The sequence below is a fragment of the Desulfovibrio sp. genome (genome assembly GCF_034006445.1).
In the GTDB taxonomy this organism is placed as follows: domain Bacteria; phylum Desulfobacterota; class Desulfovibrionia; order Desulfovibrionales; family Desulfovibrionaceae; genus Desulfovibrio.
In genome coordinates this window covers 1-57671 of sequence record NZ_JAVESS010000011.1, presented here as the reverse complement: position 1 = coordinate 57671, position 57671 = coordinate 1, and the positions used below count along the sequence as shown (strand labels likewise).

General features: G+C 59.5%; 48 protein-coding genes (1 of these 48 running past the window's edge). 17 read left to right on the top strand and 31 right to left on the bottom strand.

Going from position 1 to position 57671, the window contains the following annotated elements; all coding sequences use genetic code 11:
* Positions 1-1173, bottom strand: partial view of a cytochrome ubiquinol oxidase subunit I gene (locus RBR41_RS10060; protein WP_320352438.1) — the 5' portion only. Its footprint begins 144 nt before the window's first position; the window shows 1173 of its 1317 coding nt (coding positions 1-1173); it begins with the start codon at positions 1171-1173; its stop codon lies off the left edge, out of view.
* Between the two features lie 242 nt (positions 1174-1415).
* Between RBR41_RS10060 and htpG the strand changes: the two genes are divergently transcribed.
* Positions 1416-3392 carry a molecular chaperone HtpG gene (gene htpG, locus RBR41_RS10055; RefSeq protein WP_320352437.1) on the top strand — a complete coding sequence of 659 codons (1977 nt, stop codon included), beginning with the start codon at positions 1416-1418 and terminating at the stop codon, positions 3390-3392.
* Between the two features lie 571 nt (positions 3393-3963).
* On the opposite strand, the gene RBR41_RS10050 is transcribed toward htpG, so the two are convergent.
* Entirely contained in the window at positions 3964-5037 is a 1074-nt protein-coding gene (locus RBR41_RS10050) for an aminopeptidase P family protein (protein ID WP_320352436.1), read from the bottom strand.
* Positions 5038-5317: 280 nt separating this feature from the next.
* Here RBR41_RS10050 and RBR41_RS10045 point away from each other — a divergent pair, with 280 nt between their 5' ends.
* The 6 genes from RBR41_RS10045 (at position 5318) to RBR41_RS10020 (ending at position 12710) form a co-directional block, all read left to right on the top strand.
* Positions 5318-6127 (top strand): dihydroorotate dehydrogenase electron transfer subunit, encoded by an 810-nt coding sequence (locus RBR41_RS10045; protein WP_320352435.1) that lies wholly within the window; start codon positions 5318-5320, stop codon positions 6125-6127.
* A gap of 440 nt (positions 6128-6567) precedes the next feature.
* Positions 6568-7494: a dihydroorotate dehydrogenase gene (locus RBR41_RS10040; RefSeq protein ID WP_320352434.1), complete on the top strand. Its 927-nt coding sequence runs from the start codon at positions 6568-6570 to the stop codon at positions 7492-7494.
* Positions 7495-7497: 3 nt separating this feature from the next.
* Entirely contained in the window at positions 7498-8628 is a 1131-nt protein-coding gene (locus RBR41_RS10035) for a hypothetical protein (protein ID WP_320352433.1), read from the top strand.
* Positions 8625-9788, top strand: coding sequence for an NAD(P)-dependent oxidoreductase (locus RBR41_RS10030; protein ID WP_320352432.1), 1164 nt, complete (start codon positions 8625-8627; stop codon positions 9786-9788). Before RBR41_RS10035 ends, RBR41_RS10030 begins: the two co-directional genes overlap by 4 nt.
* Positions 9785-11776, top strand: a complete 1992-nt coding sequence (locus RBR41_RS10025) for an ABC-F family ATP-binding cassette domain-containing protein (RefSeq protein WP_320352431.1) — start codon at positions 9785-9787, stop codon at positions 11774-11776. Before RBR41_RS10030 ends, RBR41_RS10025 begins: the two co-directional genes overlap by 4 nt.
* A gap of 520 nt (positions 11777-12296) precedes the next feature.
* Positions 12297-12710: a (deoxy)nucleoside triphosphate pyrophosphohydrolase gene (locus RBR41_RS10020; RefSeq protein WP_320352430.1), complete on the top strand. Its 414-nt coding sequence runs from the start codon at positions 12297-12299 to the stop codon at positions 12708-12710.
* A 291-nt stretch (positions 12711-13001) separates the two neighbouring features.
* Here RBR41_RS10020 and hemW read toward each other — a convergent pair whose 3' ends face one another.
* Together hemW and RBR41_RS10010 are read right to left on the bottom strand one after the other, a co-directional pair.
* Positions 13002-14435, bottom strand: coding sequence for a radical SAM family heme chaperone HemW (hemW, locus tag RBR41_RS10015; protein ID WP_320352429.1), 1434 nt, complete (start codon positions 14433-14435; stop codon positions 13002-13004).
* Between the two features lie 332 nt (positions 14436-14767).
* Positions 14768-15364 (bottom strand): flavodoxin family protein, encoded by a 597-nt coding sequence (locus RBR41_RS10010; RefSeq protein WP_320352428.1) that lies wholly within the window; start codon positions 15362-15364, stop codon positions 14768-14770.
* Between the two features lie 129 nt (positions 15365-15493).
* Here RBR41_RS10010 and RBR41_RS10005 point away from each other — a divergent pair, with 129 nt between their 5' ends.
* From RBR41_RS10005 to purN, 4 genes are all read left to right on the top strand, one after another.
* Positions 15494-15883 carry a helix-turn-helix domain-containing protein gene (locus RBR41_RS10005; protein ID WP_320352427.1) on the top strand — a complete coding sequence of 130 codons (390 nt, stop codon included), beginning with the start codon at positions 15494-15496 and terminating at the stop codon, positions 15881-15883.
* Positions 15884-16310: 427 nt separating this feature from the next.
* Entirely contained in the window at positions 16311-17813 is a 1503-nt protein-coding gene (locus tag RBR41_RS10000; protein ID WP_320352426.1) for a leucyl aminopeptidase, read from the top strand.
* 5 nt (positions 17814-17818) lie between these two features.
* A complete protein-coding gene (gene cobA, locus RBR41_RS09995; protein ID WP_320352464.1) occupies positions 17819-19339 on the top strand; it encodes a uroporphyrinogen-III C-methyltransferase in 1521 nt (506 codons plus the stop codon).
* 281 nt (positions 19340-19620) lie between these two features.
* Entirely contained in the window at positions 19621-20295 is a 675-nt protein-coding gene (purN, locus tag RBR41_RS09990) for a phosphoribosylglycinamide formyltransferase (protein ID WP_320352425.1), read from the top strand.
* Positions 20296-20779: 484 nt separating this feature from the next.
* On the opposite strand, the gene RBR41_RS09985 is transcribed toward purN, so the two are convergent.
* The 13 genes from RBR41_RS09985 to RBR41_RS09925 form a co-directional block, all read right to left on the bottom strand.
* Positions 20780-21490 carry a cytidylyltransferase domain-containing protein gene (locus RBR41_RS09985; RefSeq protein ID WP_320352424.1) on the bottom strand — a complete coding sequence of 237 codons (711 nt, stop codon included), beginning with the start codon at positions 21488-21490 and terminating at the stop codon, positions 20780-20782.
* A 142-nt stretch (positions 21491-21632) separates the two neighbouring features.
* The gene (locus tag RBR41_RS09980; RefSeq protein WP_320352423.1) at positions 21633-23276 is read right to left on the bottom strand and encodes a cytidine 5'-phosphate N-acetylneuraminic acid synthetase; all 1644 of its coding nucleotides are present in this window, start codon (positions 23274-23276) and stop codon (positions 21633-21635) included.
* A gap of 324 nt (positions 23277-23600) precedes the next feature.
* On the bottom strand, positions 23601-24788 hold the full coding sequence (locus RBR41_RS09975; RefSeq protein WP_320352422.1) for a DegT/DnrJ/EryC1/StrS family aminotransferase: 1188 nt from the start codon (positions 24786-24788) through the stop codon (positions 23601-23603).
* 223 nt (positions 24789-25011) lie between these two features.
* Positions 25012-26091 carry an iron-containing alcohol dehydrogenase family protein gene (locus RBR41_RS09970; RefSeq protein WP_320352421.1) on the bottom strand — a complete coding sequence of 360 codons (1080 nt, stop codon included), beginning with the start codon at positions 26089-26091 and terminating at the stop codon, positions 25012-25014.
* Between the two features lie 262 nt (positions 26092-26353).
* Positions 26354-26971 (bottom strand): DUF805 domain-containing protein, encoded by a 618-nt coding sequence (locus RBR41_RS09965; RefSeq protein ID WP_320352420.1) that lies wholly within the window; start codon positions 26969-26971, stop codon positions 26354-26356.
* A gap of 298 nt (positions 26972-27269) precedes the next feature.
* The gene (gene folD / locus RBR41_RS09960; RefSeq protein WP_320352419.1) at positions 27270-28133 is read right to left on the bottom strand and encodes a bifunctional methylenetetrahydrofolate dehydrogenase/methenyltetrahydrofolate cyclohydrolase FolD; all 864 of its coding nucleotides are present in this window, start codon (positions 28131-28133) and stop codon (positions 27270-27272) included.
* A gap of 355 nt (positions 28134-28488) precedes the next feature.
* Positions 28489-29787 (bottom strand): phosphopyruvate hydratase, encoded by a 1299-nt coding sequence (eno, locus tag RBR41_RS09955; RefSeq protein ID WP_320352418.1) that lies wholly within the window; start codon positions 29785-29787, stop codon positions 28489-28491.
* 109 nt (positions 29788-29896) lie between these two features.
* Complete coding sequence (locus tag RBR41_RS09950; RefSeq protein ID WP_320352417.1) at positions 29897-30688, bottom strand: type III pantothenate kinase; 792 nt, start codon at positions 30686-30688, stop codon at positions 29897-29899.
* Between the two features lie 104 nt (positions 30689-30792).
* Positions 30793-32667, bottom strand: a complete 1875-nt coding sequence (locus tag RBR41_RS09945) for a translation initiation factor 2 (RefSeq protein WP_320352416.1) — start codon at positions 32665-32667, stop codon at positions 30793-30795.
* 137 nt (positions 32668-32804) lie between these two features.
* Positions 32805-33962: a mechanosensitive ion channel family protein gene (locus RBR41_RS09940; RefSeq protein ID WP_320352415.1), complete on the bottom strand. Its 1158-nt coding sequence runs from the start codon at positions 33960-33962 to the stop codon at positions 32805-32807.
* A gap of 437 nt (positions 33963-34399) precedes the next feature.
* Complete coding sequence (locus RBR41_RS09935) at positions 34400-34798, bottom strand: hypothetical protein (RefSeq protein ID WP_320352413.1); 399 nt, start codon at positions 34796-34798, stop codon at positions 34400-34402.
* Positions 34762-35046 (bottom strand): hypothetical protein, encoded by a 285-nt coding sequence (locus RBR41_RS09930; protein ID WP_320352412.1) that lies wholly within the window; start codon positions 35044-35046, stop codon positions 34762-34764. The genes RBR41_RS09935 and RBR41_RS09930 overlap by 37 nt, the downstream gene beginning before the upstream one ends.
* A gap of 8 nt (positions 35047-35054) precedes the next feature.
* Positions 35055-35369 carry a hypothetical protein gene (locus RBR41_RS09925; RefSeq protein ID WP_320352411.1) on the bottom strand — a complete coding sequence of 105 codons (315 nt, stop codon included), beginning with the start codon at positions 35367-35369 and terminating at the stop codon, positions 35055-35057.
* A gap of 396 nt (positions 35370-35765) precedes the next feature.
* Here RBR41_RS09925 and RBR41_RS09920 point away from each other — a divergent pair, with 396 nt between their 5' ends.
* Positions 35766-36071, top strand: coding sequence for a hypothetical protein (locus RBR41_RS09920; RefSeq protein WP_320352410.1), 306 nt, complete (start codon positions 35766-35768; stop codon positions 36069-36071).
* Positions 36072-36442: 371 nt separating this feature from the next.
* Here RBR41_RS09920 and RBR41_RS09915 read toward each other — a convergent pair whose 3' ends face one another.
* From RBR41_RS09915 to RBR41_RS09850, 14 genes are all read right to left on the bottom strand, one after another.
* Positions 36443-38257: a KUP/HAK/KT family potassium transporter gene (locus tag RBR41_RS09915; protein ID WP_320352408.1), complete on the bottom strand. Its 1815-nt coding sequence runs from the start codon at positions 38255-38257 to the stop codon at positions 36443-36445.
* Positions 38258-38587: 330 nt separating this feature from the next.
* Positions 38588-38962, bottom strand: coding sequence for a DUF488 domain-containing protein (locus RBR41_RS09910; RefSeq protein ID WP_320352407.1), 375 nt, complete (start codon positions 38960-38962; stop codon positions 38588-38590).
* Complete coding sequence (locus RBR41_RS09905; protein ID WP_320352405.1) at positions 38959-40197, bottom strand: sugar transporter; 1239 nt, start codon at positions 40195-40197, stop codon at positions 38959-38961. The genes RBR41_RS09910 and RBR41_RS09905 overlap by 4 nt, the downstream gene beginning before the upstream one ends.
* A 635-nt stretch (positions 40198-40832) precedes the next feature.
* Positions 40833-41636, bottom strand: a complete 804-nt coding sequence (locus tag RBR41_RS09900; RefSeq protein ID WP_320352404.1) for an ABC transporter ATP-binding protein — start codon at positions 41634-41636, stop codon at positions 40833-40835.
* Positions 41615-42448: an ABC transporter permease gene (locus RBR41_RS09895; protein WP_320352403.1), complete on the bottom strand. Its 834-nt coding sequence runs from the start codon at positions 42446-42448 to the stop codon at positions 41615-41617. Before RBR41_RS09895 ends, RBR41_RS09900 begins: the two co-directional genes overlap by 22 nt.
* A 127-nt stretch (positions 42449-42575) precedes the next feature.
* Positions 42576-43670, bottom strand: coding sequence for an ABC transporter substrate-binding protein (locus RBR41_RS09890; protein ID WP_320352402.1), 1095 nt, complete (start codon positions 43668-43670; stop codon positions 42576-42578).
* Between the two features lie 284 nt (positions 43671-43954).
* Positions 43955-44845, bottom strand: a complete 891-nt coding sequence (locus tag RBR41_RS09885) for a radical SAM protein (protein ID WP_320352401.1) — start codon at positions 44843-44845, stop codon at positions 43955-43957.
* Positions 44842-45618 carry a 4Fe-4S binding protein gene (locus RBR41_RS09880; RefSeq protein ID WP_320352400.1) on the bottom strand — a complete coding sequence of 259 codons (777 nt, stop codon included), beginning with the start codon at positions 45616-45618 and terminating at the stop codon, positions 44842-44844. Before RBR41_RS09880 ends, RBR41_RS09885 begins: the two co-directional genes overlap by 4 nt.
* Positions 45608-46462 (bottom strand): substrate-binding domain-containing protein, encoded by an 855-nt coding sequence (locus RBR41_RS09875; RefSeq protein WP_320352399.1) that lies wholly within the window; start codon positions 46460-46462, stop codon positions 45608-45610. The genes RBR41_RS09880 and RBR41_RS09875 overlap by 11 nt, the downstream gene beginning before the upstream one ends.
* Before the next feature lie 273 nt (positions 46463-46735).
* The gene (locus tag RBR41_RS09870; protein WP_320352398.1) at positions 46736-46948 is read right to left on the bottom strand and encodes a hypothetical protein; all 213 of its coding nucleotides are present in this window, start codon (positions 46946-46948) and stop codon (positions 46736-46738) included.
* A gap of 509 nt (positions 46949-47457) precedes the next feature.
* The gene (gene gltA, locus RBR41_RS09865; protein ID WP_320352397.1) at positions 47458-48876 is read right to left on the bottom strand and encodes an NADPH-dependent glutamate synthase; all 1419 of its coding nucleotides are present in this window, start codon (positions 48874-48876) and stop codon (positions 47458-47460) included.
* Positions 48866-49708: a sulfide/dihydroorotate dehydrogenase-like FAD/NAD-binding protein gene (locus tag RBR41_RS09860; RefSeq protein WP_320352396.1), complete on the bottom strand. Its 843-nt coding sequence runs from the start codon at positions 49706-49708 to the stop codon at positions 48866-48868. Before RBR41_RS09860 ends, gltA begins: the two co-directional genes overlap by 11 nt.
* Before the next feature lie 249 nt (positions 49709-49957).
* Positions 49958-51313 carry a sigma-54 interaction domain-containing protein gene (locus RBR41_RS09855; RefSeq protein WP_320352395.1) on the bottom strand — a complete coding sequence of 452 codons (1356 nt, stop codon included), beginning with the start codon at positions 51311-51313 and terminating at the stop codon, positions 49958-49960.
* 9 nt (positions 51314-51322) lie between these two features.
* Positions 51323-51502, bottom strand: coding sequence for a hypothetical protein (locus RBR41_RS09850; protein WP_320352394.1), 180 nt, complete (start codon positions 51500-51502; stop codon positions 51323-51325).
* Between the two features lie 514 nt (positions 51503-52016).
* Here RBR41_RS09850 and grdA point away from each other — a divergent pair.
* The 5 genes from grdA to RBR41_RS09825 form a co-directional block, all read left to right on the top strand.
* Positions 52017-52493 (top strand): glycine/sarcosine/betaine reductase complex selenoprotein A, encoded by a 477-nt coding sequence (grdA, locus tag RBR41_RS09845; protein WP_320352393.1) that lies wholly within the window; start codon positions 52017-52019, stop codon positions 52491-52493.
* 271 nt (positions 52494-52764) lie between these two features.
* Positions 52765-54075 carry a glycine/sarcosine/betaine reductase component B subunit gene (locus tag RBR41_RS09840; RefSeq protein WP_320352392.1) on the top strand — a complete coding sequence of 437 codons (1311 nt, stop codon included), beginning with the start codon at positions 52765-52767 and terminating at the stop codon, positions 54073-54075.
* 58 nt (positions 54076-54133) lie between these two features.
* The gene (locus tag RBR41_RS09835; protein ID WP_320352391.1) at positions 54134-55462 is read left to right on the top strand and encodes a glycine/betaine/sarcosine/D-proline family reductase selenoprotein B; all 1329 of its coding nucleotides are present in this window, start codon (positions 54134-54136) and stop codon (positions 55460-55462) included.
* A gap of 101 nt (positions 55463-55563) precedes the next feature.
* Entirely contained in the window at positions 55564-57084 is a 1521-nt protein-coding gene (locus tag RBR41_RS09830) for a BCCT family transporter (protein WP_320352390.1), read from the top strand.
* A 298-nt stretch (positions 57085-57382) separates the two neighbouring features.
* On the top strand, positions 57383-57671 hold a 289-nt coding region (locus RBR41_RS09825), incomplete at its 3' end, for an NAD(P)/FAD-dependent oxidoreductase (RefSeq protein ID WP_320352389.1).

Genomic DNA, 57671 nt, shown 5'->3' with positions numbered 1-57671 from the left:
TGTACGCATGAGATTATAGACTATCCAGGGCTGACGGCCAATCTCCGTCACGGCCCAGCCCACCATCAGGCCGATGTAGGGCAGCGGAATATTGAGCACAAGCAGCTTGAGAAGCAGGCTGTTGGGCGCATCCTTTTTGCGTTGCAAAAAGGCCCAGAAGGAAAGCGCCAGGAATATGCCGCCAAGGGCGACCATGGTGCGGAAGGTAAGGAAGGTCGGCAGCACAGGGGGCCTGTCTTCCTTGGCAAAGGCCTTGAGGCCCTTGACTTCGGCATTCACGTCGTCAAAGGCGATCCAGCTCAGCAGGCCGGGAATGCCGATGGCCTGCACGGTATTGGTTTCATTTTCGGCGTCAGGCCATACCAGCAGGTAGAAGGGCACGTTGGTATGTGTTTCCCAGTGCGCTTCCATCGCCGCCAGCTTGGCGGGCTGATACTTGGCCACGGTCTTGCCCTGCTGGTCGCCCGAAAGGGCCAGCAGCAGCGCGAAAATCAGGGTAAAGGGCGCCACCATCTTGAACGCGCGGCGGAAAAAGTCGGTATTGCTGCCGCGCAACAAGTGCCAGGAAGAAACGCCAAGCACAAAAAAGCCGCCAAGTACCCACGAAGCAAGTATCGTATGCGCGAACATGCCCCAGCCATAGGGGTTGGTGACGACCTCGTAAAAGTTCGCCAGTTCCGCGCGCTTTGTGACTTCATTGATGTAGTAGCCCACGGGATTCTGCATGAATCCGTTGGCAAGGATGATCCACAGGGCGGAAAGGTTGCCCGCGAGGGCAACCAGCCAGATGCAGGCCAGATGCAGCTTCTTGCCCACGCGGTTCCAGCCGAAGTGCCACACCGCAAGAAACGTGGATTCAAGAAAAAAGGCCACCGTGGCCTCAATAGCAAGGAGCGAACCAAAAATGTCGCCCACGTATTCCGAATATCGTGACCAGTTGGTGCCGAACTGGAATTCCAGCGTGATACCGGTCACCACACCCAGGGTAAAGTTTATGACAAACAGCTTGCCCCAGAATTTCGCCTGTTTTTTCCAGAATTCGTCCCCGGTACGTACATAACGGGTCTCCATCAGGGCAATGATTACCGAGAGGCCCAGCGTGAGGGGCACGAAAATAAAGTGAAAAAACACGGCCACAGCAAATTGCAGACGCGAAAGCATTACAACGTCCATTAGGCCCTCCTTATATATCCTATTTGTGCTTACTCTTTTCGCTCATTGATGGCAAGTGATTATGAATATCGATATCACCTTATTTCCTTGCGTGGCGCTGGTTTAAATACCTCGTCCCCATGACGAAAATGCCCTCGCCGTAAACCGTGAACCCATTTTTTTTCACAACAATGCCCTTGCAGCTCTTGAAAAAACTGGAAGCTGCATTACCTCTAAAGATATCACTTTTCAGGAGGTTTGTCATGGCAGAGGCTGGTAAAAAACCCCGCCAATTCCGTGCAGAGGTGCGTAAGGTTTTACACATCCTGACCAACTCTCTGTATACCAATCGTGAGATTTTCTTGCGTGAACTCATTTCCAACGCCTCGGACGCGCTGGACAAGCTGCGCTTTCGCGTCAATCGCGGCGAAAGCCCCAAGCTGCCCGACCTGCCGCTGGAGATACGCATAACCCTTGATAAGGACGCCAAAACCCTCACCATCGCCGATACCGGCCTTGGCATGACGGCAGAGGAATTGTCCGAAAACCTGGGCACCATAGCCAAATCCGGTTCCGAGCAGTTTCTGGCCGACATCGCGGCCGAAAACGCCGCCAAGGCCAAATCCGGCAACGGGCGCGGCGACGAAACCGATGACGGCGAAGAAGCCGTGGCTGATGCCGCCAACATTATCGGCCGCTTTGGCGTGGGCTTTTATTCCATCTTTATGGTGGCCAACAAGGTTGCCGTCACCTCACGCCCAGCTTTTGGCGATGACAACGCGGCCCACACCTGGACCAGCGACGGTCTTGGCACCTACACCGTGACCCAGTCCGACGAGGCCGAACCTGCGCGCGGTACGGTCATCAAGGCATGGCTCAAGGACGACGCCGTGGAATTTCTTGAAAAATTCCGCGTGGAGTCGGCCATTCGCAAGCATTCTGCCTTTGTGCCTTTTCCCGTTTTTGTGGACAACGAGCAGGCCAATACCCAGCCTGCCCTGTGGCGTGAACCCAAGTTTTCCATCACCAGGGAGCAGTACGCGGCCTTTTACAAGGCCCTTACCTACGACAGCGCTGACCCGCTGGACGAACTGCACTTTTCGGTGGACGCCCCGGTGCAGTTCAACGCCCTGCTCTTCATCCCCGACAGCGCACAGGATTTCTTCGGCTCCGACCGGGACTTCTGGGGGCTTGATCTCTACGCCCGCCGCGTGCTTATCCAGCACCGCAACAAGGAGCTGATCCCCGAATACCTGGCCTTTCTCAAGGGCGTGGTGGATACCGAAGACCTGCCCCTGAACATTTCGCGCGAAACCCTTCAGGAAAACGTGGTTCTGCGCAAGATCAGCCAGGTTATCGTCAAGCAGACCCTCAACCACCTTGAAAAACTCGCCCGCGACGATGCCGAAAAATACAGCGCCTTCTGGCGGCTGCACGGCAAGGTCTTCAAACTGGGCTATCATGATTTTGCCAACCGCGAGCGCGTCACCACCCTGCTGCGCTTCAACTCCTCCACCCTGGCCGACGCCGAGGCTCTGACCAGCCTTGACGGCTATATGGAACGCGCCCCCGAGGGCCAGAAGACGTTCTGGTTTGTGGCCGCGCCCAACCGCGAGGCCGCCCGCCTGAACCCGCACATGGAGCGCTTCCGCCAGAAGGGCATTGAAGTTCTTTACCTTTTTGAACCCATTGACGAATTCGTCATGGACGGCCTTGGCCGCTACAAGGAATGGGAATTCAAGTCCGTGGAGGCCGCCTCCGACGACGCCCTCAAGGACTTTGCCGACAAGGAAGAGCCCGCCCGCGAAGCCGTTGCCCCCCTTTCGGGCGAGGACTCCACCAGCTTTGAGGGCCTGCTGGCCAGAATGAAGGAAGTTCTTGGCGACAAGGTTACGGACGTGCGTGTTTCGCACCGTCTGGCCGACAGCCCAGCCGTGCTCGTTTCGCCTGACGGCGGCATGTCCTCGTCTATGGAAAAGCTGCTCAAGGTCATGCAAAAGGACGATTCCCTGCCGGTCAAGGTGCTGGAAGTCAACCGCGACCATCCCCTGCTCCGCAACATGCTGCGCATGTTCAAGGCTGACAGGGACGACAAGACCCTGGCCGAAATGACGCAGGGCCTCTTTGACGCCAGCCTGCTGCTGGACGGCTACCTCAAGGACCCGCAGGCCCTCGCCGCCCGTACCAACAAGCTGCTTGAAGAAGCTGCCGCTTGGTACACCGAGGTTCGCAAAATATAAGGAAACGCTGATTTATTCCGTTTGGCGGCGTTGCTTCACTTTTTTTGAAACAGTCGAGGACAGAAGAGTCCACTCCTGCTTCAAAAAAAGATCGCGCCTTGCCAAACGAAATAACTGCGCGTTTCCAGGAGGCTCTTTAATCAGTGCTTCCTTAGAGTAGTTTCACGTTAAAATGCTTTGTGGGGGAGGGACCCTTTTGCAAAAGGGTCCCCTCCCCCACACCCCCACCCCCTAAAACTTTTATTATAGTTTTGAGGGGTTGAAAGGGTTTTCTGATCTGGGACGGGACGTTGGAGAGAGGCTCTACCAGGCATCCCCGCCCAAGGTTTCGCCATGCGATTTCGCACCATACCCCACGCCAAAATACGGAAAGCCGGGATTGCCCCCGGCTTTCCGTATTTTTATGACTCATGCGGCTATGACCAATTAATGCACAGAGCGCGATCAGTCGTCACGGGCGCGACACCCAGGCGACCTCGCAACACGGGCGAAACTCCCGGTCTGCGCCACAGCGCCGCCGCCACAACGCCCCGGCAGCATCTCGGAGCCGCGGGCACCGTAAAGCGCGGGCCTACAAAATGCGCACGCCGTCTTCTTCTACCAGCACAGTATATTCCCAGCGCACCCCGCCCCACTGGTTGTAGTAGAGGCCAGGCTCCACCGTGACCACCATGCCCGGCTCAAGCACGCCTTCCGAACGCGGCGAGAGGCTGGGGGCCTCGTGGGTTTCAAGCCCCACGCCGTGCCCCAGGCCGTGGGTGAACGCCTCTGCCGTTCCGGCCTTTTCAAACACCGCACGGGCATAGCCATAGGCGTCACGCATGGGCTGGCCGGGGCGCATGGATTCAATGGCGGCGGTCTGCGCCTGGCGCACAAGATCATAGGTGCGGCGGAATTCGTCCGTGGGCTGTTCGCCCACCCAGAAGGTGCGGGTCTGGTCAGAGCAATAGCTGTCCACGCGGCAACCCACGTCAATGAGCACAGGGCAGTTGTCCGTGATGACGTCCTCGCCGGGTATGGCGTGGGGCAGGGCCGCATTTTTTCCCACAGCCACAATATTGGCAAAAGCCAGTTCCGAAGCGCCATTTTCGCGGAAAAAGCGTTCAATGAGCCAACTGACCTGGGTCTCTGTGCGGCTCGGCTCCAACTGGCTTTCCACCCATTGCAGCATCTTGTGGTTGAGAGCGAAAGACTTTTCCAGAGCCGCCACTTCACAAGGCTCCTTGATGCGGCGCAAATGCTCCACAAGGCCGTCCGCAGCTTCGCAGTAGAGGCCCGGCCCGGCCTGGCGCAGGTCGCGGGCAAAGGCCAGGCTCATGCCCTGCGCCTCCACGCCGATGCGCCCGCCGCAGCGCCGCAGCAGTCCGTAAATATCCCGTGCCGCGTAGCCGCCGTAAATAAAAATACGTTCCGCATCCCACAGGCGGGCGGCGGCGTCCAGATAGCGCGCGTCCGTGGCGAGCCAGTCGCGCCCGTCGGCGGTGATGACCAGCCTGCCGGCGCTTTCATTATACTGCGGATCGTGCAGTTCAAAACCCGAAAGATAAAAACGGTTGGCAGCCTGGCTGACAAGCAGCGCATCCAGACCGCGAGCCCGCATGGCCTGACGCAATTTTTCGCGACGGTTGGCATACATATGGTTCATGACGGTTCTCCTGCCTTTAGTGTAGCGCGTGTGCGGCGGGCTGAAAAGTTGAAAATACCGTGCATTGTACGCAGCTTGCGCCACCACGTCAGCGCCGGGGCGGACAGGCGGACGGGCGGGCAGAGGGGCAGGCCGCCCGGAGACTCCATAAATGCCCTGCCCGCAGACCACGTTACAGTTGTGGGCCACTAAAATGCATACAAAAAAAGAGTATTTAATTATCCACTTATCTTGATCCCCCCGGTTGACCACCTGACCAAGTGCGTCTATACTTTTTCGCATGTCGCAATCTACTTCATGCGAGCTGAGTGTTCTGGACCTCGTCCCCTTTGGGCAGACCGGCAACGAAAGCCGCTTCTTCGCACTGCGCCTTACCCGCCCTGAATGGACCAAGTGGCGGCCCGGCCAGTTTGTCATGATCCGCCCCCAGTCTTTCGGCCTTGAAATTCCCTGGGCGCGGCCCCTTGGCATATGCCACATGACGGCCCGGCACATGATCTGCTTCTTTCAGGTCGTGGGCAAGGGCACTCGCCGCATGTCCGAACTGCGCCCCGGTGAAAAGGTTCGCGTATGGGGGCCTCTGGGCAACGGGTTTGTCATTGAACCCGACACTCCTACCCTGCTTCTGGCAGGGGGCATGGGCATTGTCCCCTTTGTGGGCTATGTGAGCGAGCACCCCAAGCCCTGGAACGTCAGCATGCTTTTCGGCCACCGCGAGCCCATCAGCTGCTATCCCGTGGACAGCATCAATGAGCATGTGCCGCTGGACAGCCTGCGTGAAACCGTGCCCGGCGACCTGGACAACTTCATATATTCCATTCAGGATCGCATGTCCGAGTTTGCCGAACAAAAGGGACTGGTACTGGCCTGCGGGCCCACGCCCTTTATGCAGACAGTGCAAAAATTTGCCGCCGAACTTGGCGTGCGTTGTCAGCTATCGCTTGAAAACCGCATGGCCTGCGGCGTGGGCGCCTGCCTCGGCTGCGTGAGCAAAACCACGGAAAACTGGCCCGTGCCCGCCAAACGCGGCGGCCAGGTGCAGGTGTGCAACCACGGCCCCGTATTCTGGTCGGATCAGATTGAACTGTGATGCGGCATTACGGTAACACGCCCGCCTGAGGCGCGGCCTTACTTCACGCTTTTTGCAGCGCGGGCTTTACAAAAATTCGCGCAGAGCCGATAACCAGCGTCGCTGCTTGCCTGCTCTGCCCTCAAGGGCCCTGGCGGATACAAAGACCTGTTCCTTGACCCGCAAGACAAACTGCGCCTCAAGCGTATTTTTCGCATTGCCGTCAGGGCATGCCCCTTGCGAGGCAGCAAGGCAAACGCGGCCGCAAGGTTGAAAGCCGGGGCAAAACCCGGCACTGAACGGCCTGCCGCCCGGCGGAGCAGCGCCGCCACAGAGTGCGGCAGCGGCAAAAAGCAAACAACGCCCGTGAAGGCTCACCCGAGACGGGCATACAACCCCTCACCGCCCCCGCGCAAAACTTTGCGCTAAGGCGGGTCTGCGCGGTTACTGGAGAACGCGGCATGGATCTTTCCGTCACACTGAACGGCCAGACGCACGATCTGTCCCTCAAAAATCCCATACTTACGGCCTCCGGAACCTTTGGCTACGGCCTGGAGTTCGCCACCTACGGCGATCTTGCCAGCCTTGGCGGCATGGTGGTCAAGGGGCTTTCCCTCCAGGCCCGCGAAGGCAACCCCACCCCCCGCATTGTGGAAACCACGGCGGGCATGCTCAATGCCGTGGGTTTGCAGAATGACGGAGTCGATGTCTTCTGCTCAAAAAAACTCCCTGAGCTGCCCTGGCAGGAAACTCCCGTTATCGCAAATATTTATGCAGGATCTGTTGAAGACTTCGGCCTGCTGGCCGCCCGCCTCAATGATGAGGAAGGCGTGGCCGCGCTTGAGGTCAACGTGTCCTGCCCCAATGTGCGCGAAGGCGGCATAGCCTTTGGCCAGGATCCCCGCATGCTGGCGCAGGTGACTACCGCCGTGCGCAGCGCCGCCCCTGACAAGCACGTCATGGTCAAGCTTTCGCCCAATGTCACCGACATCACCGTCATGGCCCGCGCTGCGGAAGAAGCCGGCGCGGACAGCATATCCTGCATCAACACGCTTCTGGGCATGGCCGTTGACCTGCAACGGCGCCGCCCGTCCCTGGCCAATGTGGTCGGCGGCCTTTCCGGCCCTGCCATCAAGCCCGTGGCCCTGCGCTGCGTATGGCAGGTCGCCAGCGCGGTAAAGATTCCCGTGGTGGGCGTGGGCGGCATCTCGTGCGTCGAGGACGCGCTGGAATTCATTTTGGTGGGCGCGCACGCCGTTCAGGTGGGCACCGCCAGCTTCATGCGGCCGGACTGCGCCTTTGATCTGGTGAAGCAGCTTCCCGCCGCCTGCGAACGTCTGGGCGTTTCTTCGCTGGCCGAGCTGCGCGGCAGCTTGCAACTGGGCTGATATATGGCGCTTACCATCACCGCCGTCCGCTCTGAAGCGGAGTTCGCCCAGTTTCTTGACCTGCCCTGGGGCATCTATGCCCAAAGTCCTTTGTGGACGCCGCCCATCAAGAGCCAGGAGCGCGAACTGCTCACCCCTGGCGAGCATCCCTTCTGGGAAAGCGCCCGGCGGGAGCTTTTTCTCGCTGCGCGTGACGGGCGGCTCGTGGGCCGCATCGCCGCCATTGTGGATGAAAAGTACAATGCCTACGCGGGTGAAACCTGCGGGGCTTTTGGTTTTTTTGAATGCGAAGATGACAGGGAAGCCGCCCATGCCCTGCTGGACGTCGCCAGAGACTGGCTGTCCGGCCAGGGCATGAGCTTCATGCGCGGGCCGCTGAACCCCTCCACAAACTATACCTGCGGCCTGCTGGTGGACGGCTTTGAGCTTGCGCCCACCATCATGATGCCCTGGAACCCGCCGTACTACCCCGTACTGCTGGAAAGCTGGCATCTGCGCAAGGAACAGGATCTCTTCGCCTATCTTCTTGAAAGAAGCCGCTTCAACCCGCCGGAATGGCTCCATGACGAAGTGGCCCGCCTCAAGGCCGAGGCCCATTTCACCTGCCGCACTTCCAGCAAGGCCACCCTGACCGAAGACATCCGCGACATGCTGGCCCTGTACAAGGTCTCGTGGGCGGACAACTGGGGCTTCTCTCCCCTTTCGGACGGCGAGGCCGAGCAGCACGTCAAGGAACTGAAGAGCGTGCTGGATCCGGAATTTTTCGTCCTCTTTTACCACAACGGCGAACCGGCCGCCGGTATGGTGGCCCTGCCCGACATGGCCCCGCTGCTCCGCAGGCTCAACGGCAAGCTCGGCCTGTCCGCCCTGTGGCACTGGTGGCGCGCCCGGGCCGAGATACGCGGCGGCTACCGCACCATTCTTTTTGGCATCCGCGAGGAATTCAGGCTCATGGGCCTGCCCCTGCTGCTGCTGGACTTCATGCTGGAAAAAGCCCGGCTGCGGCCGGACTTTCAGTGGGTGGAAGGCTCGTGGGTGCTTGAGGACAACGTGGCCATCAACGACCTTCTTGAAGATTTTTCGGGCCGCCTCACCAAGCGCTACCGCATCTACCGCAGGGAGATCGAGGCATGATCACGGCGGATTGCGGCGCAGACATGACACAGGCTGGCCCTGCTCGCCCTGAAGGCTCCAGTGGGGCGGATTTTGCCGCCACCGGGCATCTTGCGGACGTGCGGGTGCTGCTTACGGGCGGCACAGGCTTTGTGGGCCGCCATCTGCTGCCGCAACTGCTGCAGGCAGGCGCGCGCGTCACCTGCCTCACGCGGGCAAGCTCGCACACGGCGGGCCTTCCTGAAGGCGTGGCCGTGGTCCAGGCCGATCTTGGCACCGGGCGCGGTCTGACCGAAGCCCTTGAGGGGCAGGATGTGGTCATCCACATGGCCGCCCTTCTTTTCGGGCTGGGCTGGCAGGACTACCTGCGCGCCAACGCCCGCGCCGCCGCGTGTCTGGCCGAGGCCATACGTCAGGCCGACGACAACGCCGCAAAACGCGGCCAGCCGGGCATGCAAAGATTTGTGCTGGTGTCCAGCCAGGCGGCCACCGGCCCCTGCGGCACGGCCCCCGGCGTGGACGACCATGCTTTGCCCGCGCCCGTATCGGCCTACGGCTGGTCAAAAGCGCTGAGCGAACAAATTCTGGGCCGCGCCCTTGGCGACCGCATGGTCACCTTGCGCCCGCCCATCATTTACGGTTCAGGCGACAAGGGCCTTTTGCCCGTCTTCAAGGGTGTCATGCGCGGCGTGGCCGTGAGTCCCGGCTTTGGGCGGGAATTTCCCGTCAGCGCCGTACACGCGCGCGACATGGGCCAGGCCGTCATCTGCGCGTGCAGGCCCGACGCCCGGGGCGTCTACCATCTCAATGACGGGCAGGCGCACAATATGAGCGATTTTTGCCGCGCCATGGGGCAGGCCGTGGACAAGGCACTGAAGCGCCGCAAGCACGCGGTGCATGTCATCCACATGCCCCTGCCCATCATGGCGCTCACGGCAGGGCTTTCATCCGCCTTCGGCATTGCTGCCGACGCCCTGCTGGGCAGGCTGCCCGCCTCTTTCGGCGGCCATCTGCGCCGCGCCCCCAACTGGAATCTGGACAAATACCGCGAAGCCCGGCAAGCTGGCTGGCTGAGCGATGGCAGCCGTATTCGGCGAGAACTTGGCTTCACCCCCTGCATGAGCCTTGAGGCTGGCATGGCTGAAGCAGTGGAAGGCTACCGCCGTGAGGGCTGGTTGTGAAAATAACGATTCAGGAACTTTCAAAATCTTTTGGCGGACGGGACATCTTCAGCAATTTTTCGCTGGAGGTGGATTCCGGTGTGCGCCTGTGCGTCTGTGGCCCCAACGGTACGGGCAAGTCCACCTTTTTGCGGCTGCTGGCCGGGGTGGACTCCGCTGACGGCGGGCGCGTCATTTTGCCGCGCGGCTGTCGCATGGGCTATGTGGAACAGGAGCTTTCAGAAGAGGCGCTCAATACGCCGCTGCTCACCTACGTTCTGGACGTGCTGCACGACTGGAGCGACTTCTGGACGCAATGGGAAGAAGCCGCCGCCGACAAGGACGAATCCCGCCTTACCGAACTCATGCACCGCCAGAGCGAGCTTGAATCGCTCTACGGATACAATCCCGAGCACAGGGCCAAGGCCGTGCTTTCGGGTCTGGGGTTTGCTGAGCACAAGTGGGGCCGCACCCTGCGCGAACTCTCCGGCGGCTGGCGCGAACGCGCCAAGCTTGCCCGCGTGCTCACCGCAGGGGCCGACGTGCTCCTGCTGGACGAACCCACCAACCACCTGGACATGGAAGCCGTGGAATGGCTGGAGTCCTTTTTGCTGGACTTCAAGGGCGCGCTGGTATTCGTGGCCCACGACCGCCGTTTTATGGACACGGTGGGCACGCACGTGCTCTATCTGGGCCTCGCCCGCCCCGTGTTCCGCAAAGCCACCTACACCCAGTTTCTGACCCTGCAGGACGAATACAACGCCCAGCGCGAGCGTGAAGCCCGCGCCCTCAGGGAAGACCTTGATAAAAAAATGGCCTTTGTGGAGCGCTTTCGCGCCAAGGCCACCAAGGCCCGGCAGGCTGGCTCGCGTCAGAAGATGGCGAAAAAGCTTGAAAAAGAGCTTGAAGACTACAGACCGGAACCCAAGCGCAAAGAGCTGAACTTTTCCTGGCCCGAAGCGCCGCACTCCGAAAAAATCGTTCTGGCGGCCGCTGATCTGGATTTTCATTTCGGCGACGGCAAAGTCATGTGGCCGCCCCTGACCTTTACCCTGTACCGTGGGCAGCGTGTTGCCCTGGTTGGCCACAACGGCTGCGGCAAATCCACCTTGCTCAAACTGCTGGCGGGCACGCTGGAACGCTGCGGCGGCAATCTGGCCACTGCCACGCAACTGCGCATGGGCTACTATACCCAGCACCAGATGGAGACCCTGCGCGACGACACGACGGTGCTCAGCGAAATACGCCGTCTGTCCGACCCGCGCACCACTGAAGAAGAGCTCATGAGCGTGCTCGGCCTCTTTCTTCTGGGGCAGGACTATTTTGACAGGCAGGTGGGCGCGCTCTCCGGCGGTGAAAAAAGCCGCCTTGTGCTGGCGAGCCTGTTTCTGAAGCGCTGCAACTTTTTGCTGCTGGACGAACCCACCAACCATCTGGACCTTGAAAGCCGTGAGGCGCTGGTGTCGGCCCTGCAAAAATTCACGGGAACCTTGCTCATGGTCGCCCACGACCGCTGGCTGCTTTCGCAGGTGGGCGCGGAGGCCTGGGAGCTTGACAAAAAGGGCATCACGGTGTTCCCCGACTTTGTGGCCTATGATACGGAACGCCGCGCACGCAACGCTGCTGCGGGCGCGGGCGGCAACGGCCAGGGCGCGCAGGCGCAGGATGCCGCATCAGCCGGTGACGCTGGCCCGGGCCTTTCGCGTGAGGAGCAAAAACGCCTCAAGCGCGAACAGGCCGAAAAACGCAATGCCCTGCACAAGGAACTCAAGCCCCTGCAAAGCAAGTATGACGCCATGGAAAAAGAACTGGCCAAGGTGCTGGACGAGCAGGGAACGGTTGAGGCCCAACTGGCCGACCCGGAAATTTACGCCGATCACGCGCGCTCCTCGGAACTGCTGAAAACCTTTGAGGCGTGCAAAAAGCGCGGCGAAGACCTTTTTGAAGAAATGACAGCTCTTGAGGAGCGCATGGACGCCGTACGCGGCCGGTGGAATACCGAAGACTAGCCATGGCCGGGGAACGGCGTTTTCGCCGTGGGCCGTCGCAAGAGTGCTTCGTACGCCATCGCGTGCGCTTTCGGAAAACCAGCGGATCAGGCCTGCCACTGCAGCCATAACTAGAGCAGTTTACGAATGAAATGAGTTAAATGCTCTGCAAGGATTTTTCTGAAAATCCTTGCCACGAAATGCGAGTAGGCGGGCTTTTGCCTGCCGTACGCGAGCATTTCAAGTGTTAAATGCTCTAGCTGGCAGCGCGGCAGGGTTTTGCCGTGCGTTCTGAAAAAGACTCTGGAGCAGACTACCTTTGAGAATGCCATTCTCAAGGGTTTTTTGACATGTCCGCTTCAGTGTTTATCATAAAAGGCTCACAGCCTTCACGACGGCGCTGCGCACGCGGCCGCCAGAGCAGTTTCAACGTGAAAAAGCTCAGGCGGGCGGGCCAGGGCGTCGCACTACCCGTGGGCATGCCACAACATGGCAGACCTGCGGCGCACTTTTTCAAGAGATTCAGAGGGAAAGATCGGGGATGGAGTACACGCAAACTATTGATGTGGCGGCGGGCATAATCTGGCGCGGCGGGCTTTTTCTTGCCGCCCAACGGCCCACCAACAAGATTATGGAAGGCTACTGGGAGTTTCCCGGCGGCAAGCTTGAGGGCAACGAAAGCCCGGAAGAAGCGCTCAAACGCGAACTGGCCGAAGAACTGGGCATAGGCGTCAGCGAGGCCAGCTACTGGCAGTGTGTTGAGCACCACTACGCGGAGCGGAAGCTCACCGTGCGCCTGTATTTTTTTCACGTTACCGAGTTTGTGGGCGAACCCTGCCCCGTGGAAGGACAGAATCTGCGCTGGGTCAGCCCGGACGAAGCCCCGGACTTGGGCTTTCTGCCCGCCGACGCGAGCGTGCTTGAACAGCTTCTGTCCCTGGGCAAGCTCCACTAGGGGCTGTTTCACTTTGAAATGCCTTGTGGAAAAAGCCCCTTGTCAATGGGCCTTCTTTGCACTTACCCTTACGTATAAAATATATACTTAAATTTCAGTCTGTTGTATGAAATACCCTGACACACAGGGGTATTTCAAAAGCAGCGCTTCCCGGAAAAAAGCTCCCGGCTGCGTATTTTCCCGCTGCGTACGGCGCGGCCAAAAAATCTGCGCGGGCGTGGTAGCCAGCCTTGAACCTCAAGCGCACCCCCCATGCCGAGGCATCATGCTGGACGCAGCGTGCCCCATGTCTCAGGCTTTGGGCCACTGCACCGGGCGTATCTCCGCACTGCTGCGGACGTTCCTTTTATGGCCCAGCGGCCCGGCGGGAATCACAACATCCTGCGCCGCCGCGTCAGCCCCTTCGGTCGCCACCCCGGCAGCCCCTGCCACCATATCGCCCGGCTGTCCGGCCACCTGGCCCAAGGCCCCTTCCGCCAATACAGCCTCGCCAAGGCTGCCAGCACCAGTGCCGACGGCGGGCTTCACATCGGGACGTGCTCCGGGAGCCAGCCCCTGATTGAGAACTTCACGCGTCCGCGCAAAGAGATTGCTCAAAATGGAGTTGGACACCAGCATGCCGCTGCGCGTCAGCCGCAAATAGCCGTTACGTATGCGAATGAGTCCGTTTTCATGCAGGGCCTGCACCAGGCGCTGGTGATCGCGCACAAAGTCCCGCCCTGTCATCTCCCGGTAGGCCTTGACCTGCAACCCGCGTGACGTGCGCAGCCGCAGCATGAGCAGTTCAAGCACGCGCGTCTGCGCATCAAGCACTTCCACTTCCTGCCCGAGGCTTCCGTCGCGGGCGCGCATGTCCCAGGCTCTCTGGCTTGCCGGATTTGTCCAGCGCTGCCCGCCTATGGTCGATGTGGCGGAAGGCCCGAAGCCCAGATAGTCCTCGCCCTCCCAGTAGCCCATATTGTGGCGGCACTGAAAGCCCATGCGGGCGAAATTCGAGATCTCGTAGTGCAGGTAGCCCTGCTGCTCCAGCAGGGCCGCGCCCTCCATAAACATGATGTTCTGGTCGCGCTCCGTGGGCAATACCAGGCGGCCGTCCTCCACATCCAGTTCCAGGGGCGTGCCTGGCTCCACGGTCAGGCCATAGGCCGAGATATGATCCGGGCTCATGCGCATGACGTCCTTGAGGGTTTGCAGCCACTGCCGCACGCTCTGCCCCGGCAGGCCCCACATGAGATCCACGTTGATGTTGGCGCAGCCCGCCTCCCGCGCCAGAAAGGCCGCGTGCAGGCTGTCCTGGGCCTTGTGCGGACGCCCCAGCATGCGCAACATGCTGTCGTCAAGACTCTGAATGCCGATGGAAAGACGGTTGATGCCCGCCTCAAGATACTGGGTCACACGGTGGCCGCCCCGCAGGGATTCGGGGTTGGCCTCAAGCGTCACTTCGGCCTTGTGTGCCAGTTTGAAGTAGCGGCCAAGGCGTTCCATAATGTGCCCGATGACGCGCGGCGGGAGCAGGCTCGGCGTGCCGCCCCCGAAAAATACCGACTCCACCGTGCTGCCGCTCAGACGGTCGCCCCAGTGGGCCATCTCCATAAACAGGGTGTCCACATAGTCGCGCACCAGGGGCGATGACACAGGGTCCACCCCGCGCCCCAGAGGATTGGAAAAAAAGGCGCAGTAACGGCAACGCGTGCTGCAAAAGGGAACGTGGATATATACGAGCATGGTCCTTCCAGTGACAGAAAAATGGCGCGGTCAATGCGGCGGCAAGCCCCTGCGGAATAGTTGCAAATATTATGCCCCACCATGCCCGCACCGCCCGCCCATGGCAAGACCAGCCTTGCCGCCGGAGCGCTGGCAAGGCTGGTCTTTGGCGCGCCCCGGCCAGCCCGGCGCAGGGGTCGCGCGTAGCTTGGGGGGCACCGTATCTCGCAAGGTTCGCCCGGATATTGGGGGATCCGCCTGCGTCTCGCGGGATTCGCCCGCGTCTCGCGGGATTTGCCTACGCCGTACTGAGTTCATCTGCGTCTCGCGGGATTCGCCCGCACTGTAAGGCGCTATGCGGGAAAGCTCGCCAGATGCGGCGCTATCGCCTTGCCGAGCCAGGCTATGGTGCGGCCAAGATGGTTCATGTTTTCCATGCCGTAGCTGTCGTTGAGCACGTCTTTTTCATTGCTGCCATAACCCATGTTCCAGTAGGTCGACCCCGGCACGAGCATGCGCGACATGAGGAACATGTGGTTGATGCTGTCAAAGGCGTGCGTTGCCCCGCCGCGGCCCGCGGCCACCACGGCGGCCCCTATCTTGCCCTGAAACAGGCCGCCGTTGACAAAGGCCACAAATCCGGCGCGGTCAACCAGCGCCTTCATCTCCGCGCTCATGTCGGTAAAATAGCAGGGCGTGCCAAGAATCATGGCGTCCGCCGCAAGCATTTTTTCCAGAACGCCGTTGAGGATGTCGCTGTCAAACACACATCGCTGGTTCTTCTTTTCCGCGCATTTCAGGCAGCCCCGGCAACCCTGGATCTTTTGGCCGCCAATCTGCACAATTTCGGTTTCCCAGCCTGCCTCGATCAGCGGCGACAAAACTTTTTCCAGCAATGTGGCCGTGTTTCCATTCTTTCTCGGACTTCCGTTAAGTGCCAGTACTTTCATGATATTACTCCTTGCAAATCAGATTCTGCCCGGATACTATCCTTTTCATGCAATTTTGTAAGTACTGACAAAAAAGACATGTACTAACAAAAAATATAGTAAAGATAGTTTTACCAAGCCGGAGTTGCCATGCCTGAAGCCTGCCAAACCATAACACTGGGGAACAAGCCGTACCGTTGCGGTTTTGAACTCACTCTTGACCTTATAGGCGGCAAATGGAAGCTCCTTATCATCTATTTTCTGGCGGAACGCCCTGTCCTGCGCTTTGGCGAGCTGCGCCGCTGCCTGCCCGACGTCAGCGAACGCATGCTGGTCAAGCAGCTTCGCGAGCTTGAGCATGACGGCATCATTCATCGGGAAGCCTTCGGAACCGTTCCGCCGCGCGTGGAATACTCACTGACGCCCATAGGCGTTTCGCTTATCCCCATCATGCGCTCCTTGCGCGCCTGGGGTGACGGTTATGACGACAAACTGCAGGACTTGGCGAAAACTCCGGTAAAAAACGCTGTCGCGCCCTAAGCCCGACATGACTGACGCTGCCCTGCGCGCCGCACCTTGGCGTGTGGCCTTTGCGGCTCTGCCCGCTTCTTCTCTTTGCCCGGCGCGCCGCCCTCGCCTTGCCCTTTGCGGCTCTGCCCGGCGTGTGGCCTTTGCGGCCGTGTCCGGCTTCTCGTCATGCCCCCGCGCGCCGCATCCCCGACGAGTGACTTTTGCGGTCGAGCCCGCCCTCTTGCCACTGCCCTGGGGGGCACGTCCCCGGCGCATGGCTTCCGATCGGCATGGCGATCTCCCGTAAGCACGTCAACTCCTGCCGCGCCGCCGTGCTGCGCCCTTGGCAAAAGGGGCCGGGCAGCGTATATTCCCAACCCGGACAGGCCGCCGCACCCATTGCCCAAAGCCTGCCTACCACCGCACGCGTGCGGCACATATGAGGAGAACGCAGCCCATGGATATACGTTTTCAAAATCTTGGCCCGGAACACTGGAAGGGCGAGGTCATGCTGGCCCCTGTCTGCCAGGATGAGGCCCTGACGGAAGTCTGCCCCCAGATCGACAAGGCCGCGCCCTGGCTGGTCATCGCGCCCGCCCTGCGCGACTTCAAGGGCAAGGCCGGCGAGCTTGCCATCCTGCACGGGCACCCCGATCTTTCCGTGCCCCGCGTGCTGGCCGTGGGCCTTGGCCCCAGAGAAAAGGTGGACACCGCAGGCATCCGCAAGGCCATTGCCGCTGCCGTGCAATTGTGCCGCCAGAAGGGCTACGCCTCCATACTGCTGCCCGAACCGGCCCTCGCCCGCCTGCCCGGCGGCCGCGAACGCCTGGTGGAAGAATGCGTGTGCGCCGCCCAACTGGCCCTGTACCGTTTTTCAGCGCTGAAAAAAGCCGACAAGGACGAGCCTGCCGATCCGCAGTGGCTGGCCCTCGGCTTTGACGGCGAAGAAGTGCCCGACGCCTCCCACGCCGCCGCCCGCCGTGGTGAAAACGCGGCCTGGGCCGTGGGCATGGCCCGCGACCTCTCCAGCACCCCGCCCAACCTGCTCTACCCTGAAAAGCTGGCCGAGCGCGCCCAGGAACTGGCCCGCCAGAAGGGCTTTACCTGCACAGTGCTTGACGAGCACGCCCTTGAAAAAGAAGGCATGGGCTGCCTCATGGCCGTGGGCCAGGGTTCGGGCCGTCCGCCCCGCCTTGTCATCATTGAATACGCCCCCAAGGGCCACGAGCAGGACAAGCCCCTGATCCTCGTGGGCAAGGGCATCACTTTTGACACGGGCGGCATCAGCCTCAAGCCCGCGCCCAACATGCACCAGATGAAGGCCGACATGACGGGAGCCGCCACCGTGCTGGCCGCCGTGGCCGCGCTGGCGCAGGAAGAGGCCCCCCGCCGTGTCATCGGCCTTCTGGCCTGCGCCGAAAACATGCCCGGTGGCCGCGCCATGCGCCCCGGTGATGTTGTACGGGCCGCCAACGGCGACACTGTTGAAATCCAGAATACCGATGCCGAAGGCCGCCTTGCCCTGTGCGACGCCCTGGCCTACGCCCAGAAAACCTGGACTCCCGCCGCCATGGTGGACATAGCCACCCTCACGGGAGCCTGCGCTGTGGCCCTTGGCACGCAGGTGGCCGGGCTTTTCAGCGATGATGAAGACCTCAGCGAGCGCATCCGCGCCGCCGGGGGCGCATGCGGCGAAGAATTCTGGCCCCTGCCCCTGTGGAAGCCCTATGCCGAGCAACTGAAAAGCGACGTGGCCGACATCTGCCACATGGGCCCGCGCGAAGGCGGAGCCATCAACGCCGCGCTCTTTTTGCAGCACTTCATTCAGGAAGGGGTACGCTGGGCGCATCTGGACATTGCCGGGGTTGACTGGGCCGCCAAGCCCACGCCCCTGTGCCCCGCCGGGCCTTCGGCCTTTGGCGCACGCACGCTGCTTGAACTGGCCAGGGGAGGCGTTTAGCAATGATGAAGGTGTATCTGATCGGCGCAGGCCCCGGCGACCCAGGCCTGCTTACCCTCAAGGGGCGTGACGCCCTGGCCGCCGCCGACGTGGTGGTCTACGACGCGCTTGCCAATGACAGCCTGCTCAACCACGCCAGCCCCCACGCGGAAAAAATCTATGTGGGCAAGGTGGCGGGCAACCATGCCCTGCCCCAGGATGAAATCAACGCCCTGCTGGTGCGCAAGGCCAAGGAAGACAAGATCGTGGCCCGCCTGAAAGGCGGCGACCCCTATATATTCGGACGCGGCGGCGAAGAGGCCGAAGAACTGGTGGCCGCCGGAGTGCCCTTTGAAGAAGTGCCCGGCATCAGCAGCACCATCGCGGCTCCGGCATATGCGGGCATTCCGCTGACCCACCGCGATTTTGCGTCTTCCGTGACCATCATCACCGGCCACGAAAACCCGGACAAGCCCGGCTCCGTCCACAACTGGCCCGCCCTGGCGGCCAGCGCCTCCACCCTGGTTTTTGTCATGGGCATGAAAAACCTGCCCGACATTGCCCGCAATCTTCTGGACGCGGGCATGGCCCCGGACACTCCGGCCGCCCTCATCTATCGCGGCACGACCCCCCGCCAGCGCAGCCTTGTGTCCACACTGGCCAAACTGCCCGCCGCCGCCATTGAAGCCAAGTTCACCAATCCTTCCGTGATCCTGGTGGGCAAGGTGGCCAGCCTGCACAAGACCCTCAACTGGTTTGAGCAAAAGCCCCTCATGGGCCGCAGCATTGTGGTAACACGCGCCCGCGAACAGGCCAGCGGCCTCGCGGCCAGCCTGACGGAACTGGGGGCCGAGGTTATCCAGTGCCCCACCATTGAAATCAGCCCCATGGCCGACTATGCGGAACTGGACGCCGCCCTCGCCAACCTGGCCGACTACCAGTGGATCATCTTCACCTCGGTCAACGGCGTGCGCCATTTCTGGCAGCGTCTGGCTGCGGCGGGCAAGGACAGCCGCGCCCTGGCCACCTGCAAGGTGGCAGCCATCGGCCCCGCCACCGCCGATGCCCTGACCCAGCACGGCATTGCGCCAGACTTCATCCCCGATCGCTATGTGGCCGAGGGCGTGCTCGACGGCCTTGTGGCCCGCGAAAACGGCAACGTGCGCGGCAAGCGCTTTCTTTTGCCCCGCGCCGCCAAGGCCCGCGAAGTGCTGCCCGACGAACTGCGCAAAGCCGGAGCCGTGGTGGACGTTATCTCCGCCTACCAGACCGTGCCCGCCGCCCACCGCAAAAACGAGGTGATGGAGCGCATCACGGCCGGTACGCTGGACTGCGTGACCTTTGGCTCTTCATCCACTGTGGAGAACTTTCTCTCCCTTATTCCGGCGGATGTGCTCAAGGCCCATCCCGAAGTGCAGCTCGCCGCCATCGGCCCCATTACGGCCGACACGCTCACGGCCAACGGCCTGCTCTGCCACATCCAGCCCGCGGAATACACCATTCCCGCGCTGGTCGCGGCGCTGAAAAAACACTTCGCCAAGGCCTGAGCCGCGCCCGGACTTACTTTGGTGTAGGGGGGAAAGTGTTTTGTGGGGGAGGGACCCTTTTGTAAAAGGGTCTCCTCCCCCACACCCCCTCCCCCTAAAACTTTTATCTTGTTTCAATATGCTGCGGTCAGGCGCGGCGCATCGTCCCAGCCTGCCACCCACCCCCAAAAACCTTTACCGTGTTGCAGTATGCTGCGTGGAGCCTCCTGAACCGAGGCACGAGAAGCCTGGGCTCATAAAGCCAGTAGGCCCGCATAAAGCTCTAATAAAACGGAAACCTCATGCCACTGAATATCGCCATACTTGCCTCGGGCAGCGGCTCCAACGCACAGGCCATGATCGACAAAGCCGCCGCTGGCGTCCTTGACGTGAACATCTGCTGCATCGTCTGCAACCGCCCCGGCGCGGGCGTTATCGAGCGGGCACGCAAGGCCGGCGTCACCTGCGTGGTGCTGGATCACAAGGAGTTTGCCGACCGCGAAAGTTTTGATCTCGCCGTGGTGCAGACCCTTCAGGATCACGGCGCGCAGCTCATCGTGCTGGCCGGGTACATGCGCATGTTGAGCACGGCCTTTCTGGAGGCCTTTGCAGGCCGCGTCATCAATATCCACCCCGCCCTGCTGCCCAGCTTTCCCGGCGTACACGGCGGCAGCGACGCCTGCGAATACGGCGTCAAGATATCCGGCTGCACCGTGCATTTTGTGGAAGAAAAGATGGACAGCGGCCCCGTGATCATTCAGGCCGCCGTGCCCGTGAATCCCGGCGAAGAAGTGGACGACCTCATGCAGCGCATTCACGCCATGGAACACCGCATCTACCCGCAGGCCATCCAGTGGTTCGCCCAGAACCGCATCAACGTGTGGGGCCGCGAAGTGCATGTGGCCCCCGGCACGGCCAGCACCGTGACGCCCGATGGCCCCTGGCTGGTCTGGCCGCCGCTGGAACAGGGATTTTAGCGCTTTATTGGAAGAGTTTTGTGGGGGAGGGACCCTTTTGTAAAATGGTCTCCTCCCCCACACCCCCTCCCCCTAAAACTTTTACCGTTATACCTGCACGATATTTGACGCCTTCCCTTGAAATGGGGGGCACAAGCCGCACATGACACGGTTCATGCGGGTTGCACATGTCTCCCAAAACAATCGTGCAGTGCACCGCTTCATAGCTAAAAGGCACCCCGGCATTGCCGGGGTGCCTTTTTATTTATGCTTTTTTCAAAAGGGCAGGGAATCGCCAGGAGGGGGAATCAGCCCATTTGGGGCAGGTAAACCTTGAAAGAGTGTAGCCCCTGAAAAAGGCCAGCTCTGGCCGCCCCGCTTCAGGCCAGAAACCCCTTTCAACCACGCCAAACCATAATAAGAGTTTTAGGGGGTGGGGGCGTGGGGGAGGAGACCCTTTTGCAAAAGGGTCCCTCCCCCACAAAGCTCTCCCCAATAACCTGCCTTAATTGCAATCCTTCCCGCAGGCTGTGCCACACACGTCCACGATGGCGCGCGCGTCCATATCGGGCGTGATGGGCAGGAGCGCCAGACGGCGGAAGTCGTCGGGCCTGTCCATGTCCAGCCGCAGATCGGGGCGGCGCAGCCAGTCTTCAGCGGGGTCAAAGGTGCCGATGCGAAAATCGGCGGCATTATCCCAGATGTAATTGAGGCAGTGTTCGCGCTGCGAGGGCTGTGTGGCCTTGCGGCCCATATCATCGAGAAGTTCGCGCGAAAGTATCTCGGCCCCGAGGCCATCGGGCCAGAGGTTGTTGCGCGGGATATGGTTGTAGGCGTAATCCCAGTGGCCCTGGCGGTAAAAATCCACCAGCCTGTCCACGGCTCCGCTCCAGATGAGCGGGTTGTCCGCGCACACGCGCACCACAAGACCGGCGTCCGCCAGTTGGGCGGCCTGACAGAAGCGCGCCAGCACGTCGTCTTCCGGGCCTGCCATGCAGGGTATGCCGCGACGGCGCAAATGTTCCAGCAGCACCACATCCAGCGGGGTATCGGGCACTGCCACCATGATGGAATCCAGGCGTTCGCATGCGCCAAGGCGGCGCGTAACCCAGTCGATAACCGGCACATCACGCAGGCAGAGCAGGGATTTCAGGGGCAGGCGGCTGGAGCCCAGCCGGGCCTGAACGATGGCGACAACCTTGCCTTTACTGGACATGAATGCTTCCTTTGGGAACAGATGGGCGTTGAAAATATGTACTCACGCAATGGCCAGAGCAGTGTCAAAGTGAAATAGCGCCAAGTGCCGAAGTGAGCGTGCCTTAAACTTTGAGAATGTACATTCCCAAAGTTTATCTGCTCTAGCGTTCCGTCTCCTGGGGGCGTTCGTTCAGAAGTCCCAGCATGCGCCGCACCACACGGCCCTTGTTGACGGTGAAATCCATGTCGGCCTGCCGTTGCCAGAAGCGTTGGCGGCGCGGATTCTTCAGCATGGCCAGAAAGGTATTGCGTATCCTGCCGTCGCTCACACGATCCATTATGCCCACAAAAGCAAAACCGTGGCGCGGGCGGGCAAAGGTATGACGTGCCTCGCGTTCGTGCGTGGCCAACACAAGGGCGGGCACGCACATGTGGGCCAGTTCGTAGACCGTGCGTCCGGCGGAGCAGATGGCAAGGTCGGCCCCTTCCATCATGCGGCTCATGACATTGGTGGCCCAGGTAAAGGTGACCAGGGGATTGTCGAGCTTTTTGAGGTGCTCTTCCATGGCTTCTTTATGGGCGTATCCCGGCCCGGCCACCAGACGGATGGCAATGCCGTAACCACGGCAGATGGGCTCGATGATGTCCAGCACCCGGCGCGAGCAGTCGTGCTGATCCGTGCCGCCAAAGGTTATGAGCACGGTTTTGACTTCAGGGCGAAAGGGATTGCGCGCCGCGTTCACAAATTCGTCGCGCAGGCAGAAAAATTCCGGCCCGCAGCAAATCCTGTCCGTATTCTTGCCCTCGTACAGGGCGTTGATCACCAGCCGGGCCAGCGACGCGCCGGGGCCCTCGTCCTCAAAGTTCACGCAGCGGACGCCAGCATTGGTGAGGCGCTTCATATAGGCCGTGGTGGTATTGAGGATATCGTTGATCACAAGGTCGGGGCGCAGGGCAAGCACGGTGTCGGCCAGGTCTTCCTGACCCTGACGCACGATCTTGTAATCCCGGCGGGCAATGCTTTCCACCGCCAGCTCGCTTTCGCGCGTGCAGACAAAGCTTACCCTGTGGTTGGAAATCTCGTGCGCCAGCATGAGCGCCCGGAACACGTGCCCCATGCCGATGGCAGGCCAGCCCGCCACCACAAAGACCACATGCCGCCGCTCCAGCAGGCGCTCGCAGATCCACCAGTCCTGATAGCCCTGAATTTCAATGGCCCTGTCATTGAGAAAATAGGGGATGATGCGCCCCCGCCCCGACCCTTTGGGATTTGCAAGGCAGGACAGGCGCAGCATGATGAGCGCGCGGCTTTCGACCACCAGCGTCTTTTCTTCATCCGGGGCGGCGTCATCGTCCAGCAGGCCCTCAAGCCCTTCGCCGTGCATGTTCCAGATGCGCTGCCGCACGCTCTTGACGGTCACAAGGCTGTCTGCATCGGCCTCGCGGTACTTTTTCCAGGCGTGCTCCACATCCACCCAGGTCAGCAGGGGGCAGGACGCGCGCAGGATGATGCAGTGCTCGTACTCTTGCGCCAGTTCGTCCAGCAGCACGCGCATTTCGCTGACAATATCCAGCGAGGTGAAGCGCAGATCCTTGTTGCGGCGAAAGCCCACTCCCGCGCGCTCACAGATGAGGGATATCTCCTGACTGTCGGTGAGCACCACGATGTCTTCGCCGGGCAGAACGCCCCGCGCCGTATTGATGGCCCGCTGCACCAGCGTCACGCCAGCGAGTTTTTTCACCAGCTGGTCGGGTATGACGGCGTTTTTCTTGATGGCGGGGATGACAATACAGCGTTCTTTCACGGTAAACCCTTATTCAGCGGGCCGGTTTGAAAACATGTTCAAGGCGGCGGTTCGTTTGGGATACCCGGATGCTCCAGAGCAATCTCAGAGAGAAAGTGCTCTAAACCGGCGAAGCCGGTTTTTGGAAAGCACGACGTTACCGGGGACGGCTCATGGCGCAAAGGGCCGCCGGGGTGAGCCGCCGGGGTGAGCCGCCGGGGAGAGCTGCCGGGGATGGCACAGCCCCCCCGGCAGCACATTCATATATGATACGACCTGGGACAAAGACCGCCGTCCCAGATCAGATTACCGCTGAAATAATATGTATTTCAACGGTAAAATGCTCTAACGGATTTTTGCCAGCACTTCGCGGGTCGACGCCAGCATGTAGTCAAACTCCTCTTCCGACAGCCAGTGCTGGAAGGGGAAGGAAATCATGCTGTCAAAAAACATGTCGGCATTGGGGCAGCAGGCTTCGCCCATGCCCTGACGCCGGTAGTATTCGTACCTGTCCAGCGGAATATACTGCACAACGCACTTGACGCCTTTTTCATCGAACATGGCGCGCATGAAGCGGTCGCGGGCATCAACGCCGGAAGTCATGCGGGCCGCCAGCAGATGGTAGTTGTGGCGGCGGCTGTCTTCGCGGTGGAATTCCAGTTCGGGAAAATCCTTCAGGGCGTCGATGAAGGCCAGGGCGCGCGCACGCTTCTGGTCATTGATTTCATCAATGCGCTCCAGCAGTTTTGCGCCCAGGGCGCACTCCACTTCACCGAGGCAGTAGTTGTTGGGCTGCACCATGCGGCCGTCGATAAAGGGCATGTCCACATTGCCCATGGCGGGCTTCCAGTAGTCCGGGCGTTCAAAGTCAAAGGCGCAGTGCCCGTTGTGGCGCAGGGTGGGCACCATGGCCGCAAGCTTGGGGTCACGCACATACAGCATGCCGCCTTCGCCCAGGGTGGTGAGGTTTTTGTGCGAATGGAAGGAGAAGATGGCCATGTCGCCAAAGGCTCCGGCCTTGACGCCGCCGATCTCGGCCCCGATGGCCTGGGCCGCGTCCTCGATGAGGATCAGGCCGCGCTCCTTGCACAGGGCGGCAATGGCGGGCATGTCCGCCACATAGCCATACAGGTGCACCACAACCACGGCTTTGGTGCGCGGGCTCAGCACACGCTCGATGCTTTCGGCCGTGACCACGCGGGTGTGCAGGTCCACATCGGCCCAGACGAGCTTTGCGCCCTTTTTGACGTACGGATAGGCCGAAGCAGTGAAGGTGTGGGAGGGAATGACCACCTCGTCGCCTTCATTGAACAGGCAGAGCTGGGCCGAGAGTTCCAGCGCGGAGCAGCCGTTCATGGTGGTAAAGCAGGTTCCCGGGGCAACGCCCTGATAGTCGGCGAACTTGCTTTCAAACTGGCGCATGTAGTGCCCCTGGGTCAGGGGATCGGCATTGCGCATGGCCTCTACCACGACGGCGATTTCGTCTTCGGTGTAGCGGATGGCGCGGCCGCTGAAGTTGACTTTGATATCCATGAGACTCCTCACTGTGGAGTTTTGCGCTTGAAACGGGCCTGGCGAGCTTTGTGCCCGCCCTGCGTTCCACAAAGCGGATCAGCCGTGACGGTTCGGCGCTGCCAGGGCCTGGCAGGTCGGACGCCTTGGCTGCCGTCCGAAAGTGGCTGACGGCGGCGAGGTTTTGGCCCTCGCCGCCGACAGATAGTGAAATTGCACTAGTGTTCAGATGCCAGCGCTGCGGCTACATCCTTTTAAAGCGCCCGATGACGTTTTCCTTGGTGAGGATATTTTTGAAATCCGGGCCAAGGCGGTTGGACAGCGGCTTTTCGTGCACGATGCTCGCCCCGTAGAGCGCGTCGTACTGGGCGTCGGTAAGGCCCTGACAGATGCCCTTGGGCAGGTCAATGCCCTGGCGTTCCATCATGGTCATGAATTCTTTGTAGTGTTCGGGATAAATGTCTTCCAGCACGGTCAGGGCGTAGCAGTTGGCAATGCCGTGGCGCATGTGCAGCACCATGCTGAGACCGGCGGAGATGGGATGCACCACGCCCACAAATCCGGCGGCCATGCCGCCCAGGTAGGAGGCGATCATCATTTTTTCGCGGTTTTCTTCGCTCATCATGTCCTGCGAGAGAAAAACCTGCTTGCAGAGGTCGATGGCCTTGGCCGCCAGGGAGTCCACCACCACGTTGCGATACGAGCCGGTGATGCTCTCAAAGCAGTGCATGTAGGTGTCGATACCCGTGTAAAAATACTGGTTGCGGGGCACGCTGGCCGTGAGGTCGGGGTCCATCAGCACCTGGTCGAACATGGTAAAGTCGCTGTTCATGCCCAGTTTGATGTTCTTTTCCTCATTGCAGATGATGCCCGTGCGCGAAGTTTCGGAACCCGTGCCCGACAGGGTGGGCACGGCGATTTTGTAGGGCGCGGGATTCTTGACCAGTTCCCAGCCCTGATAGTCTTCGGCCTTGCCGGGATTATCGAGCAGGTTGCCCACGCACTTGCAGGTGTCAAGCACGCAGCCGCCGCCAAGGGCCACCAGGGCGCAGGGTTCCACACCCTTCAGAAAGGCTTTCACCTGATCGGTGTAGCCGTCCACGCTGTCCGTGGTGGGTTCGTTGGTGGTATCGACATAGAGCAGCATGTCGCGGCTCTCCACAGGCAGTTTGTCCGCCAGATCCTTTCCCTGAAAAAACTTGTCCAGAAAAAAGACTGCGGGGCCAGCCACAGCCTTGCGGCGTGCGGCCAAAAGATCTCCAAGCTGGCTCAGGCTGCCCTGGCCAATCATATAATACCCGACATTTTTTGCATTACGGAACATATGTGTCCTCACAGTATGGCATAGGATTTCCGGGCCATACGCTATAGCCGCAGGTCTTGCAATAGCCGCTGCAAAGCGGCTGCCAGCGCGAACCAGCGGGGTTAGAGCAATTTCAAAGTGAAATTGCTCTGGCGGCTGCTCACGCAGTCGCCCGCCGCGAAGGCGTAAGCGCAGTTTATCTGCGCGGTTAAACGCCGTAGTGAGCGTGTTTTAAACTTTGAGAATGTATATTCTCAAAGGTAAAATGCTCCAAAAAGACGGATCAGTCTCTTTTGTCAGGCACGGCACGCTGCCCCGGCTTCACGCCGGAGGCATCCCTGCCCTGCGCCCGGGTATCGTCTGGCTTTGAAGCCAGCCGTGCCCAGCCATTATCAGTAGTGCCAGCACCGTCCCCGCCAGCAGAAGCCGGCCTGTCTGCGGGTGCGGCTGCGGGCGTGGATGCGGCCGCCCCGTCTTCCAGCGGGTCGGGGCCAAAACGGTTGGGGCCAACAGTGCCCCTGCGGGCATAAAGGACGAGCAGCCCAAGACCACTCAGGCCAGCCAACATGATGCACATATACGCGGATGTGCCAAAGTCAAGATGCAGGGCAAGCCCGCCGAGCGCGGCCAGCCCTAAGGGGGCCGCCTGAACCCAGCCGGAAAGGTTGGCATCGTGCAGGCGGCGGGCCGTCACCGCAAGATGCGGCAGCAGCAACATAAGAGTCACAATGCCGCTTGCCAGCATGCCTGTCTGTGGCGAGGCATTGCTGAAAATCCCCAAAAACGAATTGACGATGGCGCCAAAAAGCACGAACCACCAGAATTCCGACCGCGAAGCACGGCCCTTGAAGTCGCTGTACTTGCGAAACAGACACGTCCTGACCGCAGTCTTGAAATCCATGCGCGCTCCTTTGTGCCTTGCGCCGGGAAGGGGCAGTGCCTCGCCCCTTCAGATCAAAAAACACCCTGCCCCAGACTGGAGCATGCAACATTTGCAACGCTTTGCGCACGCCAGGCAAAAGCCTGCCTATGCGCATTGCGCGGCAAGGGTTTTCAAAAAAAGCCTTGTAGAGCAATTAACTCATTTCATTCGTAAATTGCTCTAAAAAAATTTTTAAGGGCGACGCGTGGGGGAGGAGACCCTTTTGCAAAAGCCCCTCCCCGCAAAATCTTTCAAAGCCCAATGCGCTGTCTGACGACTATTCACCAGCCGTGCGCAGCCGCCAGGAATGGACGGTGTTCATGAGCAGCATGGCAATGGTCATGGGCCCGACGCCGCCGGGAACGGGCGTGATGGCGGAGGCTTTGGCGCTCACGCTTTCATAGTCCGCGTCGCCGCACAGGCCGTCGGGGCCACGGTTGATGCCCACGTCGATGACCACAGCGCCCTGGCGCACCATGTCGCCCGTGATCAGGCGCGGCCTGCCGATGGCAAGAAAAAGAAAGTCCGCACTGCGGCATTCCGCCGCGAGATCGGGGGTGCGCGAATGGCAGATGGTGACGGTGGCGTCGCCGAATTCGCCGGAGCGGGTCAGCAGCAGGGCAAGGGGCTTGCCCACGATGTCCGAACGCCCCACCACAACGGCTTTCTTGCCCCTGGTGGGCAAATTGTAACGGCGCAGAAGTTCTATGACCCCGGCAGGCGTGCAGGACACAAAGCCCGGCAGCCCCAGCGAGAGCCGCCCCACGTTTTCGGGATGAAATCCATCCACATCCTTTGCCGGGTCAATGGCCAGCAGGCAGGCCTGGGCATCCAGCCCCTTGGGCAGTGGCAATTGCAGCAAAATGCCGTCCACATCGGGCCGGGCGTTGCATTCCCTGATGCGGTGCAGCAGATCCTGCTGCGTGGTATCGGCTGGCAGGCGGTAGGCAAAAGAAACAATGCCCACGTCGACGCAGGCTTTTTCCTTGTTGCGCACGTATACTTGCGAAGCCGGATCTTCACCCACCAGAATAACAGCCAGCCCCGGCGCGCGGCGACCAGCAGCCCTGGCTGCGCCCACTTCGGCCGCCAGTTCGCCGCGGATGTCCTGCGCGGTCTTCTTGCCGTCAATCACTATCATGTATTGCTCCATGGATTTTCCGCCCACAGGTTTGCAGACAGTTACTATTGTTTTGAACTACGTAACATATAGTATAGACTGCCCTGCCGCCAAGCTCAAGCGCGTGGAACAAAATTGTCAGAGCCCGTGGCCATATAATGTGGCCGCGGGCTCTGATTTTCATATCTGTCGGGGTTCCAGAGCGGTGTTATGCTGTCTCCGCTCTGGCGGCTGCGCCTGATAGCACCGCCTGAAAAAGCAAATGCCCTTTGCCCGCGCTGGTACGGATGTTAGGCCTAATACGGCAGACACCGCACAGTAAGCGTTTTAGGGGGTGGGGGCCCTCCCCCACAAAGCCTCTCAGAGCAAGCCTGCTCTACTCGTCGGAACCGAGGGAATAGTATTCCGCCAGCATGGGGCCGAAGAATTCGGCGTCGTCGCCCAGTTCTTCTTCAATGCGCAGCAACTGGTTGTACTTGGCCATACGCTCGGAGCGGCACAGGGAGCCGGTCTTGATCTGGCCGGAGTTGACGCCCACAGCCAGGTCGGCAATGAAGCTGTCTTCCGTTTCGCCGGAGCGGTGCGAGATAACGGTGGTGTACGCCGCTTCCTTGGCCATCTCGATGGTGTCCAGGGTTTCGGTGACGGTGCCGATCTGGTTGAGTTTGATGAGAATGGAGTTGGCCACGCCCTCGGCAATGCCCTCGGCCAGAATGGAGGGATTGGTCACAAAGACGTCGTCGCCCACCAGCTGCACGTGGTCGCCCAGGCTGGCGGTCAGCATTCCCCAACCGTCCCAGTCGCTTTCGGCCATGCCGTCTTCGATGGAGATGAGGGGATATTTGCGCGTGAATTCGCCCAGCCATTCGCTCATTTCGGCATTGTTGAAGGTCTTGCCTTCACCGGCCAGAACGTATTTGCCGTCCTTGAAGAACTCACTGGAGGCCGCATCAATGGCCAGGGCCACTTCAGTGCCGGGATTGTAGCCGGCTTCTTCAATGGCCTTGATGATGTAGGTAAAGGCTTCGTCATGGTTCTTGAGGTTGGGGGCAAAGCCGCCCTCGTCGCCCACGCTGGTGACGTGGCCGTCCTTTTTGAGGATGCCCTGGAGGGTATGGAAGATCTCCGTACCGATGCGCAGGGAATCACGAAAGGTCATGGCCCCCACGGGCATGATCATGAACTCCTGGATGTCCAGGTTGTTGGGGGCGTGAGCGCCGCCATTGATGATGTTCATCATGGGTGCGGGCAGCACCTTGGCGTTGATGCCGCCGAGGTACTTGAACAGCGGCAGGCCCACAAACGAGGCCGCCACCCTGGCGCAGGCCATGGACACGCCAAGCATGGCGTTGGCGCCCAGACGGGACTTGTTGTCCGTACCGTCGAGGTCAATAAGGGTATTGTCTACCTGCACCTGGCGCAGCACATCCATGCCAAGCAGGGCGTCGGCGATTTCGCCGTTCACATGGTCCACGGCCTTGGTGACGCCCTTGCCGCAGTAACGCGCCTTGTCGCCGTCACGCATTTCAAGAGCTTCACGGCTGCCGGTGGAAGCCCCGGAAGGAACAGCGGCCCGCGCTCTGAGCCCGGACTCCAGGGTCACTTCCACCTCAACGGTGGGATTACCACGCGAATCCAGAATTTCACGGCCAAATACCGAGGCAATGCTGCTCATGTGTGGCTCCTTTGCCCTCTTGGGCTTGTTTTCATTATACGCAAACGCAAAATGGCGCTGGTTCCGCCCCAACCGGGCGGCAGGTCTGTTGGTTCCGCTTAGGCGGGCATCAGAGCGCCGTGCGCTCTTCATAGTACAGCCGCCGCAAACCCTCAAGCAACAAGGTGGGCAGAACATGATCAAAAACCGGGCTTACCCGGGCAATGGAGGCGGCAAAGCCTCCTGTGCCCAGCACTTTCACAGGGCCGGGCAACTGTCTTTTAAGCCGCTGCGTCAACCCCTCCACCATGCAGGCAAAGCCGAATACAAGGCCATGCTGTATGCTGGTGGTGGTGTTGCGCCCCGGCATGGGTTCGTCGGCCCGCACGTCCAGATTGACTCTGGGCAGCTTGGCGGCTTCGCGCGAAAGCGCGCTCAGCGCCGTGCGCGGGCCGGGAAAAATCAGTCCGCCCATGTAGGCGTCGCCGTTGACGCAGTCAATGGTGACGGCGGTGCCAAAGTCCACCACGAGCAGTCCGGGCGCTTCGGGATACTGGCGGCGCGCCGCGTAAGCGCCCACCAGTCTGTCGGCCCCGACCTCGCCGGGACGTTCATAGCGATTTTCAAGGGGAACCGACAAATCCATGCCGACACAAAGCAGGGGGCAGTCCACATAGCGGGACACGGCCTCGCGCAGCAGGGGATCGAATCCCGGAACCACAGATGAGGCCACGCAGGCCTTGAGGCTTTGCGGCGCAACGCCCGCGTGCCCCAGGAGGGCGATGAGACTGAGGCCGAGATTGTCCGCCGTTTGTCCCACATCGGTACGCAGGGTGTATGAGGTCAGCACCTGCCGTTCGTGCGCCAGCCCAATCTTTATGGAAGTATTGCCAATATCGAAAAGAAGAAGTTCAGGCTGCATGGGGGCCTCCGCACGGGTCTGGAGTAGTTCACCCCAATGATTATGCCCAATTAGCCAGTACTTCGCAAGGTGCGCGCAACCCCTGCCCGTAGAGCGTCTGCCAGTTACCGCCGGGCGTCCTGAGGCTTTGGCACGGACGCGTCCGCCGGAGGCGTGGGCGTGTCCGCCGGGGCCGCGGGAGCGGTGGAAACGTCCGCCGGAGGCGTGGGCGTGTCCGCCGGGGCCGCCGGGGGTGCTGCAACGTCAGCCGGAGCAGCGGGAACGTCAGCCGGAGCAGCGGGAACATCAGGTGAAGGCTCGGATGGAGACGCGGATGACGGCGGGAAAACGTCAGCCTTGCGGCGCACAATAAGCCAGCCGGGATTTTCCCACACCACCTGCCCGTATTTTTCCAGCGTTTCGCGGTCTTCGGGCCTGTCGCAGATAATCCAGGGCACGCCGGATTTCAGCCACACGTCCACATAGCCCGTGGGGCTCTGTGTGCGCAGCTTTTCATTGCCAAGCCACTGCCGCGCCTGGTCGAGATTTTTATTGTAATACGGGTGGTAGCCGTCTTTGAAGGTGAGAAAAAGGCCGCGCTGGGCAATATGCCGCACGCCCAGATCGCCGGAATTGCTGAACACCACATCTCCGGGAACCGTCAGCTCCCTGAGGGCCTCAAGCGCCTCGCGGTGGTTTTGGGCGCGGGCCGCATTTTCTTTTGCCCTGGTCACATACGGCAACGGAAGCCCTGTTTTTTCCGCTATGGCATACAGGGCGGCCATGTTCTGCCTGTCGCCACTGCAAAGCAGCAGAAGCAGCACGGCCAGCACGCAGAAACCTGTGCGCAGCCAACCGGCAAACCGGGGCCAGAGTATGCCGAGAACCCCGCCGATCATTATCCAGGCAAGGGGCAGAAGGTAGCGCAGCCCGCGCACGAATTCGTGCGCCATGGGCAGCCGCCCCACACGCGGCGCCAGAAGGGATTCCAGCCAGGAAAACGTGGCCACCAGCGCAAGAGCCAGTACAAAGGCCGGATACATGGTCGCAAGACGCCGCAACCGCTCACTGCCGCGCCGCAGCACCACAAACCAGCTGCCAACCCCGGCCAGCAAAATCCAGAATACGGGCTTGTCCAAAGACAGAAAGAGCGCCAGCCGTTTGGCAAAGTGCCCGTAATCCTTGGCCCAGCGTTGGGAAAAGAGCTCATGGAATATTTCAAGTTCCACAGGCCCGAGAGCCCGCTTCTGCCCCAGCGAAGGCCAGAGAAAGAGCAGCACAGGCACAAAGTAGACCACCAGGCACAACATGAGGCTCAATATATGCCGTGACCATGCCCAGCCCCGCGGCCTGTGAAAGGCAAAGGCAAGAAAGAACATGGCCCCTGTGTTCAGCGCGCCCAGACCGTGCACCCACATGCCCAGCCCGGCAACAAGCATGACTGCCGGCCGCCAGGCTGCATGGCGCAGCGCGGCCACGGCCCCCATAAGCATAAAGGGCCACAAGGCGGCAAAAAAGGTGCGGGGAACAGGGTCAGAATGGGTGACGCCCCAGAAGGTGCCCCAGCCCACCCATATGGTGACGCTCATGAGCAGGGCCAGGATCAGGGCTGGCCCTGGCCCGCCGTAGAACCAGCGCCCCAGCAGATACATGCCCGTCAGATAGACGAAGATGATGAGCGCGCCCGCCCGCAGCAGCCCCACAGCGTACTGATCGCCAGGGGTCAGCATTTCTGCCGTAAACTGTTGGAGGTTCCAGAGGGAATTGGCGGGCGTTGCCTCGCTCAACAGAGGGTCGGCGTGAAAATTCTCGGGCTGATGTTCGCCAGCCATGGCAAAGGCATAGCAGGCGAGGTCAGTGTCCAGATCTGCGCCACGTCCTGAAAGGGGCACAATGCCAAAGGCCACGGACAGAGCATAAAGCGCGGCCAGAATCACAAAGCATGCGTCAGCCACACAGTTTTTGCTGCCGTGGCTCCCGTGGAGGGGGCAGTCGATCATCAATTCACCAATAAATACATAGCAATATCAAGGGATAATAGTTTGCTCCCCAAAAAAAGTAAAGTCTGCGCTTGACTTTCAGGGCAAGCCTCGCCGTTTGGAGAGTGCTGATACGCCGACGCCAATATTCTGAAAAATCAGAGCCAGGGGGCGGCGGCTGGCGCAGCGGCTGGTGTGGATGTGGTGGCTGGTACGGCGGCTGGCGCGGCGGCGGCGGTTGGTGTGGCGGCGGCGGTTGGTGTGGGGGCGGCGGTTGGTGAGGCGACCGGCGCGGAGGCCGGTACAACGGCGGCGTCCTTCTCAAGGTATAGGGTGCGCGTGGGAAAGGCGAAATCTGCCCCAAGACCATGCACCACGCCGATGATTTTCAGATACACGTTGTGCTGGATCTTCATGAAGCGGCTCCAGTCCGACGTATTGGCGTAGCAGTAAATCATAAGATTCAGCGATGAGTCGGCAAATTCGTCAAAGCAGACCAGAATCGTCTGATCCCTGTCTATCCCCTCGTCCTGCTGCAACATTTTCTCCAGACCTTCGGCAACGGCCTGCACCTTGTCCGCGTCTTCGTAGCGCAGGCCCACTTGCAGCTTTATGCGGTAACTGGATATGCGCCCTATGTTTTCAATACTGATGGAGGAAAAAACATCATTGGGCACGTAAAGGGGATAGTGCTCGAAAGTCATGATCTTGCACATGCGCCAACCGATTTCCATCACGGTGCCTTCAACCTTGCGATCCGGGGAGCGCACCCAGTCGCCGATGTCAAAGGGGCGGTCGAAATACAGCATAAGACCCGAAAAAAAATTGCCAAGGATGTTCTTGCTCGCAAGACCGATGGCGATGCCGCCGATGCCGCCGAAGGTCAGCAGGCCCGCAAAACTCACGCCCAGGTATTCGCCAAAAAGCAGCATGACGCACAGGCAGATGGCCGCCTTGAGCAGGCGCGCCACCATACGCCCCAGGGTGGCGTCGCCGCTGGTTTTCGCCAGATGATCGCAAAAACGGTTGATGCCCAAAAAGGCTTCGCGCATCAGGATAAGAACGATGACAACGCGCTGAAAAATATCAATATAGGTCGGATTTATGAGGGTGATGCCAAACTTGTCCGCAAGTTCGCGTGCGCAAAGGCTTGTGGCCACCACAAGGGCGCAGGCAGCGCACACGCGGGCCAGATGCACCACGATGTTGGCGCTGCGCTTCTGCCCGCGTATGGTGAAATAAAAAAGGATAACCGTCACAACTGCGGCTATGGCATATTTGTCTGTCAGAAGCGCTATGATTTCTTTTTCGTCCATGTCCTTTGTCCGCATCACGCTCTGGAGCCGTTGAGGAAACGCTGATTTGTTCCGTTTGGCGGCCTTGCTTCACTTTTTTTGAAACAGTCGGGGACGGAAGCGTCCACTCCTGCTTCAAAAAAGAGCGCGCCTTGCCAGACGAAACAACTGCGCGTTTCCAAGAGGCTCTTAAATAAGCGTTTTCGTAATATTTGAGATGCCCGTGCGCAGCAGGCAACAGCCCGCCTGCTCGCCTTTCGTGGCAGAATTTTCAGGAAAATCCCTGCAGAGCAGTTAATTCATTTCATTCGTAAACGGCTCTAGAGCAATTTCATTTTGAAATTGCTCTGCTGACGCCAAGGCGTCAGCCGCCACGAGGTGGCGTGGATTCTGGCGAAAACCACGTTTTTCGCCAGAATGATGCGTTGAAACAAGGAGTGTTTCAAAAGCAAAATGCTCTAAACTGATGTGTCGCTGGCGGCAGCGCCGCCCTGGCCGCCTGTTATATCCCCTGCGGCAGAACCGTCACCGGTTCTGCCAGGACGATCCTGGGCGGGGTGCTTCTGCGTGAGGCGATCCTGAACGGGGCGTTCCTGGGTGAGACCGCTCTTCAGGCGGGCACCCAGATTCTGGGCAAGCGCCCTGCCCACCAGCTGGAGCGACAGCATTGCCAGGGCAGGCACAGCCCGTCCCGGTCGCAGCCATTTCCAGCCAAGGCCGAGCAAAAAGGCTCCTCCCGCGCAGGAGAGAGGCCGCGCCCGCACCAGGGCATACGGGTCAAACCCTGCCGAAGCCTCGCGCAGACGGCGCTTGGCTTCTTCTACTGAACCTGTTTCTTGCGTGGGAGCGACAGCCACAACAACCCTCCGGCGATGCCCGCACAGACCAGGGCCATGATGCACAGAACCCAGGCCGGATGCAGAATGACCACAAGAGCCTGATACAGGGCTGCGACCAGAAAAAATACGGCCACAGCCCCGAAGATCAGGCCAAGAACCAGCAGAACGGCCATGCGCACCGTGAGCAGGGCTGAACGCTGCAGTTGCCGGCCTTCCGCTTCCAGCAGGTCAAAAAAGCGGATCACAATTTCAGTAAGGCCATTCACGCCTGAAATCACCTGTCCTGACGAAAAATGCGGGAGAGCACATAGCCCGCGCCAAAGGCCAGCAACAAGCTGCCAAGAGGATTCTGGCGGATACGTTCGCTGACATTCTCCACGCCGTCATTGCCGGCGTTCAGGGCTTTTTGCAGTTTCTCCGCAGCGATCTTCTGGTATTTTTCAAACTGGTCTTCCAGATCCGCAGCCACGCCCGCAGCACGGCCGGAAGCGTCTTTTTCCAGTGACTTGGCGAGGCTTTCCATCTGCTTGCGCAGGGTCTGCAGTTCTTCTTTCAGGGCATCTATATTTTCTTCGGTCTTAACGCTCATAGTAGCTCCTTTAGGGCGGCATGTCCCATGTATGCGGCGGGGTGACGTTTTGGACATCCTCCCCGCTACCTTCTTATTACCCTAATAGCATCTGGGTCGCAACGGGCGGGCTTTTACGTCGCTCACCGCGCCCACGGCGGCCCCCATGCGTCAGGGAAACGCTGATGTATTCCGTTTGGCGGCCTTGCTTCACTTTTTTTGAAACAGTCGGGGACGGAAGAACCCACTCCTGCTTCAAAAAAAAGCGCGCCCTGCCAAAGGAAACGCTGCGCGTTTCCAAGGGCTCTTTACTCAGTGTTTTCTTGGAAACCCTTTTTTACGAAAGGGCATACTTTACACAGCCCAGGTTTTAGATAACAATCAGACAATATATACAAAATATGCGACGAGGAATTCATGCACGACAAGAAAAAAATTGCCATTGCCATTCTATTGTCCGTCATTGTCTTCATCATCGTCCTTCTGGGACAGATGATGCTGCAACAGCGCGACACCAAGAGCCCCAGCGCGACGCCTCCTGCCCAGACAGAACCGGCGCGCGAATCCGCACCCGCTGGCCCGGTTGGCTCTTCTGGCACAACCCAACCCGCTGCCCCCGCTGATCCGGCTGGCCCCGCTGCTCCCGCTGACCCGGCTGCTCCGGCTGGCCCCGCTGCACCCCAGCCCGGCGGTGCAGGCCAGGACGCGCCGCAAAAGCCCTGAACACCAGAGTATTTGACACTTGAAATGCGGGCAGGCTTTTGCCTGCCCGCATTTCGTGGCAAGTATTTTCGGCAGCAACCACGTTACGTTGTGACGCGCAGCACTTTCGTGAGGATTGAGGGAAACGCTGATGTATTCCGCTTGGCGGCCTTGCTTCACTTTTTTTGAAACAGTCGAGGACGGAAGCGTCCACTCCTGCTTGAAAAAAGATCGCGCCTTGCCAAAGGAAATACCAGCGCGTTTCCAGAAGGCTCTTTAATGGGTGCTTCCCTGGAGCCTGTACCTTTTTCAAAGGTACAGTGCCCTAAGCGGCGTCGCTTATGCTCTCTCCTGGCGGAGTGCCGTAGCGAACGGGCGCCGTCAGGGTCTGACTACAAGACAATGCGGCTGATAACCCCGTGTACTGACTGCAGGGGAAGCTTGTAGAACTGCACAAAGGGCGGAGCCAGTTTTTTGATGACAGCGTAAATCTTCCAGAGGGGCGAGCGGGTCAGGATATCTTCCACGCCATAGAAGATGGCGCGCGATTTGATGCCCGCCTCGGCAAGGATGGCGTCCACATCCACAACCTCCATATAGCCTGCCGTAACCGTAAATATCTGTATGCCCTCCACGGGCGAGTCTTCAAAACGGCATTCCAAGCCGAGCGGCTCATAGGTGCGCGAGATGCTCAACATGATGTTGCGCTCATAAATAATGCCGTTGTCGAACATGGTCTTGCAGATATAGGGCGAAACGTTGTCCAGGCTGCGCAAAAAGAATATGCCCGTACCCTTGATGGTGTGGCCTTCCTTTCGCTCCTTGGTGAATTCCTTGATGAAGGACTCCCTGTCCATGGGCACCATGCGCTGGTATACGGCCTTCTGCCCCTGCGTGTAGATCAGGATGACCGCCAGGGGGATCATGGCGATGACCAGCGACCAGTAGCCGCCGTGGGGCAGTTTGTAGAAGTTGGCCACCAGATAGATCACGTCAAGCATGCAGATGCCAAAGGCGGCGGCGCACAGCCAGGGGCGTTTTCTCAGGTGGAAAATCCAGACCATCAGAATACCCGTGATGGTCATGGTTCCCGTAACGGCCAGGCCATAGGCGGCCGCCAGGTGGTGCGACTCCTGAAAGCCGATGATGACCAGAGACACCGCCACAAAAAGCGCCCAGTTCACCGAGGCTATGTATATCTGCGAGTGCATTTCCCTTGAGGTGTAATCCACCTTGAACAGGGGCATGACGTGGGTGGCCATGCACTGATACATGATGGAGAAAATGCCGCTGATAAGCGATTGTGACGCAATAATGGTCGCCAGCAGGCTCAGCACCAGAAAGGGAGCGTACAGCCAGCTCGCCTGACTGTGGATCATTTCAAAAAGTACGTTGTTGGTGTCGGGATGGTGTATGAGAAAGGCCGTCTGCCCCATATAGCACAGCAAAAGGGCCGTGAACACCAATGCCCAGGCCGCAAGGATGGGTTTGCGCCCCATATGGCCCATATCCGCGTACAGGGCTTCGCCGCCTGTGGCGCACAGGATGACTTCTGACAGCACAAAAAAGCCAGCCAGCCCGTGGTGCAGCATAAAGTCGATGCCATACCAGGGGTTGATGGCTTTCACCACACCCGGGGCCTGGGCGAGCGCCACCACGCCCGAAAAGGCCAGCGCCGCGAACCATACGACCATGACCGGGCCAAACAGGGCGGAAAGCTTGCTGCTGCCCTTTTTTTGCACAGAAAAAAGAAAAATGGCCACAAACAGGGCCAGCGCCACCAGCGCCCACTGCGGGGTATCCTCCAGTCCGGGCAGGAGTACCAGCCCCTCCACTGCCGACAGAATGGTGATGGCGGGCGTGATGACGCCGTCGCCCACCAGCAGGGACACGCCTATAAAGGCCAGTACCGAGGCCACGCCAAGCTTTTTGCCGGACCGCAACAAGGGCCGCAAGATGGAAAGCAGCACAATGGTGCCGCCTTCGCCGCCCTTGCTGAGGCTCATGGCCAGACAGGCGTACTCAACGGTTACCAGCAGCAGAAGAGTCCAGATGATTAAAGAAAGAATGCCGATAAAATTCGCTTCCGTTCTTTCTGTCAACATAAAGATAACGGCCAGCGTATAAATGGGGCTTGTCCCGATGTCACCGAAGACAAGACCCAAGGATTTTACAACATTGGCTGGGGAAATTTTTTGTGTGTCCATGAAGCCTCCACTAAGCAAAGCGGACACTATAGCAGACAATCGAGTCTGGCAATACTCGGCGCAATTTTGATATAAAAATGTTAAATATCAGTGCGGTGCGCATTGCGCTGACACAATGGAGGGCGGGGTCGCGCCAATACGATTCCGCATGGCCGCAGCAAGGCGGCTTTTGCCGGCCGAGCCGGGAGCCTCGTAAAGGGAATAATGGCGCAGTGCAAGGGCGCGTACAAGGGCGCGGCGCAAGGCGCGGGCAAGGGCGCAGCCAACGTAATGCCAGCCATGCGACCCGGACAGCGCCGGGAGCCGTCAAAACGCTCAGTCCTTCGCGCCTTATGCCTTGCCGGGCAGGGCTTCCAGATAGGCTTTCAGGGCCACCGCGTTGTTGCAGAGCTCATCCTTGGCGGCATACAGAAAAACCGCAGTGTGCTTGCCCGCAAGAAGCGTCTTCAGTTCATGAACCGCCGCGCTGGCTGGCCCGGCCGCGTCAAGCTCCGCAAAGTAGCGCTGCTGAAACTCGCCCCATTTTTCCCTGTCATGGGCGAACCATTTGCGCAGATCATTGGACGGGGCCACTTCCTTGAGCCACACGTCCCAGTTGGCGGTTGCCTTGGCTATGCCTCTTGGCCAGATGCGGTCAACCAGGATGCGCACGCTTCCGGGTTCACTACTGTCATGATCGTACACACGGTGCAGGATGATATTCACGCCTGCCCTCCTTTGTCACCGGAGCCGCCGACCTTATACTCCGGCGACGTTACGGTTGTGGGTTGTGCGCCGACGCTGCGCGCGGAATAGACGCTGACAAGCACGGTGGCCAGAAAAAACGCCGCCCCCGCATAGCCTGTCATGCTCAGACCCAGCTTGTCGAACACGATGCTGCCCACAAAAGCGCCGCTGCCAATGCCCACATTGAAGATTCCCGAATAGATGGAGGTGGCGATATCCGCCGAGTGGGAGGCAATTTCAAGAATCCTGCTCTGGAACAGCAGGCCAAGCACGGCCATGCTGCCGCCCCAGAGGATGCATATGGGGATGACGGTCAGCAGTCGGCTGATGGAAAGATTGAGCACCATCAGACACAGAAAAATTATGAACGAAGGCACAGCGAACACCAGTTTGTTTTTCAAGAAGGTCAGACGCGTGGCGAACAGGCTGCCGCCAATGCCCGCCAGCCCCATGACAAGCAGAAACGCGGGCACGGCCGCTTCCGGAAAGCCCCCGACCTGTATCAGCAGGGGCGCAAAATAGGTGTAGGCAAGAAAATAGCCCGTCACCGCCAGCACGGTTTGCAGATACAGAAGCGCAAGTTCCTTGTGGCGGAACAGAAGAGGAACGCTTTTGAAGGAGCCCGTATCCTTGGCTTCGAGCGCGGGGAGCAGCCGCCAGAGTATCAGCGCTATGCAACTGCCCAGCAGCCCGATAAGCAGAAAGGCCACGCGCCAGCCAAAATGCTGGCCCACCAGCGTACTGAGCGGCACCCCGAGCACCGTGGCCAGAGAACCGCCCACAATGACGATGGCAAGGCCCCTGGCCTTCATGGCGGGCGGCGTGATGCGGACGACAATGGGGCTTGCGATGGACCAGAAGCCCGCGTGCGCGATGGCCACGCAAATGCGCGCAAGCAAAAGGGTGGTAAAATTGACGGCCAGGGCTGAAAGCCCGTGCCCAAGCACAAATACGGTAAACAAAATCAGCAGCAGCTTGCGACGTGCCACCTTTGCGGTGAGGGCCGTTATGGGCAGTGAAAGCAGCGCCACGCACCAGGCGTATACGGCGATGAGAAGGCCCGTAAAAGCCTCCGTTTCGCCAAGGTCCTTGGCAATGGTGGGCAGCAGGCCGATGGGCAGGACTTCAGTCGTTACAAAAATAAAGGCTGCCAGCGCAAGAGAAAGCACAGGAACCCAAATGCGCCTGCCTTCCGGGGTTTTGATCGTCGTCATATCTCTTCCTCAATCACACAAAAGAACAGTATATCCAGTGTATTTCATACGCTGATCCTGGCGAAACACAAGCCGGGCCAAACTGGCACGCGGGGCCAAACTGGCCGGACTGGGTGGCCGGACTGGCCCAAACTGGCCGGGCTGGCCCAAACTGGCAGGACTGCGTCGGCGCAGCGAAAAGGAGGCCGGGGGCCAGCTGGGCACAGCGGGAAAGGGCGAGAAAGGCACGCCGTGCTGATGGCAAAAAAACAGTACCCTGCGCCATCGGGCGCACTGGCTCGCCCGACAAAAGGACTGTCTTGTCTCCAGGGATTTTTGCGGAAACCGCATCAGGTCGGCAGCAGTGTTGTCTGCCTCATCGTGCTTTGAATGAACGGTGGCGGGCATGCGCCCGCCTGAGAAGAGCCTATACGTAACGGGAGGCTTTTGACACAGATTTTTTATTGCACGTCGGTTCTTTGCAACTATTTAATATTTTTACCCAAACATTTCATTTGCAAACGCGTTATGTTTTAACTGCCCACCACTGCCGTCTCTTCTCCAGGGTCGCTTAAGCGTACAGACGAAAAAGCGGCGCAGCCCACCTACAGCGCCCATGCCCCGCCGTCGCACGGCCCCCGGCGGCTCCGGCAGCTTCAGGCATCCTCCGCAGTGTCCTGCTGCTCCAGAAGCGCCAGAATGCGGGTTACAAGGCTGGCATAGACAGGGGCGTCCCTTTGGCGCGGGCGTGCCATATCCACGGAAAAGCGATCCACAATACGTCCGGGGTTGGTGCCCATGACGATGATCTCGTCGGCGAGGTACACGGCCTCATCCACACTGTGCGTCACAAAGAGGATGGTCTTCCGGCTTTTTTCCCACACGTCGAGCAGCCGCTTTTGCAGAATGATGCGCGTGAACGCGTCGATGGCGCCAAAGGGCTCGTCCATGAGCAGGACGTCGGGATTGTTGGTCAGGGCGCGGGCAATGGCCACCCGCTGCCGCATGCCGCCCGAAAGCTCGTGCGGCATGGCCAGAGCGAATTTTTCAAGCCCCACCATGGCCAGATAGCGGTGCGCCTCCTGCTCCCTTTTGTCCCTGGGCATGCCGCCAAATTCCAGCCCTATACCCGTGTTGTCGACCACGTTCAGCCAGGGAAAAAGAGAATATTCCTGAAATACCATGCCGATCTGGCGGCAGGGGCCATGCTGCGGCGCGCCGCGAAACAGTATCTCCCCCTGCTCGCACGAGGCAAGCCCGGCCACCATGCGCAGCAGGGTCGATTTGCCGCAGCCCGAAGGCCCGACGATGCAGACAAAGCGGGAACTTTCCACCGTCATGTCCACATGGCTCAGGGCTTCCACCGGCCCGCTTCTGGTGCTGAACACCTTGGAGACGCCCCTGACGGTGATTTCCGGATGCGCGGCGGCGCTCTGCGCTATTTTGTCAGTCGCTTCCATACAAACTTCCTGTCTTCATACAGCCTGAAAATCCTGTCCAGCACCGCGCCCACAAGACCGATGCTTATCATGCCCGCTATGACCACGTCGGTTCTGCCCACGGTATAGGCATGCGTGATCAGGTAGCCCACTCCGGAAAGGCTGCCCGGCAGCATCTCGGCGGAAACAAGACACATCCACGAAACCCCGAGGCCGATGCGCAGGCCGTTGATAATGGAAGGCGCGGCATAGGGCAGCAGCACCTTGCGGAAGATGTCCACCTGGTTTGCGCCCAGCACCCGTGCCGCGTCGGTCAGGGTTTGCGGCACAAGGCCCACCCCGTGTATGGCGCTGGTCAGCACAGGATAAAAACCGCCGATGAAAATAATAAAAATCATCGATAACTTGATATTATGAAAATACGGATAGGCAGGGCCAATGGGTACGGAGAAAACGTCGGCCAGGCTCAGCATGCCGAACCAGGCCAGCACCAGAGGCACCCAGGCCAGCGGCGGAATGGAGCGGAACAGACCGAGAAAGGTGTTCAGGGCCGTGTTGACGTCCGGCCTGTAGCCCATGACGATACCCAGAGGAATGGCTAGAACCACGGCCACAAGGTACCCCGCAAAAACCCGCGCCAGACTGATAAGGGTATTGGCCGGCAGGGTTCCCATGGAGATAAGGTCTTCATGCGGGCTGACCATGATATCCCATACCAGCGGAATATCGGGCAGAATGATGTCGTTTCGCACCACCTGCGCCATCACATGCCACAAAATCAGAAAAAGCAGGGGCACAATCAGGGGCAGAGCAAAAGCTTTTGCACTTTTCATCAAAACCAACCGCACGTTGATGGCTCATGTAGCGAACCGGGCAGGGACGCACACCGCGCCCGGCCCGGTCAACCGCAGCGCCCGCCCTTACAGGGAACACGAAGGGCGGGCGCAACACGCAGGAGTGCTATTTGCCGTTCAGAAACTGTGGATCTACAAGGATGCCTTCAGCTTGCTTGAAGGTTTTGTCCTTGAGCGCGCCCTTGAAATACCCGGCCTTGTTCAGTTCGTTCAAATAGCCGTCAGCGCCGTCCTTCCAGCCCTCGGTAAAGCTTTGCAGAAAGCGCAGGTTGGAATTCTTGCCGATCTCTTCGGGCAGGCCTATCCAGCTTGATCCGAGAATCCCGGCGCGTTGGGTGTCCTCATTGCACCACTGCCCCGCTCCGGCCATCAGGCGGACAAAGTCACGCACAAGGTCAGGGTGCTCGGCAATGGTCTCGTCCCTGGCGGCTATGACGCAGCAGGGGTAGTCCGTCCATTTTTTTTCGGGCGGCAGGTTACGCAGCATGCTGATGTCGCAACCAGCGCCCTTGCCCACCGCTGTCTGCGGAAAAGGTTCGGGCCCCACCACGGCGTCAACCTGCTTGCTGCTCAGCGCGGGGATAAGGTTGGACATGCCTTTCAGGTCTACCAGCACCACCTGCGCCTTCTGATCCAGGGGATTGCTCGTGTAGCTGATGCCCTCGGACTTGAGCGCGCTTTCAAGAATAATGATGGGCGAGCTGCTGGGCGAGTGGTAGCCAATGTTGACAGGCTTGGAAGACGCCTTGATGTAGGCGATGAATTCCGGCCATGTTTTGGCGGGCACGTCATTGGACACGACAACGCCGCCGCTGGCCAGCACCAGGGGCGAAACGATCTTGATGGGGATGTTTTTGTCAATGCCGGCCATGATGGCGGTGATGGAGGCAAGGCCAATGTCAAGCTGCTTCTGGGCGAAGAGCGTGGCGGTTTCCGAACCGCTCTTGATGACAACGATGTCAAGCACAGCCACGGCCTTGCCGTTCTTCATCAACTGGTACTTTTCCTTGGGCACCAGGGGCTGCATCCACAGGCCGTCCACAGTGAGCTTTTCTCCCATGCCCATGGCCGCCATGAGGGGAGTGTGGTTGGTGGTAAAAATGTAGCCCACTTTCAGCTTCGGCAGATCCGCCGCCTGGGCCGCAACTGCCAGGGCAAGCACAAACGCGATTGTCAGAATCTTGCTGAACAGGATACGCATAGAACCTCCATCAGTTTACCAGAGTTGCATAATGTCAAAAACCGTTACAGCACATGGGAACCAGATCTTTAAAATTTTTTGGCGCACGTTTACTTTGAAATTGCGCTGGCGGATACGTGAGCAGACGCCCGCCGCAGAGGCGCAAACGCTATTTATTTGTGCGGTTACGCGCCGGAGCGGGTATTTTAATGCTCTGGCGGCTGTCCGTAAAAACCAGACCGCCGCTCGAAGCCGCCGGGCGCTTGCAGGCGTCGCTGATTCGTGCGCACCGGGAGCCGCCAGGCTTACTGGCCGAACTCCTGAGCACCGGCCCGCGACGCGGGCGGCGCGCCGCAGATGTCCTCAAGCCGCCCGTCTTCGCCAAGAAAGCCCAGAGCGTCGGCGCGGCAACGCGTGCAATGGCGCATCTGGGGGATTATGGCCCCGGCTTCGGCCCGCAGGCGGTGCATGACGTCCGGGCCGGGAGACAGTGTGTCGGCAAAGCGCGTGCCCGCCACGGGCAGCAGCGGTATGCAGTTCATGAGGTCGGCCCCCCAGGACGCCACGGCCACGGCTATGTCCTGCACGTGGTCGCTGTTGACGCCGGGAATGACCACCGTGTTTATCTTGACCGTCACGCCCAGGGACTTCAGACGCCGCACGCCTTTTTCCTGCCGCTCCAGCAACAGGGCCGCGCCCTCCTGCCCGGTTACGCGGCTGTCGCCGTCGTCCACCCAGTTGTACACGTCCGCGCCAACGGCGGGGGCCACGGCATTGACCGTCACAGTCACATGGCCCACGCCAAGTTCGGCCAGCGCGTCCGCATGCAGTGGCAAGGCCAGACCGTTGGTGGACAGGCACAGGAGCATGCCGGGCAGCGCTTCGCGCAGCGTGGCAAGAGTGTCCAGCGTGCGCGTGGCGTCGGCCAGCGGATCGCCGGGGCCAGCTATGCCGATAACGCTCAGATGCGGCATGTGGGCCACGGCGCGCAGGGCCGCGTCAACGGCTTCTTCCGGCGAAAGCAACCGTGCCGTGACCCCGGGGCGGGACTCGTTGACGCAGGAATATTTGCGGTCGCAAAAACCGCATTGCACGTTGCAACCTGCCGCCACGGGCAGATGCACACGACCGAAAGACCGGTGCGCCTCCGGGCTGAAGCAGGGATGCCGCGAACTGTCCGGCTGCAGTATGGTCATGCCTTGCCCCTTGGCTTGACGCCGAAGCGTATGCAGTCCTTGGGGCACGAGCCCACGCAGTCGCCGCAGTTGACGCAGTTTTCCTCATCGGGCCGCGTGCGCATGTTGCAGGCCTTTCTGCATTTGTCGCAGTCATTGCATTCCGGCGTCTTGTAAAAGCGGAAAAGGGAAAACCGCCGCACAAGCTCCAGAGCCGCGCCAAAGGGGCAGGCAAAACGGCACCAGCACATGATGATGCCCAGCCCCAGGGCCAGCACGCCCACCGTAATGACAAAGCGCAACTGCCACAGAGGAAAGGCGTGTTCCCACGTCAGCATGACCGAGGGCCAGAACTCGCCCACTCGCAGGGGCACGTTCACTCTGGGCTGCCCCATGGCGAACCATACCAGCAGACCCGCCGCCAGCATGAGGTATTTGGCCCATCTGTAGTTCTTCACGCCTACTGGGTTTGGCCCGAACTTGAAGGGATTGAGCGCCAGAACCCGGTTGACGAAGTTTCCAGGGCACAGCCAGCCGCAAAAAGCCCTGCCAAAGAACACGGCCACTGCCAGCCAGATGCCCCAGAATCCCCAGAACATGCGGGACACCTGGCCGGGACAGGTTATGACCGGGCAGTTCTGACAACTGACAAAGGGCACCACAAAAGGACAGCGAAACGCGCCGTACAATCCCCATTCACCGATAAACAGCGTGGAGGCGATCAGTACGGCCCTGTTGCACCAACGAAGAGTCCGCAGCTTGAGGCTGGGGCGGGCGACAATTTCATGCAACATCTTTGACCCCCAGCTTTTCAATGAGTTCCTGACCCTTGGGAGAAATGGCGGGGATAAACCCGGCCTGCTCAAAAAATGCCTGTCCCTGAGGGCTGGTCAGCCAGGTGATGTAGGCGTTGGCCAGATCCTTGTCCGCCGCGTCGGCCATGAGGCCCACGGTAAAGGTCAGCGGCCCGGCGGGAAAAAACTTTTCCGGGATCTCCACCACATCAAGATGGCTGGCAAAGCGCGGCATGCGGCAGATGCGCCGCTCCACAATCATGGCGTCGGCCTTGCCGCTGGTGACGTCTTCCACCGACCGCTGCACACAGGTTCCCTGTTCCGGCACATTGGCCAGCACCTTCTGGGTCAGGTCGGCGGCCTTGAGCAGACCCATGACGGCCTGTCCTCCTGGCGGGGACGCCTCCTTGGCCATGGCCACGCGCACGCCCTTGCGGGTGAGATCCTCAAGGCTCGCGATGCCAGCGGGATTGCCCTTGGGAACCGCGATCACGTAGCTCGTAAAGCACAGCGGTTTGAACTCGAGCATTTTTCCCGCCTTGCGCAGGCTTTGCGCCAGCGCAAGCACACGCCCGGCAAAAACCTCGGTATGTCCGCTACCGCCGAGCAGGGATTTGCCAAGAGCACCGGCAAAGGCCCCGGTATACACAACCTTGACCCCGGATTGCCGGGTATACTCCTCATGCGCCGGGCACATGGCCTCGGCAAGGCCACCGCACGACCAGACCTGAAGCGTGCCCCCGCTTGCGGCCTGTGCGGCCTGCGGCGTGATGAGCGCGGCTCCCGCTGCTCCCAGGGCAAGCGATTTCAAAAAACCGCGACGCCCGTTTTTTTCTGCATCCATAACAGCCTCCGTCAATAAATGTTGGACAAAGCGCCCTGATCCGTCCTTTTCGCCTGGTGTGCGGCCATGCCTTCGCACACCTGAAACAGTATGAGCCTGCAACGCCGCTGCTGCTGCCACCATAAAATGCCGCAATCCCTGTAGGGCACGAAGCTTTTTTCACCTGGAGCGGATGAACTTTGAGAATGTTCGTTCTCAAAGTTTACGGTACGCTCGCTTCGACGCTTAACAGCGCGAATAAATTGCGTTTACGCCTTCGCTGCGGGCGACTGCTTACGCAGCCGCCAGAGCAATTTCAAAGTGAAACTGCTCAAAAAAATAAAAAAAGGTTCCGCATTTACATGCGAAACCTGCGCTGTGAGAAAGAACTGCCGCAACCCTGCCTTGCAGGGCCGGAAAATGATTAGAGAGCGGCCCTGCTTGAAGGATGACGCGAGACAGCCTGTCCCACAGCGCCGCAAAGTCAGGTTCCACCAGATGCCACAAGGCCGGATCGCCGCGCCGATGGCGCAAGCGCTCCTGCCCTGAGGATATCAGGAACGTGCGAAATGTGGGAACAGGTGTGCGTCATGGCGCTCATGCTGTGTTGCAGTTTTTTGGCCGACTGTGGGCATTGTACAAAAAACACTCTTGCCCGCGCAGCCGCCAGACCAGTGGCGCTACACGGTTGCAGCGTGAATCTGCTTGCATCAGTTGATCCAGATTACGATGAAATTTCCAGGGCGGCAAGCATCTTGAGCACCGTAGTCAACTAAATCAGAGACCTCTGACATACTTTGTATTTCAAAGTGGCTATCCTGCCGAAAAATGCGCGTTTCAGATGAAGTTACGCTATGTTGTGGCGTGCAGTGGGTGGGCCTGCCAAGGCAGGCCCAACCCCGCTGCAATGGCCACTACAATGTCCGTGCGATATCCGGTGCGGTATCCGCTGCGATATCCGGTGCGACATCCGCTGCAATGTCCGCTGCGATATCCGGTGCGATATCCGGCCGTATCTAGCCCAGAAGCCGCTTCACAATTTCCTGCCCGGCCTTGCGCCCCGCCCCCATGGCGAGAATGACCGTGGCCGCGCCGGTGACGATGTCGCCCCCGGCAAAGACGTTGGGTATGGACGTTTCACCCGTTTCTTCATTGACCTCGATGTAGCCCCACTTGTTCTGCTTGAGCTTGGGGGTGGCGTCCAGAAGAATGGGGTTGGAGCGTGTGCCCAGCGCCACGACGGCAAGGTCTGTGGGCAGGTCGAACACTTCGCCCTCAATGGCCACGGGGCGGCGGCGGCCAGAGGCGTCTGGCTCGCCCAGTTCCATTTTTTGCAGAGTAACGGAAGTAAGGCGCATTTCATTGTCGCCGTTGAAGCGCAGCGGCGCCGAAAGCATGGCGAACTGCACGCCCTCTTCCTCGGCGTGTTCCAGCTCTTCAAGGCGGGCGGGCATTTCAGCCCTGGTGCGGCGGTAGACGATATGCACGCTTTCAGCCCCCATGCGCAGGGCAGTGCGGGCCGCATCCATGGCCACGTTGCCAGCGCCGAAGACAGTGACGTTCTTGCCCGGAAAGGCCGGGGTGTCCTGATTGGGAAAGTCGTAGGCCCGGCCAAGGTTCACGCGGGTGAGGTACTCGTTGGCCGAGAACACGCCCACCAGGTTTTCGCCGGGGACGCCCAAAAACATTGGCAGGCCCGCGCCCACGCCGATAAAGACGGCATGGTGGGTTTCAAGCAGTTCTTCCACCTCGACGGTACGGCCGCCAACGGAGTTGAGGTGAAAGTCAACGCCAGCCAGGCGCAGGCCGTCAATTTCGGTGGCGACCACGTTCTTGGGCAGACGGAAGGCGGGGATGCCGTAAATGAGCACGCCGCCGGCTTCGTGCAGGGCTTCGTACACGTCGACCTTGATGCCCGCAGCGGCGCAGACGCCCGCACAGGTGAGGGAGGACGGGCCGGAGCCGATGCAGGCAACCTTGAGGTCGCCGCGCGGCAGGGCGCAGGCATCCGTGCCCGTGACCTGCTCGCAGGCCGTGGTGGCGATGTAGGTGTCGGCCACAAAGCGTTCAAGGCGGCCGATGGCCACAGGCTGGCCCTTGGCCCTGAGAACGCACTTGCCCTCACACTGATGTTCCTGCGGGCAAACGCGACCGCAGACGGCGGGCAGGCTGTTGGTGCTCTTGATGATGCGGTAGGCGGCGTCCATGTTGCCATGCGCCGCTTCGCGGATAAAGTCGCGGATGGGCACTTCCACCGGGCAGCCGCTGACGCAGAGGGGCTTTTTGCACTGGAGGCAGCGCTGAGCCTCTTCAATGGCCATTTCTCTGGTGTAGCCCAGAGCCACTTCGTCAAAATTGGCGCGGCGCACTTCGGCGGGCTGACAGGGCATGTCCACTCTGGGGGCAACGGGCTTTTTGGGGGTCTTAGTTTCCATGAGCAGTCCTCTGATAGTCGTCGATGGAGACTTTTTCCTGTTCACGATAGGCGGCCAGACGGCGGCGCAGTTCAGGAAAGTCCACTTCATGTCCGTCAAATTCGGGGCCGTCCACACAGGCGAACTTGGTTTTGCCGCCCACGCTGACGCGGCACGCGCCGCACATGCCTATGCCGTCAACCATGATGGGGTTGAGGCTGACCGTGGTCCTGACGCCGAAGGGGCGAGTGGTTTCGGCCACAGCCGCCATCATGGGCACGGGGCCCACGGCCACGACTTCAAAGACGCTCTTGTCTTTTTCAAGCCTGTCGCGCAGAAGCTCCGTCACAAGGCCCTTGTGGCCGTAACTGCCGTCATCGGTGGAGATGAGCAGTTCGTTGACAAAGGATTTCAGCTCGTTTTCAAAAAGCAGCAGGTCTTTGCTGCGCGCGCCGATGACGCCCACGACCTTGTTGCCCATGCGGGCGTGGCCCTTGGCAATGTGGTGCATGGCGGCAATGCCCGTGCCGCCGCCCACACAGATGACGGTGCCTTTCTTTTCGATATGGGTGGGGTGGCCCAGGGGGCCGCAGACGTCAAGGACGTTGTCGCCCACGCTAAGAGCTTCAAGCAGGGCCGTGCTTTTGCCCATGACGAGATATACAATGGTAATGGTGCCGTTTTCGGCGTCAGTATCAGCAATGGTAAGGGGGATGCGCTCCCCGGTGGGAGTCATGCGCAGCATGACAAAGTGGCCAGGTTTGCCCTTGCGGGCGATTTCCGGCGCATCAAGCACCAGTTTGCTGGTTTTGCCCGGGATCAGGCTTTCCTTGTGCAATATGCGTGTTGGCATAGGCTCTCCTTTCCTCAGGGAGGGCACGCCAGCGCGAACAAACGTGCCCGGTATAAGTGCTGCCTGCTTGCGATCAAACTGGCCGGACAGGTTTGTGCACAAAATGTGCCTGACCGTCTGAAGCTCTTCAACGCCCTTCTGCTGCGGCATTGGCGGCATGGCAGACATACACCGCCGGACAGTGCGCCACCAGCGCCCGCGCAGCTTGAAATACCTGGAGCATTTTAACTTTGAAAAAGTGTAAATGCGCTAAAGCTGCTTCGGCACAAAATTTTTCGCATTGATGCCGAACTTTTTAATCTTATAGGATAAAAGCTGGGGTGATATGCCAAGCAACCGGGAAGCCAGGCTTTTGTTCCCGGCGGCCTTGCCCAGCGCGTCCAGAATGGCAACCATCTCCATATCCTTACGACTTGCCAGAAGATTTTCAGGGGACGGGCTTGGCGCTTCGGGTGCGCCTTGTTTGGCCTCTGCATCTGGAGCCGCCTGCACGTCGGCAATAACCGACAACGGCGCTTTTACGCTGAGCGCCGCGGCCGCGCGGACTTCCACGGGAGCCACATCTGGCGGGACGGCTGCCGCGTCCGGGGGGAAGATATCGGGGCACGACTTGGTAAGCTGCTCGACGTCCAGTACGGCAACCCCCTGCCCCACACTAATGGAGGCCTCAAGCACATGCTCCAGTTCGCGCACGTTGCCAGGCCAGGTGTGCGACGACAGCAGGGCCAAGGCGGCTTCAGAGAGCCGTGGAGGCGGATTGAGCGGATTGGGATTATGCTTGGCGAGAAAATGATCGGACAGCGGGATAATATCGTCTATCCTGTTTCTCAGCGGCGGCAGGAATATTTTTATGGCCCCCAGACGATAGTAGAGATCCGGCCGCAGGGCCCCTGTGCTCAGCAGTTCCTTGGGGTGCTGGCCCACGGCGCACAATATGCGCACATCTATATCCTTTTCAATGGCATCTCCCACACGCCTGATCTTCTTTTCCTGCAGGGCACGCAAAAGCTTGCTTTGCAGAAAAATCGGCATGGAGTCCACTTCATCCAGAAAGAACGTGCCCCCGTTTGTGGTTTCAAAAAGGCCAGGCTTGTCCAGCGCCCCGGTAAACGCGCCCCTGGATGTGCCAAAAAGGATGCCCTCAAGGAGCGGTTCTGGCACGGCCGAGCAGTTGATGGCCGTATACGGCCGACCGCGTCGGGAACTCCCGTAATGGATGGCCTGGGCAAACACCTCCTTGCCCACGCCCGTTTCGCCAATAAGCATCACGGAGGCTGACGAGGTGGCCGCCACTTCCGCCATGCCCACAGCCTTTCGCAACTCCTGGTTCATGCCGACAATGGACGCAAAGGAATAATGCTTGTCTGCTGCAGCTTTCTTTCGGCCAGGGGACTTGTTGCCCTGAGCTTCGATGACGTGCTGCACATTTTCCATATGGCGGGCAAGGTCCGTGTAGCCGATGCTGTAGCACACAACGCCCAGGAGGTCTTTTTCCTTTGTATACAGGGGGTATATTGTGCACGTTGAGTACACAAGGTTGCCGCTGCGCGTGAAGTAATAATACACCTTATTTTCTATGGGTACTCCGGTCCTGAGTACCTGCATGGCCGGGCTTCAGTCCTTGGTGAATTTATACACCTCGTACATTTTGCGCCCCAGGGCGTCGTCAATGTCAATCTTGTCGATGGCCGATTGCGCCTTGTTGTAATACACAAGCGTGCCGTCCACATCCGCGATGATCAGCCCGATATCCACACTGTCAAAGAGCATCTCAAACATCTCTGTATATTTCATAATAGCGCTCGGCTTTTTTGTTCTCATGTTCGCGAAACTCCTTTGCCGTCAGGCAAGTGTTGGGCGTCTATGGAATGTTGACGAATTTAAAAATAATTTTTCAAAAGTTAAAAATTATTTTCAATTAGTAAAGCACCTGACCTCTGCACACAACCGCGTCCTGTCGTAACATTTATCATTTTTATGTGATTTATTTCACTATTCAAACACGATACCAGCGTTCTGCCACCCTAAAAAAATTTTGGAACACATGTTGCTGTAGAGGGACTATCCACCCGGGTTCCAGCTTGGCCTGAAAGAGTGCAAACGCATTTTCTTATTTGTTAAACAAGATTTAGCAAAAACATACTTCAATAACAACGCATAAACACAAAAAAATTTTAAAATTCGTAAATTATTTTTTTATAACTATACTATATATTATTAGAATTTTATTGAAGACAGACTTGTATGACAACTTTATATGTCGATTTAGAAAACTAATCTCCCTCTATTGCAACAAAAAGGAGAATGTATGAGTGGTATTGCAGGAAAAAAGCTTATTCTGATAGGCGAGCGGGATGGCGTCCCCGGCCTGGCCATGGCCAAGGTCTTTGAGGGGAGCGATGCCGAAGTCGTCTTTGCCGCAACCGAATGTTTTGTTTGAACCGCGGCAGGTGCAATGGATCTGCAAAATCAGCAGCGCACCAAAGAAGCTGCTGACAAGTACAACAAGGATGACATCCTCGTCATCCTGGGCACAGCCGATGTGGACGGAACCGGCATTTACGCCGAGACCGTGACCCAGGGCGACCCCACGTACGCAGGCCCATTGTCCGGAGTCCCGTTGGGACTTCCCGTGTATCACATCCTTGACCCTGCCATTAAAAAGGAGGCCGATCCCCAAGCGTGGGAAGAGCACATCAGCATGATGGAAATGGTGCTGGATGGAGAGGCGTTGACAAAAGCCGCAGCAGACATGCGGGAGCAATACGGCAAAAGCACTTTGTGACCTGCGGGTGAAAGGCGACGGAAGAGCGCGCATCACCTGCCCGGCTGGCGCAAGGCTTGCCCGACGCTCCCGATGATACGAGCGACTCGGTTTGAGGTCCCACAGCGGTGGCGCTGCACCTCAAATGGCTGGACCAGCTGCGTGCCCGGTCCGTCTTTCCAACATACGGTTGAAGATCAGAACTGCCCGTGTATGGCGTTCTGGTTGTGGGGCCCCTGAGAGGGCTTTTCCGGCACAAACCGTTTTCTCAGCACTAAAAGGAGTGCAGCCCATGAAACTTGAGATTGGTAATTTTGTAGTGAAGGATGTGGCCTTCGGCGCAAAAACCGGCTTTGCCGACGGTATTTTTACCGTCAACAAAGAAGAAGCGCTCGCCGAAGTCATGAAGGACGAGCATATTACTGAAGCCGAGCTTCATATCGTCAAGCCCGGCGATGAAGTGCGCCTTGTTCCCGTAAAAGACGCGCTGGAAATCCGCTGCCGCGTCAGTGGCGCTCCTGGCAACCATCCCGGTGTGACCTCCGACCTCTGCTCGGCGGCGACCGGCCGCGTGCACTCCCTTACCGGCGCTTCCCTGCTGGTTGTGGGCAAGCACTGGGGCAGCTTCCAGGACGGCCTCATTGATATGGGCGGCCCCTTTCAGCGCGCCACCCTCTACGGCTTCCTGAAAAATATCGTGCTTGTGGCCGACACGGATGAAGAATTCGAGCGCCATGAGCAGCAGAAGAAAAACCATGCCCTTCGCTGGGCTGGCATGCGCCTTGCCGAGTTCCTTGGCAAAACCCTGGCCAGCCTTACCCCCGATAGCATCGACGTTTACGAGCTTGACGCCGTCAACCGCCGTGACGCCGCCGTCTCCGGCCTGCCCTCGGTAGTCTACGTGATGCAGCCCCAGACCCAGATGGAAGCCATGGGCTACAACACCCTGGTTTACGGATGGGACGGCAACCACATGCTCCCGACCTACATGCATCCCAATGAAATCCTTGGCGGCGCTGTGGTTTCCGGCAGTTTCATGCCCTGCTCTTCCAAGATGTCCACGTACGAGTTTCAGACCAACCCCACCATCAAGCGCCTCATGAAAGAGCATGGCAAGACCCTGAACTTCCTCGGCGTGATCATGTCGAACCTCAACGTGATCATGGAACAGAAGGTCAGATCCGCCATCATGGTCGCCCAGATTGCCAACAACCTGGGCGCCGACGGGGCCATTGTGGCCGAAGAAGGCTACGGCAACCCCGACGTGGACTACATCCAGGTCATTGTGGAGCTGGAAAAGGCCGGGGTCAAAACCGTCGGTATTTCCAACGAATGCACGGGCCGCGACGGCAAGTCCCAGCCCCTGGTGGCCCTTGACCCCAGGGCCGACGCCCTGGTTTCCACGGGCAACGTGTCCGAACTGGTGCACCTGGCCCCCATGAAAACCGTTCTTGGTGAACTGGAGTCCCTGCGGCGCGACGGTCTCTCCGGCGGCTGGGACGGTTGCGTCAATCCTGACGGATCGTGCCTGCTTGAAGACAACGCCGTTTTCTGCGCCGACCATCCCAGCGGCTACTCGGTCAAGCGTTGCTTCGAGTTTTAATCGCCCACGAAAATACCCATTGGTACGTCGATAATTTTTACTCTATCGGGAGAAGACCATGAAGAAAAAAGCTATCCACTACCTCAACCAGTTCTTCGGACAGGTTGGCGGTGAAGACATGGCGGACTATGAGCCAGCCATGCACGATGGCGCTCTTGGATGCTCGAATATCTTCAATGCCGTTTCCAAGAATGTTGAGATCACGAACACCCTGATTTGCGGCGACAACTTTATGGCCTCGCATGCCGACGAAGCTGTGGAACGCTGCCTCAAGCTGCTTGAAGGCAAAGAGTTCGACATCTTCATCGCTGGCCCGGCCTTTAACGCCGGTCGTTACGGCAATGCCTGCGGCCTTGTGTGCAAGGCTGTCAGCGAAAAGTTCAACGTGCCGGTCATCAGCTCTATGAACGTTGAAAACCCCGGTGTCGAGCTTTTCAAAAAAGACCTGTATATCTTCAAGGGCGGCGCTCGCGCCACGACCATGAAGGCCGATATGACCGCCATGGCCACCTTTGCCGACAAGATCGCCTCTGGCGAACGCCTGTTGCCCGCCGCCATGGAAGGCTACTTCGGCCGTGGCATCCGTCACCAGGTTTACCTTGAAGACCTTGGCATGGAACCAGTGCCCGCCTGCGATCGCGCGGTGGACATGCTGCTTGCCAAGCTTGCCGGAAAGGAATTCGAGACAGAACTGCCCATCCCGACCCCTGACCTCATTCCCATCGCCCCGGCCATCAAGGACATCACCAAGATCAAGATCGCCCTGGTCACTTCCGGCGGCATCGTGCCCGTGGGCAACCCGGACAGGATTGAATCCTGCTCGGCCACACGCTGGGGCAAGTACGACATCAGCAAGATGGCCGCGCTGGAATCCGGCGTGTTCAAGACCATCCACGCGGGCTACGACCCTGAACAGGGTGACAAGAACCCCAACGTGGTCGTGCCCCTGGACGCCATGCGGGCCTTGCAGAACGAAGGCCTGCTCGGCGAAGTGGACGACTACTTCTACTCCACCGTGGGTACGGGAACGACCCAGGGCGAAGCGGCGCGCATGGGCCGCGAGATTGCTGAAGTGCTGCACCAGCGGGGAGTCGAGGGCGTCATCCTCACAGCCACGTGAGGAACCTGCACTCGTTGCGGTGCAACGATCGGAAAAGAAATTGAACGTAGCGGCATTCCTGTTGTGGTCATGTGCAACCTTGTCAATATCGCTAAAACGGTGGGCAGTAACCGCATAGTTCCTACGTTTGCGGTCCCCTACCCTCTTGGCAATCCTCAGGCCTCCCTTGAAGAACAGTGGAAGATGCGCCTGCACAGAGTTGGAAGGGCTGTTGAAGCCCTGCAGACCGATGTGCAGGATCAGACTATCTTCCCGGTGGAAAAATAGCAGACAATACATACGGCCCGTCATTGCGCTGCAATGACGGGCCGCTTTGTACAAAGGCTTTTCCCCGGCTCAATTCAGAACTGCAATATGAGGATGAAGCCATGAGCAATACCCCAGAAGTTCAAACAAGCAAATTTGTTTACTATGTATCACTGATTTTCGTTCTTTGCGTGGTCGGTATCGGCCTTATGCTCCCTGTACAGTTCGGAAGTTTCACAGGAAGTGTTTTCACTTTTCTGACGAAGTACATGGGCTGGTGGTACATGCTCGCCGTGAACTTTTTCGTCATTTTTTGCATTGTTCTTGCCTTCAGCCGCTTTGGCAGCCTCAGAATGGGCAAGCCCGATGAAAAACCCGAATTTTCCACAATGAGCTGGTTCGCCATGCTTTTTGGGGCTGGCCACGGCGTTGGCATGGTCTTTTACGGCGTTGCGGAACCGCTCATCAACTACATAGTGCGTCCCTTTGGCGCCACTGATTCAGCTCAGGCCGCCGAAGACGCCCTGCGCGCCTCCATCATCCACTGGGGCCTGCACCCCTGGGCTGTGTACGCGGTCATAGCCATGTGCCTTGCGTACTTTCAGTTCAGAAAGGGCGCTCCGGGCCTGTTCAGCAGCCTCTTTCTGCCCATCCTTGGCAAGGACGCCGCCCGCACCCCCATTGGCCGCATCATTGACGTGGCGGCCGTGTTTGCCACCATTGCCGGTGTGGCCACGTCGGTAGGGCTCGCCGTCATGCAGGTCAACAGCGGCCTGCATTTCCTCTTCAAGCTGCCAGAAAACATTACCGTTCAGCTTTCGCTGATCGTCATACTTGGATTTTTCTACACGTTTTGCACGGCCACAGGGCTGGACAAGGGCATCAAGCTCCTCGCCAACTCCAACCTCACGCTGTGTATCGTTCTGTCCGTGGGACTTTTGATCCTCGGCCCCACACTGCCCATTATTGAAACCAGCATGGCTGTCATCGGCAACTATCTCAGCCACTTTATCACCGACAGCTTCCGGGTGGCCCCTTACGGCGGCTCGTACCGCAACTGGCTGGACGACTGGACCCTCTACTACTGGGCCTGGTGGATTGCCTGGGGCCCCTTTGTCGGCTCGTTTGTGGCCAGAATTTCGCGTGGCCGCACCATCAGGGAATTTGTCGCTGGCGTGCTCATCGTGCCCACCCTGGGCGGCGTGGTATGGTTCTCCATCTTCGGCGGCACGGCCCTGCACATTCAGGTGACGGGCATTGCCGACATCGCGCAGACCGTCAAGGACAATATCGGCGTGGGTATCTATCTGATGTACGACTATGTGCCCCTGGGCAGCATCATGTCCGTGCTGATGATGGCCCTGCTGATCATCTTTGTGGTGACTTCCGCCAGCTCGTCCACCTATGTGCTGGCCATGTACACCTCCGACGGCATGCTCAACCCGCCCAAGAGCCGCATGGCTATCTGGGGAACGCTTCAGGCCGGGCTCGCCTTTGTGCTGCTGCTCACAGGCGGCATCAAGGCATTGCAGACATCGTCCATAACAGCGGCGGCGCCCTTCTCCATTATTACGGTCGTCGCCTGCTGGTGCCTGTGGACAGCATTGAACAAAGACTTCCCCAAAGGAGTGGAAGTTCGCTAAATTAATGTCTTGGCCTCTGCGGCGCACAGGGTTCCAGCCTTCCTTGCGCCACGCCTGACAAACTGGCTCGGTGATTGCATACAGGCCTTGTAATCTGATGCATGAAAACCGCCAGCGGTCGCTTGAGGCCAGGCATGACAGTCCCTCCTCCACAAAAGGCCTGCGGCAAATGTTGTCGAGTTTGCCGCAGGCCGCCCAGCAGCCATCCGGCCTGGGGAGCATGGCAGGGACGTCCATAAATTCGGGCTGCGAATGGTTTTGATTGTATATCAAGCGACACTGCAACAAGGAACTTATGATGGAAACTCGTGAACTCGTCATCATTGGAGCGGGCCCTGCCGGGCTTTCCGCCGCCATCTACGGCAAGCGGGCCGGTCTTGATACCCTGGTGCTGGAAAAGGGCCGCCCCGGCGGGCAGATACTGACCACCAGCCGGGTGGAGAATTACCCCGGCATCCTTGACGGCACCGGCACGGGCCTGGCCGACGCGTTTCGCGCCCATGCCGAGTTTTTCAAGGCGGAATTCAGGTCAGCTTCAGTGCAGAAGCTTGAGGTGCGTGACGGAAAAAAAATCATCACCCTCAAGG

Coding starts and splice junctions, on each gene's coding strand:
- htpG (WP_320352437.1), top strand. CDS start 1,416: ATGGCAGAGGCTGGTAAAAAACCCCGCCAATTCCGTGCAGAGGTGCGT.
- RBR41_RS10050 (WP_320352436.1), bottom strand. CDS start 5,037: ATGAACCATATGTATGCCAACCGTCGCGAAAAATTGCGTCAGGCCATG.
- RBR41_RS10045 (WP_320352435.1), top strand. CDS start 5,318: ATGTCGCAATCTACTTCATGCGAGCTGAGTGTTCTGGACCTCGTCCCC.
- RBR41_RS10040 (WP_320352434.1), top strand. CDS start 6,568: ATGGATCTTTCCGTCACACTGAACGGCCAGACGCACGATCTGTCCCTC.
- RBR41_RS10035 (WP_320352433.1), top strand. CDS start 7,498: ATGGCGCTTACCATCACCGCCGTCCGCTCTGAAGCGGAGTTCGCCCAG.
- RBR41_RS10030 (WP_320352432.1), top strand. CDS start 8,625: ATGATCACGGCGGATTGCGGCGCAGACATGACACAGGCTGGCCCTGCT.
- RBR41_RS10020 (WP_320352430.1), top strand. CDS start 12,297: ATGGAGTACACGCAAACTATTGATGTGGCGGCGGGCATAATCTGGCGC.
- hemW (WP_320352429.1), bottom strand. CDS start 14,435: ATGCTCGTATATATCCACGTTCCCTTTTGCAGCACGCGTTGCCGTTAC.
- RBR41_RS10010 (WP_320352428.1), bottom strand. CDS start 15,364: ATGAAAGTACTGGCACTTAACGGAAGTCCGAGAAAGAATGGAAACACG.
- RBR41_RS10005 (WP_320352427.1), top strand. CDS start 15,494: ATGCCTGAAGCCTGCCAAACCATAACACTGGGGAACAAGCCGTACCGT.
- RBR41_RS10000 (WP_320352426.1), top strand. CDS start 16,311: ATGGATATACGTTTTCAAAATCTTGGCCCGGAACACTGGAAGGGCGAG.
- cobA (WP_320352464.1), top strand. CDS start 17,819: ATGAAGGTGTATCTGATCGGCGCAGGCCCCGGCGACCCAGGCCTGCTT.
- purN (WP_320352425.1), top strand. CDS start 19,621: ATGCCACTGAATATCGCCATACTTGCCTCGGGCAGCGGCTCCAACGCA.
- RBR41_RS09985 (WP_320352424.1), bottom strand. CDS start 21,490: ATGTCCAGTAAAGGCAAGGTTGTCGCCATCGTTCAGGCCCGGCTGGGC.
- RBR41_RS09975 (WP_320352422.1), bottom strand. CDS start 24,788: ATGGATATCAAAGTCAACTTCAGCGGCCGCGCCATCCGCTACACCGAA.
- RBR41_RS09970 (WP_320352421.1), bottom strand. CDS start 26,091: ATGTTCCGTAATGCAAAAAATGTCGGGTATTATATGATTGGCCAGGGC.
- RBR41_RS09965 (WP_320352420.1), bottom strand. CDS start 26,971: ATGGATTTCAAGACTGCGGTCAGGACGTGTCTGTTTCGCAAGTACAGC.
- folD (WP_320352419.1), bottom strand. CDS start 28,133: ATGATAGTGATTGACGGCAAGAAGACCGCGCAGGACATCCGCGGCGAA.
- eno (WP_320352418.1), bottom strand. CDS start 29,787: ATGAGCAGCATTGCCTCGGTATTTGGCCGTGAAATTCTGGATTCGCGT.
- RBR41_RS09950 (WP_320352417.1), bottom strand. CDS start 30,688: ATGCAGCCTGAACTTCTTCTTTTCGATATTGGCAATACTTCCATAAAG.
- RBR41_RS09945 (WP_320352416.1), bottom strand. CDS start 32,667: ATGATCGACTGCCCCCTCCACGGGAGCCACGGCAGCAAAAACTGTGTG.
- RBR41_RS09940 (WP_320352415.1), bottom strand. CDS start 33,962: ATGGACGAAAAAGAAATCATAGCGCTTCTGACAGACAAATATGCCATA.
- RBR41_RS09925 (WP_320352411.1), bottom strand. CDS start 35,369: ATGAGCGTTAAGACCGAAGAAAATATAGATGCCCTGAAAGAAGAACTG.
- RBR41_RS09920 (WP_320352410.1), top strand. CDS start 35,766: ATGCACGACAAGAAAAAAATTGCCATTGCCATTCTATTGTCCGTCATT.
- RBR41_RS09915 (WP_320352408.1), bottom strand. CDS start 38,257: ATGGACACACAAAAAATTTCCCCAGCCAATGTTGTAAAATCCTTGGGT.
- RBR41_RS09905 (WP_320352405.1), bottom strand. CDS start 40,197: ATGACGACGATCAAAACCCCGGAAGGCAGGCGCATTTGGGTTCCTGTG.
- RBR41_RS09900 (WP_320352404.1), bottom strand. CDS start 41,636: ATGGAAGCGACTGACAAAATAGCGCAGAGCGCCGCCGCGCATCCGGAA.
- RBR41_RS09895 (WP_320352403.1), bottom strand. CDS start 42,448: ATGAAAAGTGCAAAAGCTTTTGCTCTGCCCCTGATTGTGCCCCTGCTT.
- RBR41_RS09890 (WP_320352402.1), bottom strand. CDS start 43,670: ATGCGTATCCTGTTCAGCAAGATTCTGACAATCGCGTTTGTGCTTGCC.
- RBR41_RS09885 (WP_320352401.1), bottom strand. CDS start 44,845: ATGACCATACTGCAGCCGGACAGTTCGCGGCATCCCTGCTTCAGCCCG.
- RBR41_RS09880 (WP_320352400.1), bottom strand. CDS start 45,618: ATGTTGCATGAAATTGTCGCCCGCCCCAGCCTCAAGCTGCGGACTCTT.
- RBR41_RS09875 (WP_320352399.1), bottom strand. CDS start 46,462: ATGGATGCAGAAAAAAACGGGCGTCGCGGTTTTTTGAAATCGCTTGCC.
- gltA (WP_320352397.1), bottom strand. CDS start 48,876: ATGGAAACTAAGACCCCCAAAAAGCCCGTTGCCCCCAGAGTGGACATG.
- RBR41_RS09860 (WP_320352396.1), bottom strand. CDS start 49,708: ATGCCAACACGCATATTGCACAAGGAAAGCCTGATCCCGGGCAAAACC.
- RBR41_RS09855 (WP_320352395.1), bottom strand. CDS start 51,313: ATGCAGGTACTCAGGACCGGAGTACCCATAGAAAATAAGGTGTATTAT.
- RBR41_RS09850 (WP_320352394.1), bottom strand. CDS start 51,502: ATGAAATATACAGAGATGTTTGAGATGCTCTTTGACAGTGTGGATATC.
- RBR41_RS09840 (WP_320352392.1), top strand. CDS start 52,765: ATGAAACTTGAGATTGGTAATTTTGTAGTGAAGGATGTGGCCTTCGGC.
- RBR41_RS09830 (WP_320352390.1), top strand. CDS start 55,564: ATGAGCAATACCCCAGAAGTTCAAACAAGCAAATTTGTTTACTATGTA.